Raw genomic sequence first — 54,629 nt, 5'->3', positions numbered from 1 at the left:
CGTCATCGCACACCCCCGCCGGCGGGCCGGTCGCCGCCCACGGCCGCTTTGCTCTGCTTACCCATAGGAAGCGCCGAGGTCAGCGCCTCCGCGACCGCGCGCGGGTCGGGCGCCGTCATCACCGCACCCATCACGGCCACCCCGTCGGCGCCCGCGGCCAGGCAGGACCGGACGTCCTCTGCGGTCGTGACCCCGCCCAGCGCCAGCCAGCGCATCCCGCCGCTCAGCCGTCCCGCCCCGGCGGCGCCGAGCGGCGGACCGTAGCCCGGCTTCGAGTCGGTGGCGAAGATCGGCGACAACGTCACATAGTCCTCGGTGGACAGCCCGCGGATCTCGGACAGCGAGTGGCACGACCGGCCGATCAGGCTCACACCGGGCGACGGCAGCGGGTCGCGCGCCGCCAGATGCACGGCGTCACCCCCGAGCGGGTCGGGCCCGGCGACGATCAACCGTCCCGGCGGCAGCAGCTCGCGGAGGCTGTCGGCGAGCGCGCGGCGTTCGGCGTACCCGAGATCGCGCTCCCGCAGGATCACCCACCCGGCGCCACCCTCGACGGCCTGCTGGACCACCGTGCGAAGCGGCCCGGCGGCGGACCGCCGGTCGGTGAGCACGACGAGCCCGGCCGGTGTCACCACGACGGCTTCCCGCTGTCCGAGGTGGAGGCGACCGCGTGGAAACGCCGCGCGATCCGCCCCGCCCCGTGCGCCAGCCGCCCCGCCTCGACCGCGTGCCGCATCGCCGCCGCCATCCGGGCGGGGTTCTCGGCCCGGGTGATCGCGCTGGCGACCAGCACCCCGTCACAGCCCAGTTCCATGGCTTGCGCCGCGTCCGAGGCGGTGCCGATGCCGGCGTCCAGGATCACCGGCACCTCGACGTTCTGCCGGATCAGCCGGATGTGGTGCGGGTTGGAGATGCCCAGCCCCGAGCCGATGGGCGACCCGGCCGGCATCACCGCCGCGCATCCCACCGCCTCCAGCCGGCGGGCCAGGATCGGGTCGTCGTTGGTGTACGGCAGCACCGTGAACCCCTCCGCCACCAGCGTTTCCGCCGCCTGCAGCAGTTCCACCGCGTCGGGCAGCAGGGTCCGGTCGTCGCCGATCACCTCCAGCTTGATCAGGTCGGTCTCGAACGCCGCCCGCGCCAGCCGCGCCGTCTTGACCGCGTCCGCCGCCGTGTAGCACCCGGCCGTGTTCGGCAGCGCCCGCACCTTGCAGCGGTCCAGCATCGGCAGCAGCCCCGGCCCGGCCGCGTCGATCCGCCGCAGCGCGACGGTGACCAGGTCGGTGCCGGACGCCTCGATCGCGGCCTCGAGCTCGCTCAGGCTGCGCGCCCCGCCGGTGCCGAGGATCAGCCGGGACGCCTTGAAGATCTCCATGTCAGCCTCCCTGAGCCGCGGTCAGCACCTCGACGCGGTCGCCGTCGGCCAGCCCGGTGTCCGCCCAGGCCGACCGCGGCACCACCTCGCCGTTGAGCGCGACCGCAACCCCGCGCTCGGCCTCGGTCAGCCGGGCGACCAGCGCGGCCACGCTGGCCCCCTCGGGGATGGGCGTCCGGTCACCGTTGACGACGACGGTCATGTGAACCTCCCGGGGGCGAAGGGCGCGAGGAGCGGGTCGGGCTCGCCGGTCACGATCAGGTCCGCGATCAGATCGGCGGTGACCGGTGCCAGGAGTACGCCGTTCCGGTGGTGACCGGAGGCGATCACGGTGCGGCCGTCCAGCCGCCCGAGCAGCGGCGCGTTGTCCGGTGTGGACGGCCGGTGACCGACGAGCGTCTCGGTGATCGCGCAGTCGGCGAGGGCGGGCACCAGGTCGGTCGCGGCGCGGAGCAGTTCCAGCACCGCCCCGGCGGTGACCACGTCGTCCGTACGCTCGTCCTGGGTCGCCCCGACCACGATCTCGCCGTCCGCCCGCGGCACCAGATAGACCCGGCGCCCGTCCGCGTATCCGCTGATCACGTGCCGCAGCAGCCCAGGCTCGCCGCGCAGCCGCAGCAACTCGCCCTTGACCGGCCGCACCGGCAACCCGGCCAGCCGAGCCGTGCCGACCCCCGCCGCGACGACCACCTGATCCGCGTCCAGGTCCGCAAGATCGTCAACCTTCTCGGGTACGACGAGCACCCGCTCCCGCAGCGCCGCCACCACCTTGCGCGGGTCGACCTGCCGGTCCTCGGGCAGATGACAGCCGGCCCGCACCCGCGGCGACAGGGCCGGCTCCGCCTCGCGCAGAGCACTCGGCCCCAGATGCTTTGCTCTGCTTACCTCCAGTAAGCGTTGCCCCGCGGCCGCTCCCCCGAGCTCTCCCGCCGCCACCATCCCGCCCGGCGGCGGGCCCGGTCGCTGGCCCGGGTGCGGGCCCGGGTGCGGGCCCGGTCGCTGGCCCGGGTGCGGGCCCGGTCGCTGGCCCGAGTGCGGGCCCGGTCGCTGGCCCGAGTGCGGGTCCGGGCTCGGTCGGTGGCCCGGGCGCCGAGCCCACTCGCGTTCCGCCTCCGCGACGTCGTCCGCCGTGAGCGCCACCACGAGCGTCCCCGCGTCCGGCAGCTCCACACCGAGTTCGGCGGCGAAACCCGGCCACCGCCGAGCCGACTCCACCATCAGCTCCCCGAGCGCGGCCGACTCCCAGGTCGACTCGTTCCCCGCGGCCAGCATCCCGGCGGCGACAAACCAGGCCCCCGCTTTGCTCTGCTTACCCATAGGAAGCGCTTCGCTCTGCTTACCCATAGGAAGCACCGAGCCGCCGGCCGCCCACGCGTCGAAGACCTGGACCTCGACCCCGCGGGCCGCGAGTCGCCACCCGATGGACAAGCCGATGATCCCGCCCCCGACCACCGCGCATCTCACGACAGCGCCGCCAGAAACGCGGTCGTAGCCCCGACCGGATCACGCGCGATGGCCCCCACCGCAGCCACCCCGTAGGCGCCGGCAGCCAGCAGTTCCGGCACGAGAGCAGGCGTCACCCCAGCGATCGCGATCACCGGAACGCCCGAGGCGTCAGCCACCGCCCCCACCCCGGCCGGCCCGATCGGATCCGGCAGACCGTCCTTCGTGGACGTCGCATAGGCGGGCCCGACACCGAAGTACGAGGCTTCGGGAACCTTCGCTGGCGCCCGCAAGGTCACGCCGAGCACCACGCCCGGCCCGAGCACTTTCCGAGCCGCCGCCGGTGGCAGGTCGTCGGCGCCCACATGCGCCCCGTCGGCGCCCGCCGCCACGGCCACATCGAGCCGATCGTTGACCAGGCACAACGCCCCGCGCGCCCGGCACAACGCCAGCACCGCGACCGTGAGCGCATAGGCGTCGCGATCGGTGACCGGGTCTTCGACGCGCACCTGGATCGCCACGTGCCCGGAGACCGAGAGCACCGCCTGCACAATCGGCAACGACGACGTCACCACGTGTAGACGAGGGAAGATAGGTTGCACCATCGCTCCTCCCTGCGCCGGCATGATCCGGATCAGGTTCGACGGTCGGGGGCCGCGACAGCCCCCCTCTCAGCCCGGTGCACCGGACTCCCGTGGGGTTGGTTCTACGGGCGACAGTAGCCCTCGAACTACAGCGTTGGCTAGGCCGGGTTCCAAACCCGGGCAAGCGCGAGGCGAGGTCCAGAGCGCGCCTCGCGGACGCCGCCGGGCGCGCTCTGGGCCATGCCTCGCGCCTGGCCGGGTTTGAAACCGGCCTATCGCACGTCCCAGACCGGGGCTGGTGTTTCGACGACCTCGCCGTCGGCCTGGAAGAGCACGAAACGATCGAATCCCCTGGTGAACCACCGGTCGTGGGTCACCGCGATCACCGTGCCCTCGAAGGCCGACAAACCCTCTTCGAGCGCCTCCGCCGACGCCATGTCCAGGTTGTCGGTCGGCTCGTCGAGCAGCAGCACCGTGGCGCCGGACAGCTCCAGCAGCAGCACCAGGAACCGCGCCTGCTGCCCGCCGGAGAGCGTCTTGAACAGCTGGTCGCCCTGCCCGGCCAGCTCGTACCGGTTGAGCGCCTTCATCGCGGCGGCCCGGTCCCGGCCGGATCGGTGGTCGTCGCCGCGCCAGAGGATGTCGACCAGGGTGCGTTCCAGGAGTTCCGGCCGATCGTGGGTCTGTGAGAAGTGGCCGGGGCGTACCCGCGCGCCGAGCCGGGCCACGCCCGAATGCGCGACATGCGCGAGCGGCGCCCCGTCCACCGGCTTGTTGTCCACATCGGGCGACGAGCCACCGGCCGCGAGCAGGCGCAAGAAGTGCGACTTGCCGGTGCCGTTGGCGCCGAGCACCGCGACCCGGTCGCCGTACCAGATCTCCAGGTCGAACGGGAACGTCAGGTTGTCCAGCTCGAGCTGCTCGCACATCACGGCGCGTTTGCCGGTGCGGCCGCCCTGCAGGTTCATCCGCAGCGACTGCTCCTTGGGCGGCAGCGGCGGCGGCCCGGCCTCCTCGAACTTCCGCAGCCGGGTCTGCGCCGCCTGATAGCGCGACGCCAGCCCGTCGTTGTACGCGGCCTTCTGCTTCAGCGTGAAGACGAGCTCGCGCAGCTTCTCGTGCTCCTCGTCCCACCGCCGGCGCAGCTCGAGCAGCCGGTCATGCCGGTCGGCCCGCGCCTCGTGCCAGGACGCGAAGCTGCCCGGATGCGTCCACGCGCCGCCGCCCTCGACGGCCACCACCCGGCCGGCGGTCTGGTTGAGCAGTTCGCGATCGTGCGAGACGTAGAGCACCGACTTGGACGACTCCTTGAGCCGCGCCTCCAGCCACCGTTTGCCGGGCACGTCCAGGAAGTTGTCCGGCTCGTCGAGCAGCAGCACCTCGTCGCGGCCGCGGAGCAGCAGGTCGAGGGCGAAGCGTTTCTGCTGGCCGCCGGAGAGCGTCCGGACCGGCCGGGTGCGCACCTCGTCCCACGGTTTGCCGAGGATCGCCACCGCCACGGTGTCGAACAGCACCTCGGCGTCGTACCCGCCGGCCTCGCCCCACTGTGACAGCGCGTTGGCGTACGCGAGCTGGGATTTCTCGGACTCACCGAGCGCGACCGCGGCAGCCGCGAGCCTGGCACCGGCCTCGCGCAACGGCGGCTCGACCAAGGACAGAGCAAGATCTTCGAGGGTACGGTCGTCGCCGATCATGCCGATGAACTGGCGCATCACACCGAGGCCGCCGGCGCGCGCGACGGTGCCGGTCTGCAACGGCAGGTCGCCCGACACCATCCGGAGCAACGTGGTCTTGCCGGCGCCGTTCGGCCCGACGAGCGCGACCTTGGCGCCCTCGCCCACCCGGAACGACACCTCGGAGAACAGCTCGCGCCCATCCGGCAGCACGAAGCCCACCCCGGCGACATCCACGTAACCCATGACCGGCATCCTTCCTGGTCGGGCGGGACGGCGTCAGCCGGTTTTCCGGGTCACCCGCAGCACCCGGAAGCCCTTCTGGCTGGCTTTGCGCTCGACTGTCCACCCGTTGCCGACCAGCCAGGTGTGCAGCGAATCACCACCCAGGTGCCGGTTGATCACCAGCCAGGCCACGCCGTCCGGGTCGAGCCGCGGCAGCCAGCGTTCCAGGATCGCGTGCAGCTCGGCCTTGCCGACGTGGGTGGGCGGGTTGCTCCAGATCTGCGCGAAGGTCACGTCGGCCGGCAGGTCGTCCGGCCCGCCGACGGTGATGCGCAGCTCGAGCCGCTCGGCGTTGGCGCGGGTCAGGTCGAGGGCGCGGCTGTTGACGTCGACCGCGTACACCTCGGCCTCCGGCGCCTCGCTGGCCAGCACCACCGCGATCGGCCCGTAGCCGCAGCCCAGGTCCAGGAGCCGGCCGGTGGTCGCGGCGGTGGGCAGGTCACCCTTTTTCAGCAGTACGGTCGTGCCGGGGTCGAGCCGTCCGGCGGAGAACAGTCCACTCGCCGAGGCGAGCCGATAGTCCCGCCCCTTGATCGCGAACTCGACCTCGGCGGGCCGGGCGGGCGTGGCCGGGTCGGCGGTGAAGTAGTGCTCGGTGCTCACTCCCCCATTGTCCTCCCGGCAACGAGCGATGACCTGCGGGGGTGGCGCACAGCCAGTGCGTTCATCGATCAGGGTGCGCTCCTAGCCTCACTGCATGCTGCACGCATCCGCGTCCCGCGCCGCCCATCGCCGCATGGCCACCCCCGGTGGTCTGACCGTGCTGGTCCGGCAGATGGTCGCGCCGACACCCGGACTGCATCGGCAACCGTCCGTACGACCGTGGGCACTGCGTGAGCCGCAACGCGCCATGCATCTGCTGATGACCGGCCTCGGCGCGCTGATCATGCTGGGCATCTGCGGGTTGAGCAGCTTCTTCGTGATCGTCGACGAGCGCCGCGGCCTGGGCGCCCCGGACACCGGCACGATGGGCGCCCCGTCCCCGTACGCGATCAGCTCCCGCGACCTGGACCCGGACCCGCTCAGCCTGGCCGAGGTCTTCTCCGGCGCCCAGGTGCGCCTGGGCGCCGGCTCCTACCGGGTGACGATGACGCACATCGACAACGTGTGCGCGACCGCGGCGACCGGCGAGATCGGCACCCTGCTCGAGGACGCCGGCTGCACCCAGGTGGTACGCGCCTCGATGACCGCGCCGTACGCCGGCTACGAGGTCACCACGGGCATCTTCAACCTCGCCGACGCCGAGGCCGCGACCCGTGCCGGCGAGCGGATCCGCCCCCTGGTCGAGTCCGGCCGGGGCAGCTTCGCCGCGATGGCCGCCGGCGCCGCCCCCGGCAGCGACCCGCGCGACCGCCCCGACGCCCAGGTCGGCTGGCACGACCGAGGCCACTTCCTGGTCTACTGCGTGATCACCCGCTCGGACAACGTCCCGATCAGCCCCGACGACCCGTACGCCCCCCGCATCACCGCCGACCTCCTGGACACCTACCTGGCCGGCGAGGTCATCGGCGCCCGGGCCCTCAACCTCTAAGTCCTGTCACTCTCGGGGGTGCGCAGGCGGCGGGTCGCGTCGGCGCGAGCCGCGTACTCGGCCTGGGCGGGATACCCGACGGCGACGAGCGTCAGCCCATGGGCCGGCGCCACGGTCACCGAGCTCGACCGCTCCCGCAGCGTCAGCAGCGACCCGGGCCAGGACGGCTCGCGGCGCCCGTCGCCGACGCTCAGCATCGCACCGACCAGGCTGCGGACCATCGAATGGCAGAACGCGTCGGCCTGCACGGTGGCCACGGCCACCCCGTCCGCGGCGCGGTGCCAGTCCAGGTGGGTGATCGCGCGGATGGTGGTCGCGTTGTCCTTGCGTTTGCAGTACGCGGCGAAGTCGTGCTCCCCCAGCAGCCCGGCGGCGGCCTCCCGCAACCGGTCCAGGTCGAGCCGCCGCGTCCAGGCGAGCGTGTCCCGCCGCCGCAGCGGTTCCGCACCCCACACGTTGTCCGCGACCCGGTACTCGTAACGGCGGTAGGTCGCCGAGAACCGCGCGTCGAATGTGGACGGCGTCAGCGTCACCGCCTTGACCCGGGCGTCCGGCGGCATCAACGCCCCGAGCCGCTTCACCAGCGACGCCTCCAGCGCGGCGTAGACGGGGGCGGGCAGGTCGATGTGGCACACCTGCCCGGACGCGTGCACCCCGGCATCGGTGCGCCCGGCCACGGTGAGGCCTACCGGAATGGGACCGACGAGCACTTCCAGCGCGGCGAGGAGCACGCCGGCGACTGTGCGCCGGGACGGCTGAACCGCCCACCCCGAGAACTCGGTGCCGTCATATGACACGTCCAGCCGGAGCCGGACCACATCGTCCGGCCCGGATGGGTGAGTTACGGCCTCGACCACGACGAACCTCTCCACTGAGCCCGAGAACTGTCGGGACGCCCGTACCCGTAAACGCAGTAAGCCCGGCACTCCGCTGAGAGTGCCGGGCTTACCGAAGCGCGATTACTTGGTGTCTTCGCCCTCGGCCTTGTCGCCGGGGCCGTCGGCACCCTTGTCACCGGACGCGTTCACCGGCGGCTCCGAGTCCTGGTCGACGGAGGACTTGGCCGGGGCCTCGTCCTCGCGGGCCAGAGCCTCGACCTTGTCCTGCTGGGCGGCCTTGCGGGCAGCCGTCTTCTTCGCCGGGGCCGGGGTGGCGACCTCGAGCTCCTCGACCAGCTCGATGACGGCCATCGGAGCGGCGTCACCCTTGCGGATCCCGGTCTTGGTGATGCGGGTGTACCCGCCCGGCCGGTTGCCGTACCGCGGAGCGATCTGCTCGAACAGGGCGTACACGACGTCCTTGTCCTTCACGATGGTCAGGACGCGACGGCGGGCGTGCAGGTCGCCGCGCTTGGCCTTCGTGATGAGCTGCTCGGCCAGCGGGCGGAGCCGCTTGGCCTTCGTCTCGGTGGTCTTGATCTTCCCGTGCCGGAAGAGCTCAGTGGCCAGGTTGGCCAGGAGCCGCTTCTCGTGCGCCGGGCTGCCGCCGAGGCGGGGACCCTTGGTGGGCGTGGGCATTTTTTCGGATGCTCCTTGGTAAGTGCCGAGCAGGCGGGATTAGAGCTGCTCGGTCTCGCGGTAGTCGTCGGTGTCGTAGTCCACGTCGCCGAACGAATCCACGACGTGCGCGGGGTCGAAGGACGGCGCGCTGTCCTTGAGGCCCAGGCCCATGCCGGCGAGCTTCATCTTGACCTCGTCGATGCTCTTCTGACCGAAATTCCTTATATCCAGAAGGTCGGCCTCCGTACGCCCTATCAACTCGCCCACCGTGTTGATGCCCTCGCGCTTGAGGCAGTTGTACGACCGGACGGTGAGGTCCAGCTCCTCGATCGGCAGGGCGAGGTCGGCGGCCAGCTGAGCGTCCTGCGGGGACGGTCCGATGTCGATGCCCTCGGCGGTCTCGTCCAGCTCCCGGCACAGGCCGAAGAGCTCGACCAGGGTGGAGCCGGCCGAGGCCAGCGCGGTCCGCGGCGAGATCGACGCCTTCGACTCGACGTCGATGATCAGACGGTCGAAGTCGGTGCGCTGCTCGACACGGGTCGCCTCGACGCGGTAGGTGACCTTCATGACCGGCGAGTAGATCGAGTCCACCGGGATGCGGCCGATCTCGGCGCCCGCGTTCTTGTTCTGCGCCGCCGTGACGTAGCCACGGCCACGCTCGACGGTCAGCTCCATGTCGAGCCGGCCCTTGCTGTTCAGCGTGGCCAGCTTGAGGTCCGGGTTGTGCACGGAGACACCGGCCGGGGGCTGGATGTCGCCCGCGGTGACGTCGCCGGGGCCCTGCTTGCGCAGGTACATGCTGACCGGCTCGTCGTGTTCGGAGCTGACGGTGAGGTCCTTGACGTTCATGACCAGCTCGACCACGTCCTCCTTGACACCGGGGATCGTGGTGAACTCGTGCAGCACGCCGTCGATCTTGATGCTGGTCACGGCCGCGCCCGGGATGGACGACAGCAGGGTGCGACGCAGCGAGTTACCGAGGGTGTAGCCGAAGCCCGGCTCCAGCGGCTCGATGGTGAACCGGGATCGGGTCTCGCTGAGCGACTCTTCCGAGAGGCTCGGACGCTGGCTGATGAGCACGCGTTTCTTCTTTCTGTCGGGGCATCCGCTATATGACGCCCTTGTAGTGGGATGCCGGCTTCACGCCGGCATCCCGGCACCACTACTTCGAGTAGAGCTCCACGATCAACTGCTCCTGGACCTGCGTGTCGATGACCGCGCGAGCCGGGAGCGAGTGGATCAGGATCTTCATGTCGGTCGGGATGGGCTCCAGCCACGCCGGCGTGGGGCGGGAACCCGCCTGCGCCTGCGCGACCACGAACGGCGTCATGGAGCGGGACTTCTCCCGGACCTGGACGATGTCGTGGTCCTTCACCCGGTACGACGGGATGTCGACCTTGTGACCGTTGACCAGGATGTGGCCGTGCTTGACCAGCTGGCGGGCCATGTCCCGGGACGCGGCGTAGCCGGCCCGGTAGACGACGTTGTCGAGCCGCGACTCGAGGATCTGGAGCAGCACCTCACCGGTCTTGCCGGGCTTGGTGACAGCCTCCTCGTAGTAGCCGCGGAACTGCTTCTCCAGCACGCCGTAGGTGCGGCGGGCCTTCTGCTTCTCGCGGTGCTGCAGGAGGTACTCGGTCTCCTTCGTACGTCCACGGCCGTGCTGGCCGGGCGGGAAGGGACGCGACTCGAACGGGCACTTCGGCCCATCGCACTTGCTGCCCTTGAGGAACAGCTTCATCTTCTCGCGCCGGCACCGCTTGCAGTCCGGACCTGTATAACGAGCCATCTTCTCTCTCTATCCCTCAGACCCGGCGACGCTTCGGCGGACGGCATCCGTTGTGCGGCTGCGGCGTGACGTCGGAGATCTGCCCGACCTCGAGGCCGGCGGCCTGCAGCGAACGGATCGCGGTCTCCCGGCCGGAGCCAGGTCCCTTGACGAACACGTCGACCTTGCGCATGCCGTGCTCCATGGCACGACGGGCGGCGGCCTCCGCGGCGAGCTGCGCCGCGAACGGGGTCGACTTGCGGGAGCCCTTGAAGCCCACCTGGCCCGAAGAGGCCCAGGAGATGACCGCACCAGTCGGGTCGGTGATCGACACGATGGTGTTGTTGAAGGTGCTCTTGATGTGCGCCTGCCCGTGGGCGACGTTCTTGCGTTCCTTGCGCCGGACCTTCTTGACGGCGGCCCCAGCGCGTGCCTTCGGTGGCATAAGTCAGTGCGCTCCTATTACTTCCGACCGGGCTTCTTCTTACCGGCGACCGTGCGCTTCGGACCCTTGCGGGTACGTGCGTTCGTACGTGTGCGCTGACCCCTGACGGGGAGCCCACGACGGTGACGGATGCCGGCGTAGCAGCCGATCTCGACCTTGCGGCGGATGTCCGCGGCGACCTCGCGGCGCAGGTCGCCCTCAACCTTGAAGTTGGCCTCGATGTAGTCGCGGAGCTGGACCAGCTCCTCGTCCGTGAGGTCCTTGGCACGCTTGTTGACGTCGATGCCGGTCGCGGTCAGAGCCTCGACCGAGCGGGTCCGGCCGACCCCGAAGATATAGGTGAGCGCGATCTCCATGCGCTTTTCGCGCGGAAGATCGACGCCGACGAGTCTTGCCATGTGCGGGCGAACTCCTCAGATGTCACGGAGGTCTGTGCCCGATCCGTCCCGCCTGCCCGGGCGGGCCCCGGCCTCCGACCGAGGGTGTAGCCGCACATCATCGTCGTTACTCGATGATGACCGCGGCTGGAACGAGCTTGTTCTCAGGTGGCGTCAGCCCTGGCGCTGCTTGTGGCGCGGGTCGTCGCAGATGACCATGACCCGGCCGTGCCGGCGGATGACCCGGCACTTGTTGCAGATCCGCTTGACGCTCGGCTTGACCTTCACGGTTTGCCTTGTCTTTCAGACGGGTGACGTCACTTGTAGCGGTAGACGATGCGGCCACGGGTCAGGTCGTACGGCGAGAGCTCGACGACAACCCTGTCCTCGGGAAGGATGCGGATGTAGTGCTGCCGCATCTTGCCGGAGATGTGTGCCAGTACCTTGTGACCGTTCGCCAGCTCAACGCGGAACATAGCGTTGGGCAGGGGCTCGATCACTCGGCCCTCGATCTCGATGGCTCCGTCTTTCTTTGGCATGTCCTCCGCTACCTGACGTCAGATTTCCTGGACTAGCTCGCAACACCACCCGACCTCAGGGAGAAACCTGTGGGTCGGACCAGCCGCGGCTCCGGCGGTCCTCGAAGCGCTGAGGACATGCAAGAGTGGACGCTGCGCGCCAGCTAGCCAGTGTACGCGCGCCCATGCATCGACACCAAACCGAGGTCGCCCGCACCCGGGGTCGGGTGTGTCGGCGGCCCGCAAACCGGGCGAAACCTCAGTCTTCGAGCTCTTCCTGCTGGGATTCCCTCTGGCGCTTCCGCTCCTTCTTGAGCTTCCTGCGCTCGTTGCGGTCGTGCCATTTCTGCGGCTCGCCGTTGGTCAGGCCGGCGACCGTCTGCCAGATCAGGATGACGCCCCACGGACCGGCCACCCAGATCGGCCAGAAGTACTCCCAGTCGCCGCCGAGGCTCGTGAACAGCCAGATGGCGACGCAGATGCCGACCGCGGTGACGTACTCGTCCCAGGTGTGCACCAGCCAGCGCCGGGTCAGGTTGCTGTCGGCCGCCGGCGCCACCGGTGTCGCGTTCGCCACCAGGGGCAGGTCGGTCGTCAGGCGCTCGAGCTCGCCGTAGGTCTTGGCGGAGTAGGTCTGCTGCAGACGATCGTCGTACTCGTGCAGATCCAGGCGGCCCTCGTCGAGCGCGGCACGGAGGCGCTCGGCCACCTGCTGACGGTCCGCGTCGGCGGCGCGTATCTCGTCGGAGGCCATACGAACCATTCTGTCAGGACGCGTCAGCGTCCTCCGCCCCGTCGCCGGGTCGAATTCCCGATGATGCCGAAGATCAAGGGGATGAGCATCCAGACCGGCCAGAAGTAGATGAACTCGCCGGCGGAGAAACTGGTGATGCCTCCTTGAGCCGTGCCGCCACCGCATCACGGTCGCCGTCGCCGGCCCGCATCTCCGCTCGATCCATACCCGCCAGCATGCGCCGCGAGGGGTGGATCGGCCAGGGTCAGCTCACTCGGGGACTTTGACCGCGGGCTGGCGAGCGGTCACCAGATCGCCCAGGCGGGCCCGGCCGCCGTCCACCGCGGTGGTCACCCACACGCCGTCGTCGCAGAGCGCCATGGTGTGCTCCACGTGCGCCGCGGCCGACCTGTCCCGGGTCACCACGGTCCAGCCGTCGTCGAGTTCCACGGTCCGCGGCGAGCCCATCGTGATCATCGGCTCGATCGCGAGCGCCATGCCGACCACCAGCTGCGGACCCTTGCCCGGCTTGCCGTGGTTGAGCACGTGCGGGTCCATGTGCATCTCGGTGCCGATGCCGTGGCCGCCGTAGCCGTCGACGATGCCGTACCGACCGCCCTTTCTGATCGCCTTCTCGATGTTGAACGAGATGTCGGTCAGCCGGCCACGGCCGTTGGTCACGCCGCGCGCGGCGGCGGCGATGCCCGCCCACATGGCGTCCTCGGCGACGACGGCCATCTTCAGCAACGCGGGATCGGTCTCCCCCACGCCCACGGTGATCGCCGAGTCGCCGTGCCAGCCGTCCAGGATCGCGCCGCAGTCCAGGGAGAGCAGGTCACCCTCGCGCAGCACCTGCGCCGCGGTCGGGATGCCGTGCACCACCTGCTCGTTCACCGACGCGCAGATCGACGCCGGGAATCCGTGGTAGCCCTTGAACGACGGAACCGCCCCGGCATCGCGGATCACCTGCTCGGCGATCGCGTCGAGCTCGGCCGTGGAGACGCCGGGCGCCACCGCCTCGCGCATCGCGGCCAGCGCGGCGGCGACCACCAGGCCGGCGCCGCGCATCAGCTCGATCTGCTCAGGGGTCTTCAGCTGGATGTCCAGCTGCTGGCGGCGCATTGCTCAGCCTCCGTACGACCGCAGCGCCTCGATGGCGCGCACTGTCACATCCTCGACCGGGCCGGTGGCGTCGATGCCCACCAGCTTGCCCTGGGCGCCGTAGAAGTCGACCAGGGGCGCGGTCTTGTCGGTGTACTCGACGAGGCGCGCGGCGATCGTGTCGGCCTTGTCGTCGTCGCGCTGGAACAGCTCGGAGCCGCACCGGTCGCAGACGTTGTCCTTGCTGGTGGGGTCGAACTCGACGTGCCAGATCTTCCCGCAGCCCCGGCAGGTACGCCGGCCGGACAGCCGCCGGATGACCTCGTCGTCGTCGACCACAAGTTCCATCACCAGGTCGAGCGCGGTGCCGAGGTCGGCGAGCAGTTTGTCGAGCGCGGAGGCCTGCGGAACCGTGCGCGGGAAGCCGTCGAGCAGGAAGCCGTCGCCCGCGTCGGGCTCGGCCAGGCGGTCGCGGACCATGTTGATGGTCACCTCGTCCGGTACGAGGTGACCCGCGTCCATGAAGCGCTTCGCCTCCACGCCCAGCGGCGTGCCCTGCGAGACGTTGGCCCGAAAGATGTCCCCCGTCGAGATCTTCGGTACGGCGAGATGGGCAGCGATGAACTCAGCCTGGGTTCCCTTGCCGGCCCCCGGAGGGCCCACCAGTACCAGCCGCACCTACATCGCCTCGCTTCGGTGAGAACCGACCGACCACGCGAGAGCCCCCCGGCTCCGCGCCCCCACTACCGGAGGAACCCTTCGTAGTTCCGCTGCATCAGCTGGCTCTCGATCTGCTTGACCGTCTCCAGACCCACACCCACCATGATCAGCACTGCGGTACCGCCGAACGGGAAGTTCTGGTACTGCGACTGGTTCAGCCAGATGAAGAAGAAGTTCGGCAGGACCGAGATCAGACCCAGATAGAGCGCGCCCGGGAGCGTGATCCGGCTGAGGATGAAGTCCAGGTAGTCGGCGGTCGGCTTGCCCGGGCGGATACCCGGGACGAATCCACCGTACTTCTTCATGTTCTCCGCGACCTCGGTCGGGTTGAACGTGATCGACACGTAGAAGTACGTGAAGAAAATGATCATGAGGAAGTAGACGGCGATGTAGAGCCAGCTCGTCGGGTCGGCCAGCCAGTTCTGGATCCACTGCTGGTAGCCCTTGAGGTTGTTCGGGTCGAAGAACTGCAGGTACAGCTGCGGCAGGTAGAGCAGCGAGGACGCGAAGATCACCGGGACCACGCCGGCCTGGTTGACCTTGAGCGGGATGTAGGTCGACGTCCCGCCGTACATCCGGCGGCCGATCATGCGCTTCGCGTACTGCACCGGGATGCGGCGCTGGGCCTGCTCGATGAAGACGACCGCGGTGATGACGACGAGCACCAGGGCGATGACCAGAAGGAACTTGGCGACGCCGTTGCTCTCCTTGATCGTCCAGCCCTCGCCGGGGAGGCGGGCGGCGATCGAGGTGAAGATCAGGACCGACATGCCGTTGCCGACGCCGCGGTCGGTGATCAGCTCGCCGAGCCACATGACCACACCGGTACCGGCGGTCATGGTGAGCACCAGGACGGCCAGCGTCAGCCAGGTCGGGATGCCGGTGTTCTCGGGGATGATCTGGAAGTTCGCCTGGTCCTGCGGGCACTGGTTGGCGAACAGCTGGCCGGTGCGGGCCAGCGCCACGAAGGCCGAGGACTGCAGGATCGCGAGGCCCAGGGTCAGGTAGCGGGTGTACTGCGTGATCTTCGCCTGGCCGGACTGGCCCTCCTTGCGGAGCTGCTCCAGTCGGGGGATGACCACGGTCAGCAGCTGCAGAATGATCGACGCGGTGATGTACGGCATGATGCCGAGCGCGAAGACCGAGAGCTGGAGCAACGCGCCACCGGAGAAGAGGTTCAGCAGCGTGAGCACGCCGCCGGCCTCTCCGGACTGGTCCAGCGTGTCCAGACAGTTCCGTACGTTGGTGTACGAGACGCCCGGGCTGGGCAGAGTGGCACCGAGCCGATAAACCGCGATGATCGCTACTGTGAACAGCAGCTTCTTGCGCAGGTCAGGCGTTCGGAACGCACTGGAAAAGGCGGAGAGCAACTTCTTCCTCCTGCGCGGATCACCGCCGGTTCAGGCGGACGGGGTGGTCTTCGGTCCGGACGACCGATGTTCTTAGCTGGGATCGGACTCTAACAGTCGTGAACGCCTGCGGTCAGTCACGGTGGCCGCATCGGCCCCGAGGTGCATCAGACGTCACAAAAGGGGATGCTCGCCGAACGCCTCACGACGCCCGGGCGAGCACCCCCGCAAGCCTTACAGCTCGGTGGTGGATCCGCCGGCGGCAGCGATCTTGTCCTTGGCCGACTCACTGAACGCGTGCGCCGAAATGGTCAGCGCAACACCGTTCAGCTCGCCGGTGCCAAGCACCTTGACCGGCAGGTTCTTGCGAACCGCACCAGCCTCGACAAGCTGCACCGGGCCGATCTCGCCGCCGTCGGGGAACAGCTCGGCGAGACGGTCGAGATTGACGACCTGGAAGACGACCTTGTTGCGGGGCTTGTTCTTCAGCCCCTTCATCTTCGGCAGCCGCATGTGGATGGGCATCTGGCCACCCTCGAACGCCGCGGAGACGTTCTTACGGGCGCCGGTGCCCTTGGTGCCGCGACCGGCCGTCTTGCCCTTGGAGCCCTCACCGCGACCCACACGGGTCTTCGCTTTCTTGGCGCCGGGGGCAGGGCGCAGGTGGTGGACCTTGATCGGCATTACTCGACCTCCTCGACGCTCACCAGGTGGCTCACGGCGAAGATCATGCCCCGAATCTCGGGACGGTCCTCCTTGACCACCACATCGTTGATCCGCTTCAGCCCGAGCGACCGCAGGGAGTCCCGCTGGTTCTGCTTACGGCCGATCGAGGATCGTTTCTGGGTGACCTTCAGGCGCGCCATCAGTGCACCGCCGCTTCCGCACGCGCCGCCAGCATGGCCGCCGGTGCGACGTCCTCGACCGGAAGGCCACGACGAGACGCGACCTGCTCCGGCGACTCGAGGCCCTTCAGCGCGGCCACCGTCGCGTGCACGATGTTGATCGGGTTCGACGACCCGAGGCTCTTGCTCAGAATGTCGTGGATTCCCGCGCACTCCAGCACGGCGCGCACCGGGCCACCGGCGATGACACCGGTACCAGCCGACGCCGGCTTGAGGAGCACGACACCCGCGGCGGCCTCGCCGGTGATCGGGTGCGGAATCGTCGAAGCGATCCGAGGCACCTTGAAGAAGTGCTTCTTGGCCTCCTCGACACCCTTGGCGATCGCCGCGGGCACCTCCTTGGCCTTGCCGTATCCGATGCCGACGGTGCCGTCACCGTCACCGACGATCACCAGGGCGGTGAAGCTGAAGCGACGACCACCCTTGACGACCTTCGCGACACGGTTGATCGCGACCACCCGCTCGAGGTGGGGAGTCTTGTCGACGGGCGCGTTGCCGCGACCGCCCTCACGGCGGTTGTCCCGGCGGCCGCCACCTTCGTTGTTGCCGCCGGACCCGCCGCCACGGCGCTGCTGACCAGGCATTGGTATTCCTTCCTAGAACTCGAGTCCGGATTCGCGGGCAGCATCGGCCAGCGCGGCGATGCGCCCCGCGTACCGGTTGCCGCCGCGGTCAAAAACGACCTTGGACAGACCCGCCGTCTTCGCCCGCTCGGCGACGAGTGCGCCGACCTTGGCGGCCAGGGCGCTCTTGTCACCCTCGGTGCCTCGCAGCGAGGCGTCGAGCGTGGAGGCCGAGGCGATGGTGTGGCCCTTGAGGTCGTCGATGATCTGCGCGGAAATGTGCCGCGAGGACCGGGTGACGACCAAGCGCGGGCGCTCGGCGGTGCCGCGGACGTTCTTGCGGACCCGGAAGTGCCGACGCGCCTTCCCGACGACCCGCTTCGCGGCGGGGCCGCCACCGTTGCGGCGCTTGAGGAGCGTGGCGGTCACTTCTTACCTGCCTTTCCAGCCTTGCGGCGGATGACCTCGCCCTGGTACTTGACGCCCTTGCCCTTGTAGGGCTCCGGCGGGCGGATCTTCCGGATGTTGGCGGCGACCTCGCCGACCAGCTGCTTGTCGATGCCCGCAACGGTGAACTGCGTGGGCCGCTCCACCGAGAAGGTGATGCCGTCCGGCGCCGGGACCGGGACCGGGTGCGAGAAGCCCAGGGCGAACTCGAGGTCCTTGCCCTTGGCGGTCACGCGGTAACCGGTGCCGTTGATCTCCAGCGTCTTCTTGTAGCCCTCGGTGACGCCGACGATCATGTTGGCGACGAGGGTACGCGACAGGCCGTGGAGCTCCTTGGCCCGACGCTCGTCGTCGGGGCGATTGACGTGCAGCTCGCCGTCCGCCTGCTCGACCGTGATCGGCTCGGCGACGGTGTGCGAGAGCTCGCCCTTGGGGCCCTTGACCTTGACGGTCTGGCCCGAGATGGTGACATCGACGCCGGCCGGGACCGGGATCGACTTACGTCCGATTCGCGACATGTCAGGTTCTCCCGTTACCAGACGTAGGCGAGGACTTCCCCGCCAACGCTCCGCTTGCGGGCCTGCCGGTCGGTCAGCAGTCCCTGGGATGTCGAGATGATCGCGACGCCCAGGCCACCGAGCACCCGAGGGAGCTCGTCGGACTTCGCGTACACCCGCAGGCCGGGCTTGGACACGCGCTTGATGCCGGCGAGGCTGCGCTCGCGGTTCTGGCCGAACTTCAGCTCAACGACCAGACGCTTGCCGACAGCGCCTTCCTCGGGGTCCTCAGCCGACCAGGAGGCGATGTAGCCCTCTGCCTTGAGGACCTCGGCGATGTTCGCCTTGATCTTCGAGAAGGGCATGGTCACCTTGTCGTGGTACGCCTGGTTGGCGTTACGCAGACGCGTGAGCATGTCTGCGATCGGGTCCGTCATCGTCATGGGTATTCGTCAACCTTTCTCGCCGGGGTTCCCCGACCGGGGCCTACGGCGAAGCGGTATTGCTTGGTTACCAGGAAGCCTTCGAAACGCCGGGCAGCTCACCGCGGTGAGCCATGTCCCGGACGCACACCCGGCACAGACCGAACTTGCGGTAGACCGAGTGAGGCCGACCGCACTTCTGGCAGCGGGTGTAAGCACGCACAGCGAACTTCGGCTTCGCGGCAGCCTTGATGATCAGCGCCTTCTTAGCCATGCTCAGTTCTCCTTGAACGGGAAGCCCAGGAGCTTGAGCAGCGCCCGGCCCTCGTCGTCGGTCGTGGCCGTCGTCACGACGGTGATGTCCATGCCGCGGGTCCGATCGATCTTGTCCTGGTCGATCTCGTGGAACACCGACTGCTCGGTCAGACCGAACGTGTAGTTGCCGTGCCCGTCGAGCTTGCGCCCGTCCAGGCCGCGGAAGTCGCGGATACGCGGCAGCGCGATGGACAGCAGGCGGTCCAGGAACTCCCACATCCGGTCGTTGCGCAGGGTGACCTTCGCGCCGATCGGCATGCCCTCGCGGAGCTTGAACTGCGCGATGGACTTGGTCGCCCGCCGGATCAGCGGCTTCTGACCGGTGATCGTGGTCAGGTCCTTGACCGCGCCGTCGATCAGCTTCGCGTCCCGGGCAGCCTCGCCGACACCCATGTTGACCACGACCTTGACCAGGCCGGGGGTCTGCATGGGGTTGCCGTACTTGAACTGCTCCTGCAGCGAGGCGATGACCTCGGAGCGGTACTTCTGCTTGAGCCGGGGCAGAGTCTTGGTCTCGGTGGTCGCGGTCATCACAGGTCCTTACCGTTGCTGCGCGCGATCCGGACCTTCTGGCCGTTGTCGTCGATGCGGTAACCGACCCGGGTCGGCTTGCCGTCCGAGTCCACGATCTGCACGTTCGAGATGTGGATCGAGGCTTCCTGCGTGACGATGCCGCCCGTCTTGGCGCCGCGCTGCGTCGTGCGGATGCGCTCGTGCTTCTTGATGCGGTTCACGCCCTCGACGAGGACCTTGTCGGTGCGGGGGTAGGCCGCGATGACCTTGCCCTTGGCACCCTTGTCCTTGCCGGCGATGACGACGACCGTGTCGCCCTTCTTGATCTTCATGCCAGCGCCTCCCGTCGGTCGCCGTCCGTCGTGGTCGGGCAAAGATCTAGCCTGATGCGCTCGCTACGCTCGCTCATAGTCAGAGCACCTCCGGCGCCAGGCTGATGATCTTCATGAACCGCTTGTCGCGAAGCTCGCGGCCGACCGGGCCGAAGATACGCGTACCGCGGGGGTCGCCGCCGTCCTTGATGATGACGGCAGCGTTCTCGTCGAAGCGGATGTACGAGCCGTCCGGACGACGCCTCTCCTTGGCCGTGCGGACGATGACCGCCTTGACGACGTCACCCTTCTTCACACCGGCGCCGGGAATGGCGTCCTTGACCGTGGCCACGATCACATCGCCGATGCTCGCGTAGCGGCGACCTGAGCCGCCGAGCACGCGGATGCACAGGATTTCCCTGGCACCCGTGTTGTCAGCGACGCGGAGTCGCGACTCCTGCTGAATCACGTCTGTCTCCTATGTCTGCCAGTTCTCCGCAGCCGAAACAGCGGAGCTTGGCGGAACGATGGGCCGCCGGGCCGGTGGGAACCGGCCCGGCGCACTCACTTGGCCTTTTCGAGGATCTCCACGATCCGCCACCGCTTGGTGGCGGAGAGCGGACGGGTCTCCATCAGCGAAACCCGGTCGCCGACGCCGCACGCGTTCTGCTCGTCGTGCACATACAGCTTGCGGGTCCGGCGAAGAACCTTGCCGTAGAGGGCGTGCTTGACGCGATCCTCGACCTCGACGACGACGGTCTTGTCCATCTTGTCGCCGACCACGAGACCCTCGCGCACCTTGCGCTGGGTCCGGGGAGCGGCAGTGGTTTCCTCACTCATGCTGTCACCTCATCCGGCGCGGCCGAGAGCCCAAGCTCCCGCTCACGCATGATCGTGTAGATCCGGGCGATGTCCTTGCGGACCACCTGAAGCCGGCGGTGGTTGTCCAGCTGGCCGGTAGCGCCCTGCACGCGGAGGTTGAACAGCTCCGCCTTGGCCTCCCGCAGCTTCGCGACCAGGTCCTCGTCGGAGGTGTCGCGCAGCTCGGCTGCCTTAACGCCCGCTGCCATCAGCTCTCCACCCCTTCACGCGTCACGATGCGGCACTTCATCGGGAGCTTGTGGATCGCGCGGCGCATGGCCTCGCGTGCCACGGTCTCGTTCGGGAACGACATCTCGAACAGGATCCGGCCCGGCTTGACGTTGGCCACCCACCACTCGGGCGAGCCCTTGCCGGAACCCATCCGGGTCTCGGCGGGCTTCTTGGTCAGCGCCTGGTCAGGGAAGATCGAGATCCAGACCTTGCCACCACGCTTGATGTGACGGGTCATGGCGATACGAGCCGACTCGATCTGCCGGTTGGTCACGTAGGCCGGCTCCAGTGCCTGGATACCGAACTCGCCGAAGACCACACGGTTGCCGCCCTTGGACGCGCCGTGGCGGTCCGGGTGGTGCGGCTTGCGGAAGCCCTTCGGGGGCTTGCGCGGCATCAGCATGTGTCAGCCCTCCTTCGGCTGCGGGTCGGCGACGGCCGGCGCCGCAGCGACGGCCGCGTCGGAGGTCGACTCACCGGTCGGGGTGTCGCCACCGCGCGACTGAGCGGCGGCGCGACCGGCCTCGGTGCCGCCCGCGGTCGTGCCGGACGAACCGGAACGGCCACGACGGGCGGGACGCTCGGCACGGTCCCGGCGCGGACGGGCGGGCGCCTCCTGCACGGCCTCGCGGCCGGCGACGGCGTCACCCTTGTAGATCCACACCTTCACGCCGATGCGGCCGAACGTGGTACGGGCCTCGAAGAAGCCGTACTCGATGTTGGCGCGCAACGTGTGCAGCGGGACACGACCCTCACGGTAGAACTCCGTGCGGCTCATCTCCGCGCCGCCGAGGCGGCCGGAGACCTGCACCCGGATGCCCTTGCAGATCGGGTTCTTCATGGCCGACTGCATGGCCTTGCGCATCGCCCGACGGAAGCTGACCCGGCTGGACAGCTGCTCGGCCACCGCCTGGGCGACGAGCTGCGCGTCCGACTCGGGGTACTTCACCTCGAGGATGTTCAGCTGGACCTGCTTGCCGGTCAGCTTCTCGAGCTCGCCGCGGATCCGGTCGGCCTCCGCGCCCTTACGGCCGATGACGATGCCCGGCCGGGCGGTGTGGATGTCGACCCGGACCCGGTCGCGGGTCCGCTCGATGTCCACCTTGGAGATGCCGGCACGCTCCAGGCCCTTGGACATCATCCGGCGGATCTTGACGTCCTCGCCGATGTAGTCCTTGTAGAGCTTGTCCGCGAACCAGCGGCTCTTCCAGTCGGTGGAGATGCCGAGGCGGAATCCGGTGGGGTGAACTTTCTGACCCATTACTCGGTGTCCTCCGTGGTCTCGGCCTTCTGCGGCTCAGCGGCCGGCTCGGCCTTCTTGGCCGGTACGGCCTTCTTGGCCGGACGGGCCACTTGGACCGCCTCGACCGCGATGGTGATGTGGCACGTGCGCTTACGGATCCGGTACGCCCGGCCTTGCGCCCGCGGCCGGAACCGCTTGAGCGTCGGACCCTCGTCGACGAACGCCTCACTCACCAGGAGCGCGTCCGGGTCGAGTCGCTCGTTGTTCTCCGCGTTCGCGATCGCGCTGGCCAACACCTTGTAGACCTGCTCGCTCGCCGCTTGAGGCGCGAACTGCAGGACGGTGAGAGCCTCCTTCGCGGGCAGACCGCGGACGAGGTTGACCACCCGGCGCGCCTTGTTCGGCGAGATGCGCACATGGCGCGCAATCGCCCGCGCGCCCGGAAGCACCGGAGCGTCGCCCTTGACTGGCATCGCTGTAGCTCCTAAATCCTCTGAATCCGTGATCTGCTTAGCGACGACGGCTCTTGCGGTCGTCCTTCTCGTGACCCTTGAACGTGCGGGTCAGAGCGAACTCGCCGAGCTTGTGCCCGACCATGGCCTCGGTGATGAACACCGGGACGTGCTTGCGTCCGTCGTGCACAGCGATCGTGTGCCCGAGCATGTCGGGAATGATCGTCGAGCGTCGCGACCAGGTCTTGATGACATTCTTCGAGTTCTTCTCGTTCTGGACTTCCACCTTCTTGAGGAGGTGGTCGTCGATGAACGGGCCCTTCTTGAGGCTGCGAGGCATCTTTTAAACTCCCGTTACCCGCGCTTGCGGGTGGCGTAGCGGCGGCGAACGATCAGCTTGTCGCTCTCCTGGCCCTTGCGGCGGGTACGGCCCTCGGGCTTGCCGCCCGGGTTGACCGGGTGGCGACCACCGGAGGTCTTACCCTCACCACCACCGTGCGGGTGGTCGACAGGGTTCATGGCGACACCACGGACGGTCGGGCGCTTGCCCTTCCACCGCATGCGGCCGGCCTTGCCCCAGTTGATGTTCGACTGGTCGGCGTTGCCGATCTCGCCGACGGTTGCGCGGCAGCGCACGTCGACGCGACGGATCTCGCCGGAGGGCATACGCAGCGTGGCGTACACACCCTCGCGACCGAGCAGCTGGATGCCGACGCCGGCCGAACGGGCCAGCTTGGCGCCACCGCCGGGACGAAGCTCCACGTTGTGGACCGTCGTACCGACCGGGATGTTACGGAGCGGCAGGTTGTTACCCGGCTTGATGTCCGAACCGACGCCGGACTCGACGCGGTCGCCCTGCTTCAGGTCCTTCGGGGCGATGATGTAACGCTTCTCGCCGTCGAGGTAGTGCAGCAGCGCGATACGCGCGGTCCGGTTCGGGTCGTACTCGATGTGAGCGACCTTGGCCGGCACGCCGTCCTTGTCATTGCGCCGGAAGTCGATCATCCGGTACTGGCGCTTGTGGCCACCGCCCTGGTGCCGCGTGGTGATACGTCCGTGGACGTTGCGGCCACCCTTCTTGGGCAGCGGAGCCAGCAAGCTCTTCTCCGGCGTGGACCGCGTGATCTCGGCAAAGTCCGAGACACTCGAGCCGCGGCGACCGGGCGTGGTCGGCTTGTACTTACGGATAGGCATGAGTCATAACCCCTTAGCTGACCGGTCCGCCGAAGGCGTCGATCCGGTCGCCCTCCGCCAGCTTGACCATCGCGCGCTTGGTGGCCTTGCGCTGTCCGAAGCCGGTCTTGGTCCGCTTGCGCTTGCCCTCGCGGTTCGCCGTGTTCACGGTCAGCACGCGCACGTCGAAGATCTGCTGGATCGCGATCTTGATCTGCGTCTTGTTGGCATTCGGGTCGACCAGGAACGTGTACCAGTTCTGGTCGAGAACGCTGTAGCTCTTCTCGGAGATCACGGGCGCGAAGATGATGTCCCGCGGGTCGGCGATCGTGGTCACTTCTCCCCCTCCCCGGAGGTCTCGGTCCGGCCGAGGAACTCGTCGAGGCCGGCCTTGGTGAAGACGACCTCGTCGGCAACCAGCACGTCGTACGTGTTGAGCTGGCCCGCCTCGAGCAGGTGCACGCCGTGGTCGTTGCGCAGCGAGTACCACGCGACGTGATCCTCGGAGTCCAGCACGACGAGCACCTTGGTGCTCTCGGTGGCCTTGCGCAGCACGGTCAGCGCCGCCTTGGTGGACGGGGTGTCGCCGTCGATGAACGACTCGACGATGTGCACCCGGCCCTCACGAGCCCGGTCGGACAGGGCGCCACGGAGAGCGGCGGCCTTCATCTTCTTGGGCGTCCGCTGGCTGTAGTCGCGCGGCACGGGACCGTGCACGACGCCACCGCCGGTGAACTGCGGCGCGCGGATCGAGCCCTGGCGGGCGCGACCGGTGCCCTTCTGCTTGTACGGCTTCTTGCCGCCACCGGCGACCTCGCCGCGGGTCTTGGCCTTGGCCGTGCCCTGGCGAGCGGCGGCCAGCTGGGCCACCACGACCTGGTGCATCAGCGGAATGTTGGCCTGCACGTCGAAGACGCTGGCGGGCAGGTCGACCGAACCGGTCTTCTCGCCCTTGGCGTTGATCACGTCGACCGAACTCATGCGGCACCGCCCTTCTTGGCCGCGGTGCGGACCAGGATCAGCGCACCCTTGGGGCCGGGAACAGCGCCCTTGACCAGGATGAGGTTGTTCTCGGTGTCGACCGCCTGCACCGTGAGGTTCTGCACGGTGAAGCGCCGGCCACCCATCCGGCCCGCCATCCGGACGCCCTTGAAGACGCGACCCGGGGTCGCGCAGGCGCCGATGGAGCCCGGCGAGCGGTGCTTGCGCTCGACGCCGTGGCTGGCCTTGAGGCCGTGGAAGCCGTGCCGCTTGATGACACCGGCGAAGCCCTTGCCCTTGGTCTTACCGGTGACGTCGATCGGCGTACCGACCGGGAACGTCTCGACGGTGACCTCTTGGCCGAGCTCGTACTCGCCGGCGTCCGTGGTGCGCAGCTCGACGACGTGCCGCCGCGGCGACACGTTGGCCTTCGCGAAGTGGCCGCTCTTCGGCTTGCTCACCTTGCGCGGGTCGATGGCGCCGTACGCCAACTGGACCGCGGCGTAGCCGTCGGCCTCGGGGGTGCGGACCTGGGTCACCACGCATGGGCCGGCCTGCACCACAGTGACCGGGACAACCTTGTTGTTGTCCCAGACCTGGGTCATGCCGAGCTTGGCGCCCAGAATGCCCTTCACTTGCCTGTCCATGATCGCGATCCCTACAGCTTGATCTCGATGTCGACGCCAGCCGGCAGGTCGAGACGCATGAGCGAGTCGACCGTCTTCGGAGTCGGGTCGATGATGTCGATCAGACGCTTGTGCGTGCGCATCTCGAAGTGCTCGCGCGAGTCCTTGTACTTGTGCGGCGAACGGATCACGCAGAAACGGTTGATCTCCGTGGGCAGCGGCACCGGGCCCGCAACCTGCGCCCCGGTACGCGTCACCGTCTCGACGATCTTCCGCGCCGAGGAGTCGACGACCTCGTGGTCATAGGCCTTGAGCCGGATGCGGATCTTCTGTCCCGCCATGATGGCTTCTGTTTCCTTCTCTCGATGCCGCTACGTTGCGAAGGCTTCCTTCGCCTGTTTGTCCGACCCCCGCGGTCGGGCGTGTCGCAATCGCTGACGTACTGCAGCGACAACCCAAACCCTTGAATCGGGGATCGAGGCGCCGGTGGCCAAAGAACACACCGGACACCCGGCGAGGGTGGCCAGCTGCCTTGAGGCATCTGGCCACCCCGCGCGGACGCAACCTGACTAGTATGCCGTATCGAACCCGGCGATGCTAATCGGGGTCACCTTCGTCAGACGTTGATCTTCGTGACCGTTCCGGCGCCGACGGTGCGGCCACCCTCGCGGATCGCGAACTTCAGGCCCTGGTCCATGGCGATCGGCTGGATCAGCTTGACCGACATGCTGGTGGAGTCGCCCGGCATGACCATCTCGGTGCCCTCGGGCAGCGTGACGACGCCGGTGACGTCCGTGGTGCGGAAGTAGAACTGCGGGCGGTAGTTCTGGAAGAACGGGGTGTGCCGGCCGCCCTCCTCCTTGGAGAGGATGTAGACCTGGCCCTCGAACTCCGTGTGCGGGGTGGCCGAGCCGGGCTTGACCACGACCATGCCGCGCTCGACGTCCTCGCGCTTGATACCGCGGAGCAGCAGACCGACGTTCTCACCCGCGCGGGCCTCGTCGAGCAGCTTGCGGAACATCTCGATGCCGGTGCAGACGGTCTTCGTCGACTTCTCGCGGATGCCGACGATCTCGACCTCCTCGTTCGGCTTCAGGATGCCGCGCTCGGCGCGACCCGTCACCACGGTGCCACGACCGGTGATCGTGAAGACGTCCTCGATGGGCATGAGGAACGGCTTCTCGGTGTCACGCTCGGGCTGCGGGATCGCGGTGTCGACCGCGTTCATCAGCTCGAGGAGCTTCTCGGTCCACTCCGCGTCGCCCTCGAGCGCCTTGAGCGCCGAGACACGCACGACCGGCAGGTCGTCGCCCGGGAACTCGTAGGTGCTGAGCAGCTCGCGAACCTCGAGCTCGACGAGCTCCAGGAGCTCCTCGTCGTCGACCATGTCGCTCTTGTTCAGGGCGACAACGATGTACGGCACACCGACCTGGCGGGCCAGGAGCACGTGCTCCTTGGTCTGCGGCATCGGGCCGTCGGTCGCGGCAACCACCAGGATCGCGCCGTCCATCTGCGCGGCACCGGTGATCATGTTCTTGATGTAGTCCGCGTGACCGGGGCAGTCGACGTGCGCGTAGTGCCGCGACTCGGTCTGGTACTCGACGTGTGCGATCGAGATCGTGATGCCGCGGGCCTTCTCCTCCGGCGCCTTGTCGATCTCGTCGAACGGGGTGTACGGGTTCAGGTCCGGGTACTGGTCGTGCAGGACCTTCGTGATGGCCGCAGTCAGCGTCGTCTTACCGTGGTCGATGTGACCAATGGTGCCGATGTTGACGTGCGGCTTAGTCCGCTCGAACTTCGCCTTCGCCACTGGTGTCCTCCTGTGGACTGGGTCTTTTCTTTCTCCCGACCCGACTTGCCATCGGGAACGGCTGAACTCGCGGCCGTCACGTCCCGGCCCGCCGGATGGCGGGTCAGAACTTGGGCCGCCGTGCGGCCCTCATGGGAGGGCCACACGGTGATCAACGATCAGGCTCCGGTGGCCTTCGCGATGATCTCCTTCGCCACGTTCTGCGGAACCTCGGCGTAGGAGTCGAACTGCATGCTGTAGCTCGCCCGGCCCTGGGTCTTCGACCGCAGGTCGCCGACGTAGCCGAACATCTCCGACAGCGGCACCGATGCCTTGATGACGCGGGCGCCGGAGCGCTCCTCCATCGACTGGATCAGGCCACGGCGGGAGTTGAGGTCGCCGATGACATCGCCCATGTTGTCCTCGGGCGTGGTCACCTCGACGGCCATCATCGGCTCGAGCAGCGCGGGGTCGGCCTTGCGGGCCGCCTCCTTCATCACCATCGAGCCGGCGATCTTGAACGCCATCTCGGACGAGTCGACCTCGTGGTACTGACCGTCGAGAAGCGTGAACTTCACACCGACCAGCGGGTAGCCGGCCAGCACGCCGTACTGCAGAGCATCCTGGGCGCCCGCGTCCACCGAGGGGATGAACTCCTTGGGGATGCGGCCACCGCTGACGGCGTTGACGAACTCGTACGTCGGGCCGTCGGCCTCGAGCGGCAGCGGCTCGACCGTGATGACGACCTTCGCGTACTGGCCGGAACCACCGGTCTGCTTCTTGTGAACGAAGGTCAGCTTCTCGACGGTGCCGCGAATGGTCTCGCGGTACGCCACCTGAGGCTTACCGATGTTCGCCTCGACGTTGAACTCGCGCCGCATGCGGTCGACGAGGATGTCGAGGTGGAGCTCGCCCATGCCGGCGATGACGGTCTGACCGGTCTCCTCGTCGTTCCAGACGCGGAAGGTCGGGTCCTCCTCGGCGAGCCGCTGGATGGCGGTGCCGAGCTTCTCCTGGTCGGACTTGGTCTTCGGCTCGATGGCGACCTGGATGACCGGCTCCGGGAACGTCATCGACTCCAGGATGACCGGGTTGGCCGGGTCGCAGAGCGTGTCGCCGGTGGTGGTCTGCTTCAGACCCTGCACCGCGATGATGTCGCCGGCCTGCGCCGACGAGCGCTCCTCACGCTTGTTCGCGTGCATCTGGTAGATCTTGCCGATGCGCTCCTTGCGGTCCTTGGTGGAGTTGACCACCTGAGACCCGGTCTCCACCGTTCCCGAGTAAACCCGGAAGTAGGTGAGCTTGCCGAGGTGCTTGTCGGTCTGGATCTTGAAGGCCAGGCCGGAGAACGGCTCCGAGTTGGCCGGCTTGCGCAGCAGGACCGTCTCGCCGTCCGGCGCGGTTCCCTCGATCGCCGGGATGTCCAGCGGCGACGGCAGGAAGTCGACCACGGCGTCGAGCATGGGCTGCACGCCCTTGTTCTTGAACGCCGAGCCGCACAGCACCGGGTTGGCCTTGCCGGCGATCGTGGAGCGCCGGATGGCGTCCTTGATCTCGACCTCGGTCAGCGCGATGCCGTCGAGGTACTTGACCATGACCTCGTCGTCGACGTCGGCCAGGGTCTCGATCAGCTTCTCGCGCCACTCGTTCGCGGAGTCGAGCAGCTCGGCCGGGACCTCCTCGATCGCGTAGTCGTCACCCTTCTGGGTCTCCCCACGCCAGGTGAGCGCACGCATGCCGATCAGGTCGACGACGCCGATGTGGTTGCCCTCGAGCCCGATCGGGATCTGCAGGACCAGAGGCGTCGCGTTCAGCCGGTCGATCATCATCTGCACGCAGCGGAAGAAGTCCGCTCCCGTACGGTCCAGCTTGTTGACGAAGCACATACGCGGGACGTTGTACTTGTCGGCCTGCCGCCAGACGTTCTCCGTCTGCGGCTCCACGCCGGCCACACCGTCGTAGACCGCGACCGCGCCGTCCAGAACGCGCAGCGACCGCTCGACCTCGACCGTGAAGTCGACGTGGCCGGGCGTGTCGATGATCTGGATCGTGTGACCCTTCCACTCGCACTTGGTGGCGGCGGAGGTGATCGTGATCCCGCGTTCCTGCTCCTGCTCCATCCAGTCCATGACGGCCGCGCCCTCGTGGACCTCACCGATCTTGTACGTGATACCGGTGTAGAACAGGATTCGCTCGGTCGTCGTGGTCTTACCGGCGTCGATGTGCGCCATGATGCCGATGTTGCGTACGTTGGCGAGCGCGTCTGCGGCGGCCACTTCAATCCCTCTTCGTCTTCGTCGTCGTCAGGTGGTGGTTGACTACCACCGGTAGTGCGCGAAGGCCTTGTTGGACTCCGCCATCTTGTGGGTGTCCTCGCGACGCTTGACCGCGGCACCGAGGCCGTTGCTGGCGTCCAGCAGCTCGTTCTGCAGGCGCTCGATCATGGTCTTCTCGCGACGGGCCTTGGAGTACTGCACCAGCCAGCGCAGGCCCAGGGTGGTCTGCCGCGGCGTGCGAACCTCGACCGGCACCTGGTAGGTCGCGCCACCGACACGGCGGCTGCGGACCTCGAGGGTCGGCTTGACGTTGTCCATCGCGCGCTTGAGCGTCACCACGGGGTCGGTGCTGTTCTTCTCGCGGCAGCCCTCGAGGGCGCCGTAGACGATGCGCTCGGCAAGCGCACGCTTGCCACCGACCAGGATCTTGTTCACCAGCTGGGTGACCAGCGGTGAGTTGTAGACCGGATCGGCGACCACCGGGTGGCGCGGAGCGGGGCCTTTACGGGGCATGTCAGCTCTTCTCCTTCTTCGCGCCGTAACGGCTGCGGGCCTGCTTGCGGTTGCGGACACCCTGGGTGTCCAGCGAACCGCGGACGATCTTGTAGCGGACGCCCGGAAGGTCCTTCACACGACCGCCGCGCACGAGCACGATCGAGTGCTCCTGCAGGTTGTGGCCGACGCCCGGGATGTACGCCGTCACCTCGATCTGGCTGCTGAGCTTCACACGAGCGACCTTGCGCAGCGCAGAGTTCGGCTTCTTGGGGGTAGTGGTGTAGACGCGCGTGCACACGCCTCGCCGCTGAGGGCTTCCCTTCAGCGCCGGCGTCTTGGTCTTGCTCGTCTTCGCCTGTCGGCCCTTTCGGACCAGCTGCTGGATCGTGGGCACCGGGTTTCTCCGCTCCCTTCGGCCGCTTTCAAACGGCCGCACCGTCTTCGAATGCCTCATGTGTCGAACGACCCGGGGGATCGTCCGGCACCCGCGGTCGGGCGTGTCGTCCGGCTCACGGTCCTGTCGCACGCCGTTACAACGCGCGACAGTTCTTGTCTTTGTCGGGCCTGCGCCCGAGTCATGCTGCTGCCCCGGTCTTGCCTACGACTCAGGGCGCACGCACGACTTGCCCGGGCAAGCCCAGGCACGAGGAGGAAGATTACCCACCACAGGCGCAACGGTCAAAACGAGCCCCGCCAGCCACGATGGATATCTCCGCACGGTCAAGTGTACCGGGTGGCTCGGATCCACGAGTCGGCACCGTCAGGACGCTTGCACCAAGAGGGCAAACAGCAGGGAGAGCAGGGCTATTCCCGCGCCCGTCGAGCCACAGACGATGCCCGCGATCGCCTGGCCCCGGCCGACGAAACGGAGCATGCCGTCGCGCCCCGACCTGCGGATCTGCCGGTTGGCGGTGAGCCCGACGGCCACCGCGCCGCCGCCGATCAGCACGGCCAGGAGGGTGAATGCCCCGGCCACCAGGCCGCCCCAGCCCGCGGAGGCGCCGGCCGAGCCGAAGCACAGGACGAGGAACGAGACCAGGATCGAGCCGATGCCGGCGATCATCGCTCCGGTCGCCAGCCCGGAGACGACCGGGGGGACCTGGATCTGGACCAGTCCGTACTCCGTGCCGCCGACCTGGTCCACGCGGGCCGGGCGCCAGCGACCGTCCTCAGGAGGCGGCGGCGGAGCCTGCGGCGGGGGGTGGCCGGGGTAGGTCATACCCCAAGCTTGTCACTCGAACGTGAGAAGCCGCAGCCCGGTGTTCGCCGAGCGAAGCTGAGCCGGCCGACTCAGCTCAGTCGGTATTGGTGTCGAAGTCCTGGCCGCCGGGGCCGGCCAGGTGCAGCAGCCCGGCGATGCCCGCCACCACCAGGGCCGTCACGGCCAGCACGATGCCCGCCCAGGCCAGTTTGCGGCCGCGGCGTACCCATTTGTTGCCTGTCAGATAGCCGGCCGCAGCGAACTGCTGACGATGCGTCTGACGGGCCAGGAGAAGCGCCACAGTGGCCGGAATCACGCCACCGATCATCGGACCGGTCAGTAGAGCCGTCAGGCCGAGCGCGAAGACAGCCCGGGCCTTCGTGGACGACGCCGGCTCCGGGTCCATGGGATGCCGGGTGGGCACGGCGGCGGGGACACTCACGTACCCCATTAAAGCCGAAGAGGGCGGCCGCGCTGCACGCGCGACCGCCCTCTCCTAAAACCAGACCTAGCGGTACGACCCGAAGTCGAAGTCGTCCAGCGGCACAGCCTGGCCACTGGCCGGCCCGAAGCCGTAGTCGGTCTCCGGGTACCCGGTCATCGAGTACACCTTGGCCTTGGCCTCCTCGGTCGGCTCGACCCGGATGTTGCGGTACTTGCTGATGCCGGTACCGGCCGGGATGAGCTTTCCGATGATCACGTTCTCCTTGAGGCCGACCAGCGAGTCGCTGCGCGAGTTGATCGCAGCGTCGGTCAGCACCCGGGTGGTCTCCTGGAAGGAGGCCGCCGAGAGCCAGGAATCCGTGGCCAGCGAGGCCTTGGTGATACCCATCAGCACCGGGCGACCGGCGGCGGGCTCGCCACCCTCCCCGACGATCCGGCGGTTCTCCGACTCGAAGAGCGCCCGGTCGACCAGGATGCCCGGCAGGAACTCCGCGGCGCCCGAGTCGATGACCGTCACCCGCTTGAGCATCTGGCGGATGATGATCTCGATGTGCTTGTCGTGGATGAGCACACCCTGCGAGCGGTAGACCTCCTGGACCTCCTGGGTCAGGTGGACCTGGACCGCCCGCGGACCCATGATCCGCAGAAGCTCGTGCGGGTCGATGGTGCCCTCGGTCAGCTTCTCGCCGACCGACACGTGACCGCCGTCGTAGACGTTCGGCCGCAGCTTCACACGCTTCGAGATCTTGTCGTACACGATCTCTTCGCTGCCGTCGTCCGGGATGACGATGATCTTGCGCGACCGCTCGCCGTCCTCGATGCGGATGCGACCCGGGGTGTCGGCGATGGGCGCCTTGCCCTTGGGCACACGAGCCTCGAAGATCTCCTGGACACGCGGCAGACCCTGGGTGATGTCCTCACCCGCGACACCACCGGTGTGGAAGGTACGCATCGTCAGCTGCGTACCCGGCTCACCGATGGACTGGGCCGCGATGATGCCGACCGCCTCGCCGATGTCGACCGCCTTGCCGGTCGGCAGCGAACGGCCGTAGCAGGCCGCGCAGACGCCCAGCTTGGACTCGCACGTGAGGACGCTGCGCACCCGCACGTTCTCGACCTTCGCCGCGACCAGCTTGTCGACCAGGATCGAGTTGAGATCCTCACCGCGAGCGACAACCAGGTTGCCGTCGGAGTCGGTGATGTCGTCGGCCAGCGTACGAGCGTGGATGCCGGTCTCGGAGTGGGCGTCGAGCTCCAGCTCGCCACCCTGGCCCCGCACCATGACCGCCATCGGGATCGCGCGGTCGGTGCCGCAGTCCTCCTCGCGGATGATGACGTCCTGCGACACGTCCACCAGACGACGGGTCAGGTAACCCGAGTCGGCGGTACGCAGCGCGGTGTCGGCCAGACCCTTCCGTGCGCCGTGCGTGGAGATGAAGTACTCCAGCACGGTCAGACCCTCGCGGTACGACGACGTGATCGGCCGCGGGATGATCTCGCCCTTGGGGTTGGCCACCAGACCACGGATCGCGGCGATCTGCCGGAGCTGGAGGAGGTTACCGCGAGCGCCGGAGTTGATCATCACCCAGAGCGGGTTCTCCTGCGGCAGCGCGGACTCCATCTCCTTGGAGATCTCGTTGGTCGCCTTGGTCCAGATCTCGATGAGCTCGCCGCGACGTTCCTCGGCGGTCATCAGACCACGCTGGTACTGCTTGTCGATCCGGTCAGCCTCGGTCTGGTACTTGGCCAGGATCTCCGGCTTGCGCGGAGGACCGATGACGTCGCCCATACCGATCGTCACACCGGACCAGGTGGCCCAGTGGAAGCCGGCCTCCTTGAGCGCGTCCAGGGTCGCCGCCAGGGCCACCTTGGGGAAGCGCTCGGCGAGGTCGTTGACGATCGCCGACAGCTGACCCTTGCGGATCTCGTAGTTCACGTACCGGTAGCCCGTGGGCAGGGTCTCGTTGAAGATGACCCGGCCCAGCGTGGTCTCGACCAGCACCTTGTCGCCGGGCTCCCAGCCCTCGGGGGCCTGCCACGGCTCGCCCTTGGCGCCGTTGTCGACCTCGATGACCTCGGGCAGGCGGATCTTCACCGGCGTCTGCAGGTGCAGCTCACCGTTGTCGAACGCCATCCGTGCCTCGGCGTCCGAGCTGAAGACCCGGCCCTCACCCTTGCCACCCGGAGTGAGGTGGGTCAGGTAGTAGAGGCCGATGACCATGTCCTGGGTGGGCATGGTGACCGGCTTGCCGTCGGCCGGCTTGAGGATGTTGTTCGACGAGAGCATCAGGATCCGCGCCTCGGCCTGCGCCTCGGCGGACAGCGGCACGTGCACCGCCATCTGGTCGCCGTCGAAGTCCGCGTTGAACGCGGTACAGACGAGCGGGTGGATCTGGATCGCCTTGCCCTCGACCAGCTGCGGCTCGAAGGCCTGGATGCCCAGGCGGTGCAGGGTCGGCGCGCGGTTCAGCAGCACCGGGTGCTCGCTGATGACCTCTTCGAGGACGTCCCACACGACCGGCCGCTGACGCTCGACCATCCGCTTGGCGGACTTGATGTTCTGCGCGTGGTTGAGATCCACCAGACGCTTCATCACGAACGGCTTGAACAGCTCCAGCGCCATCTGCTTGGGCAGACCGCACTGGTGCAGCTTGAGCCGCGGGCCGACGACGATGACCGAACGGCCGGAGTAGTCGACGCGCTTGCCCAGCAGGTTCTGCCGGAAACGACCCTGCTTGCCCTTGAGCATGTCGGACAGCGACTTGAGCGGACGGTTACCCGGGCCGGTGACCGGCCGGCCGCGGCGGCCGTTGTCGAACAGCGCGTCGACGGCCTCCTGCAGCATCCGCTTCTCGTTGTTCACGATGATCTCGGGCGCGCCCAGGTCGATCAGGCGCTTGAGCCGGTTGTTCCGGTTGATCACGCGGCGGTACAGGTCGTTCAGGTCGCTGGTCGCGAAGCGGCCACCGTCGAGCTGCACCATCGGGCGCAGGTCCGGCGGGATGACCGGGACGCAGTCCAGAACCATGCCGAGCGGCGAGTTGCGGGTGTTCAGGAACGCGGCGACGACCTTGAGCCGCTTCAGCGCACGGATCTTGCGCTGGCCCTTGCCGGTGCGGATGGTCTCCCGCAGCGACTCGGCCTCAGCGTCCAGGTCCATGTTCTGCAGCAGCGCCTTGATCGCCTCGGCGCCCATGCCGCCCTCGAAGTACTCGCCGAAGCGGTCCCGGAGCTCGCGGTACAGCAGCTCGTCCGTGACCAGCTGCTTGGCGTCCAGCTTGCGGAAGGTGTCGAGCACCTCGTCGAGACGGTCGATCTCCCGCTGCGCCTTGTCGCGGATCTGGCGCATCTCCCGCTCGCCGGCCTCCTTGACCTTGCGGCGGACATCGGCCTTGGCGCCCTCGGCCTCCAGCTCGGCCAGGTCCTGCTCGAGCTTGGCGGCGCGACCCTCGATCGTCGAGTCGCGGCTGTTCTCGCTCTGCCGCTTCTCGGCGAAGATCTCGTTCTCGATCGTCGACAGGTCACGGTGGCGCGCCTCGGCGTCGACCTTCGTGACCACGTACGAAGCGAAGTAGATGATCTTCTCGAGGTCCTTGGGAGCCAGGTCGAGCAGGTAGCCCAGCCGGCTCGGCACACCCTTGAAGTACCAGATGTGCGTGACCGACGCGGCCAGCTCGATGTGACCCATGCGCTCACGGCGGACCTTGGACCGGGTCACCTCGACGCCGCAGCGCTCACAGATGATGCCCTTGAACCGGACCCGCTTGTACTTGCCGCAGTAGCACTCCCAGTCCCGCTGAGGACCGAAGATCTTCTCGCAGAAGAGTCCGTCCTTCTCGGGCTTGAGCGTGCGGTAGTTGATCGTCTCGGGCTTCTTGACCTCGCCGTGCGACCACTGGCGGATGTCGTCAGCAGTGGCAAGGCCGATGCGCAACTCGTCGAAGAAGTTGACGTCGAGCACTTGGACTATCCCTCGTGTTTCGTTGCTCGGATAAATTCCAGGCCGGCGGGGCGGCGTCCGGGGCTTTCAGGCACCGGACGCCGCACTCCGTCAGATCTCTTCGACGCTGCTGACGCCCTCGTTCGGGCGCCGGGACAGGTCGATGCCGAGTTCCTCCGCGGCCCGGAAGACCTCGTCGTCCGTCTCGCGCATCTCCAGGGCCACACCGTCGCTGGACAGCACCTCAACGTTCAGGCACAGCGACTGCAGTTCCTTGAGCAGCACCTTGAAGGACTCGGGGATGCCCGGCTCCGGGATGTTCTCGCCCTTGACGATGGCCTCGTAGACCTTCACGCGACCGAGAACGTCATCGGACTTGATGGTGAGCAGCTCCTGCAGCGCGTAAGCCGCGCCGTAGGCCTGCATCGCCCAGCACTCCATCTCGCCGAACCGCTGACCACCGAACTGCGCCTTACCACCCAGCGGCTGCTGCGTGATCATCGAGTACGGACCGGTCGAACGAGCGTGGATCTTGTCGTCGACCAGGTGGTTCAGCTTCAGGATGTAGACGTAGCCCACCGCGATCGGGTCGGGCAGCGGCTCGCCGGAACGACCGTCGAACAGCTGCGCCTTGCCGTCGCCGTTGACCAGCCGCTTACCGTCGCGGTTGACCAGGGTCGACTCCAGGAGGCCCTTGATCTCCTCCTCCTGGGCGCCGTCGAAGACCGGGGTGGCGACATTGCTGTCCTTCGGCGACTCGTGGGCCTCGATCGCCCTGAGCTGCCGCTTCCACTCCTGGTCCTCGCCCTCGATCGACCAGCCGGTCTTGGCGATCCACCCGAGGTGGGTCTCCAGCACCTGGCCGATGTTCATCCGGCTCGGCACGCCGAGCGGGTTGAGCACGATGTCGACCGGGGTGCCGTCCTCGAGGAACGGCATGTCCTCGACCGGCAGGATCTTCGAGATGACGCCCTTGTTGCCGTGCCGGCCGGCGAGCTTGTCGCCGTCCTGGATCTTGCGCTTCTGGGCGACGTAGACGCGGACCAGCTCGTTCACGCCCGGGGGCAGCTCGTCGCCGTCCTCGCGGGAGAACGTACGGACGCCGATCACCGTGCCGGTCTCGCCGTGCGGCACCTTCAGCGAGGTGTCCCGGACCTCCCGGGCCTTCTCACCGAAGATCGCGCGCAGCAGCCGCTCCTCCGGGGTCAGCTCGGTCTCGCCCTTGGGCGTGACCTTGCCGACCAGGATGTCACCGGGGACGACCTCGGCGCCGATCCGGATGATGCCCCGCTCGTCCAGGTCGGCGAGCATTTCCTCGCTGACGTTGGGGATGTCGCGGGTGATCTCCTCCGGGCCCAGCTTGGTGTCGCGGGCGTCCACCTCGTGCTCCTCGATGTGGATCGAGGTGAGCACGTCCTGCTGGACGAGGCGCTGCGACAGGATGATCGCGTCCTCGTAGTTGTGGCCCTCCCAGCACATGAACGCGACGAGCAGGTTCCGGCCGAGGGCCATCTCCCCCTCGTCGGTGCACGGTCCGTCGGCGATGACCTGGCCGGCCTCGACCCGGTCGCCCTCGAACACCACCGGCTTCTGGTTGACGCAGGAGCCGGCGTTGCTGCGGCGGAACTTGTGCAGCAGGTAGGTGCGGCGGTGGCCGTCGTCCTGGTGCACCGTCACGTAGTCGGCGCACAGGTCCTCGACCACGCCACCGACCTCGGCGACGACGACGTCACCGGCGTCGACCGCGGCGCGGTACTCCATGCCCGTACCCACCAGCGGCGACTCCGCCTTGACCAGCGGGACCGCCTGACGCTGCATGTTCGCGCCCATCAGGGCGCGGTTGGCGTCGTCGTGCTCGAGGAACGGGATCATGGCGGTCGCGACCGAGGTCATCTGCCGCGGCGAGACGTCCATGTAGTCGACCTCCGTGCCAGGCACGTAGTCGACCTCACCGCCCTTCCGGCGGACCAGGACGCGGTCCTGCGCGAAGGTGCCGTCACTCTTCAGCGTGGCGTTCGCCTGCGCCTTGATGTACCGGTCCTCCTCGTCCGCCGTGAGGTAGTCGACCTGGTCGGTGACCCGGCCGCTGTCCACCCGGCGGTACGGGGTCTCGATGAACCCGAACGGGTTCACCCGCGCGAAGGTCGAAAGGGCGCCGATCAGGCCGATGTTCGGGCCTTCCGGCGTCTCGATCGGGCACATCCGGCCATAGTGGGACGGGTGAACGTCACGGACCTCGAAGCCGGCCCGCTCACGGGACAGACCGCCGGGGCCGAGCGCGCTCAGCCGGCGCCGGTGGGTCAGACCCGCCAGCGGGTTGGTCTGGTCCATGAACTGCGACAGCTGCGACGTACCGAAGAACTCCTTGATCGCCGCCACCACGGGACGGATGTTGATCAGGGTCTGCGGCGTGATCGCCTCGACGTCCTGGGTCGTCATCCGCTCCCGGACGACGCGCTCCATCCGGGACAGGCCCACGCGGACCTGGTTCTGGATGAGCTCGCCGACGGTACGCAGACGCCGGTTGCCGAAGTGGTCGATGTCGTCGGCCTCGTACCCCTCCTCACCGGCGTGCAGCCGGCAGAGGTAGTCGACGGTCTTGACGACGTCCTCTTCGGTGAGGGTGCCGCGGACGATCGGGACGTCGATGTCCAGCTTCTTGTTGAACTTGTAGCGCCCGACCTTGGCCACGTCGTACCTCTTCGGATTGAAGAAGAGGTTGTCGAGCAAGGTCTGGGCGTTCTCCCGGGTCGGGGGCTCGCCAGGGCGGAGCTTGCGGTAGATGTCGAGCAGGGCCTCGTCCTGCCCGGCGATGTGGTCCTTCTCCAGCGTCGTCATGAGCAGCTCGGACCAGCCGAACCGCTCACGGATCTGCTCGGCGGACCACCCGATCGCCTTGAGCAGGACGGTGACTGCCTGCCGGCGCTTGCGGTCGATCCGGACGCCGACGGTGTCGCGCTTGTCGATGTCGAACTCGAGCCAGGCGCCCCGGCTGGGGATGACCTTGACACTGGAAAGGTCGCGGTCGGAGGTCTTGTCCGGCTCCTTCGTGAAGTAGACGCCCGGAGACCGGACGAGCTGACTCACCACGACGCGCTCGGTGCCGTTGATGACGAACGTCCCCTTGGGGGTCATCATCGGGAAGTCACCCATGAACACCGTCTGGCTCTTGATCTCGCCAGTGGTGTTGTTGGTGAACTCCGCGGTCACGAACAGCGGTGCGCAGTAGGTCAGGTCCTTCTCCTTGCACTCCTCGATAGAGGCCTTGACCTCGTCGAAGCGGGGTGCCGAGAAGGACAGCGACATGGTGCCGGAGAAGTCCTCAATGGGACTGATCTCTTCGAGGATCTCTGCGAGGCCCGAGTGGGCGTGCGGGTCGTCCGTCGATCGGGCCTGCCAAGCCTCGTTGCCCACCAGCCAGTCGAACGACTCGGTCTGGATGGCCAAGAGGTTGGGAACCTCAAGTTGCTCCATGATCCGGCCGAAAGAGATACGGCGGGGAGCGTAGGCGCTCGACGTACGGCTGGTCTTCGCAGGGCGGGAAGCTGCCAAGATGCGTCCTTCCGAGGACCGGTGCTGCTGATGCGGCTTTGAGCTGCAATGTGCGACTGACTGCGTGCACTCCAATGGACCCCCCAGCAACTATCCAAGAGGATATGCCGGCAGGGATCCAGGCAGAAGGCAGCGCAAACTAGCAGTGTAGCCGCTCGGCCAACCGCTGTCCAGCCCCAACCTCAGGACGCTGCGGAGCTGGCCATGAGCCGCTCTGAACACAAGCTTTGTCCGTCGGTGCCCGGATGGAACTCGTTGTCTCCGAGTTACCCATCGGTGGGCCGTCGCAAGCGCGGAACTTGCTGATAGCCAGCGTGCCCGTCGGCGGACACTCAGTCAAGGGTTGCGCCGCGTGCCGTCGTCCATCGGACGCGGCATAGCGACCATAGCGCACGTTTGGAGGATCTTGCGGTGGTTTGCCATACCCTCGATGGCCAGGTCATTCACCTGCGAAAAGACGATGGCGGAGACCCCGTGAAGGGCCTCCGCCATCGAGAGTCAAGGACTCAGGTCACTTGAGGGTGACCTTGGCGCCCTCGCCCTCGAGCTTGGCCTTGGCCTCCTCGGCCTTCTCCTTGTTGACACCCTCGAGGATCGCCTTGGGGGCAGCCTCGACGGTGTCCTTGGCCTCCTTGAGGCCCAGGCCGGTCAGCTCACGCACGACCTTGATGACCTGGATCTTCTTGCCGCCGTCAGCCTCGAGGACGACGTCGAAGGAGTCCTTCTCGGCCTCGGCCTCGGGGGCGGCACCGGCCGGGCCGGCAGCCGCGACGGCGACCGGAGCGGCAGCGGTGACCTCGAAGACCTCTTCGAACTGCTTCACGAACTCCGAGAGCTCGATCAGCGTCATTTCCTTGAACGCGCCGAGCAGCTCGTCGGTGCTGAGCTTCGCCATGTCTGGCAACCTTTCGTTGTTTCTCGTCTGTGGTAGTCACTCCGCGCGAAGGGCTCAGCCCTCGGCGGAACCGTCCTTCTCGCGCTTCTCCTGCAGGGCCGCGGCGAGCCGCGCCACCTGCGCCAGCGGCGCCTGGAACAGGGCTGCCGCCTGGGAGAGGTTGCCCTTCATGGCGCCGGCCAGCTTGGCCAGCAGCACCTCACGGGACTCGAGGTCGGCGATCTTGCTGACCTCTTCGGCCGAAATGGCCTTGCCCTCGAAGACGCCGCCCTTGATGACCAGGACGGGGTGGGCCTTGGCGAAGGCACGAAGGCCCTTGGCCGCCTCGACCGGGTCACCGTCCACGAAGGCGAGCGCGGTAGGACCGGTGAACAGCGCGTCAAGGCCCTCGATGCCCGCGTCGGTAGCCGCACGCTTCGCGAGCGTGTTCTTCGACACGGAGTACTTGGTCTGGTCGCCCAGTGAGCGCCGCAGCTCCGTCATCTCCGCGACCGTCAGGCCGCGGTACTCGGTGAGCAGCGTCGCCGACGAGCTACGGAACTGCTCCGTGAGCTCGGCGACAGCAGTGGCCTTGTCGGCCCGGACCGGCTTGTCCGCCATGTCCCTCCTCTCGATGCTCGAAACGCTGGTCGGCGCCGAACATGAGAAACGCCCCGGGCGCAGGGCCACGGGGCGGACTTTCGCGCGCTTACGCACGCTCAAAAGTCGCTGCCGATCTCCCCTGCGCGGGCCGCCCGCCATGTGCGGGACCTTCGACCGCGGCACTCGTCTCGCGACGGATGCTGCGGCGACCAGCGGTCTTTGGGTGGAACTTCGAAGGCAAGAGTACGCGTCCCGCCTGTCCCGTCCAAATCCGGACCTCCCGCCCTGCCCGCGACCTTCGTCACTGCGCAGGCCCCTGCCGCGACCGCCGGGCTGAGCTGCCTCTCGGCCGTCGCAAGTCCGGTCTGATCGCCAGGCTTAGCCGGCACCTCGGCAGTCGCCGCTTCCGGCGGGATTGCATGCCACCCGGACGCCGCCGACCCGTGCCGCGACCACCGGGACTCCCTTGCACCCGGGCGGGCCGGAACCGGCCGGGCCGGAGCCAGGCGAGCCGGAATCGGGCGGGCCGGAACCGGGCGGGCCGGAACCCGATCCGCGTGAACGTCCAGCGAAGTTGATCTTTGCCTCGCGCGCGACCGCCACCTCCCCCACCCCAGCACTGGGTGGGAGCTGAACCTAGCGGGCGAATGCGACTTTGCTCGCTGGTTGTCCACAGGGGTGCGGCTCAGACGCTGCCTTGGGGATAACCACGACCTCGTTCTGCGGACCGCTTGGTCTGAGGTGCAGCCGGCGCTTGACGCGCGGTCAGGCGTGGCCGGCGCGGCGCCGGTCGGGCGTGGCCGGCGCGGCGCGGGTCAGGCTCGGCCGGCGCGGCGCGGCGCGGGTCAGGCTCGGCCGGCGCGGCGCGGCGCGGGTCAGGCTCGGCGGGTGCGGAGGCGGGCGTAGGCGGTCAGGGTGATCAGGCACCAGGCCGCGGTCCAGGCGGTGAGCAGGGCTACGCGGGCGGCGTCGGGGAGAGTGTCGGCGTTCAGGGCTCGGGCGGTCGCCATGACCGGGGGCACCAGCCACGGGGCGATGGAGCGGGACAGGCCCAGGATGATCACCAGGATGGCGCCGCCTACCAGGATCATCAGGCCCTTGGACAGGGTGCCGGCTACGACGCGGCTGGAGAGGGCGCCGAGGGCCAGGGCGGCGGCCAGGGCCAGCAGATGCGCGAGTGCGCCCAGGAGGATGCCGGTCAGCAGCGGGGGCTCGGTGGTGCCGGGCTCGGGGCCGCGGATGGCTCCTACGAGCAGGGGGGCCGCCATCGCGAAGGCGCACAGGAGCAGGCCGGCCAGGGTTGCGGCGAGCAGGCCGGCCAGGGACTCGCGGCGGGGGCCCACGGCTATCCGGGCGAGGCGGCGCTGGACGTCCGGCTCGGTGTCCAGGAGCAGTTTGACCAGCCAGGCCAGCACCGGGAAGAAGATGGTGGCGGAGTAGCCGTATACGGGGGCGGCCAGGGATGATCCGCCGCCGTAGAGGACGCCGAGGACGGCCAGGGACAGGATTGCGGGGGCCACCACGCGGCCGCTGCCGGCGAAGGCGATCAGGCGCATGCGTACCAGTGCGGTCATCGCTGGTGCTCCGTGCGTACGCCGAGAACGCGGTGACCGGAATCTCGCAGCTCGGCCATCGTGCGGTCGGCGTCGGAGCGGCGCGCCGCGATCTCGATGATCACCTCGCCGCCGCCGGAACCGCCGCCGGAACCGCCGCCGGTGGCGCCGTCGGTGGCGCCGTCGTCCGGCTCGGGGTCGCCGGGACGGACCGTGTTGTCGGCGACCGTCCAGCGGATCGCCTCGGGCAGCCGGGCGATCTCGCCGCGGTGGTCGCTCACCAGCACCGCTCCCCCGGCCGCGGTGACCTCGGCGACGATGTCGGGGATCAGTTCGCGGGCGACGGCGTCCAGGCCCTCCCACGGCTCGTCCAGGACCAGCAGGCCGGGGCGGAGCAGCAGCGCCTGCACGACGCCCACCTTCTGCGCGGTGCCCTTGGAGAGGTCGGCGAGGCGGGTGTGCCGGTGCTCGGCGAACTTCAGGCGCTCGAACCACTCGTCGACGCCGGAGCCACCGCGGATGTCGGCCATCCGCCGCAGGTACTGCTCGGCGGTGAACGGCTGGTCGGCGGGGAAGCGCTCGGGCACCCAGCCGACCACGTCGGGACGGTCCGTGACGCGACCCCGGACCGAGCTCAGGACACCGGCGGCGAGCTGCAGCAACGTGGACTTGCCGGCGCCGTTGCGGCCCAGGACGACGACGGTTTCGCCGGGACGGATGGCCACGTCGACGGCGGACAGCGTCCAGTCGGCGCGGCGGGCGTACCGGAACCAGACATCCTCGAAACGCACGGCCGGAAGCCTCCCACACAAGAAGAAGCCCCCGGAAGGCTCCGGGGGCTTCTCTCAGTTACTCGCTCAGGACTCGGCGGACTCGCGCAGGCCCTTGACGACCTTCGGGTCGACCGGGACGCCCGGGCCCATCGTGGTGGCGACGGTGACCTTGCGGAGGTAGGTGCCCTTGGCCGCGGACGGCTTGGCACGCAGGACCTCGTCCAGCACCGACGCGTAGTTCTCGATCAGCTGCTCGGCGCTGAACGACGCCTTGCCGATGATCAGGTGCAGGTTGGAGTGCTTGTCCACCCGGAAGGTGATCTTGCCGCCCTTGATCTCGTTGACGGCCTTGGTCACGTCCATGGTGACGGTGCCGGTCTTCGGGTTCGGCATCAGGCCGCGGGGGCCGAGGATGCGGGCGATGCGGCCGATCTTGGCCATCTGGTCCGGCGTCGCGATCGCGGCGTCGAAGTCCAGCCAGCCACCCTGGATCCGGGCGACGAGCTCGTCCGTGCCGACCTCGTCGGCGCCGGCGGCGACGGCCTCCTCGGCCTTCGCGCCCTGGGCGAAGACGATCACCCGGGCGGTCTTGCCGGTGCCGTGCGGCAGGTTGACCGTGCCGCGGACCATCTGGTCGGCCTTACGCGGGTCCACGCCCAGCCGCATGGCGACCTCGACGGTGGCGTCGAACTTGGTGCTCGTCGCCTCCTTGGCGATGGAGATGGCCTCGGCGGGCTCGTAGAGCTTGGTGACGTCGATCTTCTCGGCTGCCTTGCGGTAGGCCTTGCTGCGCTGCATTTCTACTTACTCCTGTGGTAGTTGGCGGGGCGACGCCTATCGCCGCCCCTCCCACGTGACTCAGATCTTGGCGACCTGGTTGAAGTTCAGCTCGACCGGCGTCTCCCGGCCGAAGATGGAGACCAGCACCTTGAGTTTCTGCTGGTCGGCGTTGATCTCGCTGATCGAGGCCGGCAGCGACGCGAACGCGCCGTCGGTCACCGTGACCGAATCGCCCACCTCGAAGTCGAGCACCTTGATCTCGGGCTTGCTCTTCTTCTCCTCGGCCTCGACGGCCGGGGCGAGCCACTTGAGCACCTCGTCCAGCGAGAGCGGCGCCGGCCGGTCGACCCGGTCGGTGGCGCCCACGAAGCCGGTGACCCCAGGCGTGTTGCGCACGCAGGAGTAGGACTCCGGCGTCAGGTCCATGCGGACCAGGATGTAGCCGGGGAACACCTTGTTCTGGACTTGCAGGCGCTTGCCGTTCTTGACCTCGACCTCTTCGCGGGTCGGCACCTCGACCTGGAAGATGAAGTCCTCCATGTCGAGGCTCGTGATGCGGGTCTCGAGGTTGGTCTTGACCTTGTTCTCGTAACCGGCGTACGAGTGCACCACATACCAGTCGCCGGGCGCGTACCGCAGCTTCTGCCGCAGCTCGGCGACCGGGTCGAAGTCCTCGTCGTCCTCGGCCGGGACGTCCTCGGCAACAGCCGTGGCGTCCTCGGCGGAGGCGTCGTCTCCATCGGCGGGCTCGGGTGTCTCAGAGGCGGGGCTTGCGGCCTCGACCGACTCGTCGCTCGCCACCGTGGCCACCGCGGACTGCTCGTCCTTGGTCTCGGCGGTCTCGTCGTCGTACTCAGGCACGCTCGCTCACTTCCATCAATAACTTGCTCAGTTGCCGAAGGCGAACAGGATGCCCTTGGCGAACACATAGTCCAGTCCGGCCACGATCGCGGTCATCACGACGACGAAGGCGATCACGACACCCGTGTAGGTCAGGAGCTCCTTGCGGGTCGGCCAGATGACCTTACGCAGCTCGCTGACGACCTCGCGGAAGAAACCACCGATGCGGCCGAAGAAGCCACCGCGCCGGACATCCTTCTTCTTCGACGTCGGGCTGTCCGAGTTGGCCTTGCGCTCCTTGACGGCGGTGCCGCCACGCGAGACCGGCTCGTCCTCGGTGTCGTCGTCGTCCTCGACCTCGTCGGCGATGTCGTCCCGGATCTCGTCCTCGGGGCGGTCGCCGGCCGGGTCGTCGCCGGGTCGGTTCCTCTCGGCCACTTCGCCCTCTTCCGTCAGTTGGTGGTTGTTAAGCGCTGACCACCGGTGCCGACGGTCGGCGTAGCTCGGGTTGTCGCAGGGGTGACAGGACTTGAACCTGCAGCCTGCGGTTTTGGAGACCGCTGCTCTGCCAATTGAGCTACACCCCTGTGCGGGTCCTGCCCCACGGCGCGCGCAAGAGCAGGGGTCACTTACCCCACGACGAGAGAGTGTACGGGTATCACGCCCCGTTGCCCAACCCGCCCCTACCTCTTACGGATCGTGGCCTGTGCCAGTTTGAGCACCGTCTCACCGTTACAGGTCGCGGTGACGGCGATCGTGGTCCGGCCGTCGTCACCCGTGCTTTTGACCCGGCCGGTGAAGATCACCTCGGCGCCCTCATCGTCGTCCGGTACCGGCACCGGCCGGCTGAACCGCACGCTGAAATCCTCCACCGCGTCCGCCGCGCCCGCCCAGGCGGTCACCGCGCGCCCGGCGAGAGCCATCGTGAACATGCCGTGGGCGATCACCCCGGGCAGGCCGACCTTGGTGGCCAGCCGGTCGCTCCAGTGGATGACGTTGAAGTCGCCCGAGGCGCCGCAGTAACGGACCAGGTCGGCCCGGGTGATCCGGAAGACCTGGGGCGGGAACTCGTCGCTCATCGTTCCTCCCCGCGCTGCACCAGCTTGGACCACGCGGTCAGCACGGCCTCGCCGGACTCGGTGGTGACATCGGTGCGTGTGGTGATGAAGTCGTGCCCGCCGCGCTGGGTGATCTCCTCGACCGTGTTGACGCAGATCAGCGAGTCACCGGCGACGACCTGCCGGGCGTACGCGAAGCGCTGGTCGCCGTGCACCACACGGGAGTAGTCGAGCCCGAGCTGGGGGTCCTCGATGATCTGCCGGCTGGCCCGCATCGTCACCACGGTCGGGAAGGTCGGCGGGGCCACCACGTCCGGGTAGCCGGCCGCGCGGGCCGCCTCGGGGTCGTGGTGCAGCGGGTCGGTCGCGCCGATCGCCGAGGCGAACTCGCGGACCTTCTCACGACCGACCAGATAGGGCTCGGTGGGCGGCCAGGAGCGGCCGGCGAAGGACAGATCCAGTGGCATGCCCCTGAAACTACTCTGCGGCGGCCCGTAACCGGACCGCCGCGGGTAGTGAAGATCGATGCCGACGAATCAGCGGGTCTCGCGGTGCAGGGTGTGCTTGCCGTCCCGGGGGCAGAACTTCTTGAACTCGATGCGGTCCGGGTCGTTGCGCCGGTTCTTACGAGTGATGTAGTTCCGGTCCTTGCACTCCGTACACGCCAAAGTGATCTTCGGACGGACGTCGGTCGCCTTGGCCACGGCGGGGTGCCTTCCTGCTCAGTGCTGAGAATACGACGCTCCAGCGTAACGACTGGGGTCGCTGATATGCAAAACGCGTTGCAGTAGCGGTGGCCGGACTTGAACCGGCGACACAGCGATTATGAGCCGCTTGCTCTGCCATCTGAGCTACACCGCCGAGCCAGGCTCATTGCCCCGTGAGAGTGCTGGGCCCGGTTGGAGCCCCCTTACGGAATCGAACCGTAGACCTTCTCCTTACCATGGAGACGCTCTGCCGACTGAGCTAAGGGGGCGCGCGAAGTCTCGCTTGTTGCGCAGGGAAGAGCTTACACGGAGCCCCACGCAGGATGAAATCGGATACCGGATTCCGCGTTTCCCCAGCCCAGTTGCCTAGATGACCGCTCGGAGGCGGCGGACCTCGCCGGTCGGTGTGGACTCCGGCTCGGTCTGGGCGCTGAACCAGGCCTCGAGACGCTCGTACGGCAGCGGGCGGCTGAAGAGATAGCCCTGGCCGATCTCGCAGCCCATCTCCTCGAGCAGGTCCAGCGTCAGCTCGCTCTCCACGCCCTCGGCGACCACGGTGAGACGGAACTCACGGGCCAGGCTGATCACCGCTCGCACGATGGCCAGGTCCCCGGAGTCGGTCGCCATCCCCTGCACGAAGGAGTCGTCGATCTTCACCTCGTGCACGGGCAGCTGCCGGAGGTAGGACAGCGACGACGCACCGGTCCCGAAGTCGTCGACGGACAGGCGTACGCCCAGATCTCGCAGTTGATAGAGAACCGGCAGGGTGCGCTCGATGTCGCCCAGCATGCCCGGCTCGGAGATCTCGAAGGTGACCTGCTCGGCCGCCACGTGATGCTGTTTGAGCAGCTCGTGGACCATGTTCGGGAAGCGCGGGTCGAGCAGCGTGCGGGCCGAGAGGTTGACCGCGATGGCCAGCGGGCGATCCGCGTCCGCCCACTCCCGGCAGCGCCGCAGGCCCTCGGTGAGCACCACCTCGGTGAGCCGGGACAGCTGTCCGGTGTGCTCGGCCACCGCGATGAAGTCCTCCGGCGCCACCTCGCCGTGCGCCGGGTGGTTCCACCGCGCCAGACACTCCACGCCGACCAGGTGCCGGTCGCCGATCGTGACCTTGGGCTGGAAGAAGACCTCGAGCTCGCCGTTCTCCAGCGCCTTGCGCAGCTCGCCGGCCAGGCCGAGGCGGCGCACCGCCCGCGATTCCAGGGCCGGGTGGAAGAGCTGCACGCCGTACGGAACCACCTTGGCCGCGTTGGCGGCCAGCTCGGCGCGGCGCAGCAGGGCCTCCGGGTCGTCGCCGTGGTCCGGCTGGACCGCGACCCCGACCGCGGTGTCCACATCGAGCGTGAGCGTGCCCACCACCATCGGGCCGCGCAGCTGCTCGCGCATCTGGGTGGCCAGCTGGACGGTCACCTCGGTGCTCTCCGAGCGCAGCGTGACCACGAACTCGTCGCCGCCGATCCGGCCGACCAGAGCGCCCGGCCCGGCGATCGCACGCAGCCGCTTGGCGACCTCGGAGAGCAGCTTGTCGCCGGCGGCGTGGCCCATCGACTCGTTGACGTCGCGCAGACCGTCCACGTCGAACGCGAGGACGGCCACGACCTCGCCGGGCGCGCGTACCTTCACCGACTCGGCGAGCGCGTCGGTCAGCCGGCGGCGGTTCGGCAGCGAGGTCAGACGGTCGTGGTACGCGTCGTAGCGCAGCCGCTCGACCAGCCGGCTGTTCTCCACCGCCACCGCCGCGTGCGCGGCCACCGTCTCCATCACCTGGACGTCGGTGGCGCGATAGGTCAGCTGGCCGCCGATCCGGTTGGCCACCTCCAGCGTGCCGACGGTCACCTGGCCGGAGCGCAACGGCACGACCACCAGGTCCTTCAGGCCGGCCGGGCTCAGCAGCGGGCGCAGATCCTCCGTCTCGGCGAACCGGTCGCCGACGGCCACGGCGTGCTCGGTGGCCACCGCGCGATCGCGGACCTCGGCAGGGGTGGGCGAGATGTCCATCAGCCCGCTGTCGTCCATCCGGGACGTCAGCAGCACCTCCGGGTGCCGGCCCTGGGCGGGCAGCCAGAGCGTCGCGTACTCGGAACGCATCAGCGCCCGGACCCGGCCCAGCAGCACGTCCGGCAGGCCGCCGTCGCTGCCGTGCTCGCGGACGGCGAGGGTCAGCTCGTACACGTCGGTGAGGGTCCGGTGCTGCCGGAAGAACTCGGCGAACGAGCGGAAGACGATGAACAGCGCCGCGATCAGGCCGGCCAGCAGCAGGGCGGCCCACGGCGTGGTGTCCAGCACGATCAGGAAGACGAGGCCGAGCACCGTGTTGGCGGCGGCCGCGACGAGCATCGCCGTGCCCGCGCGCAATGCCTCCTGCCCGGCGTGCCGGCCCTGCACGATGGTCATCACGCCGGCGAAGGCGACCGGGCCGAGCGCGGCGCTCGCCATCACGGCGGCGAAGAGGATCGCCCAGGTGCCGGGGCCCACGCCGCGGATCGGCGGGCAGACGGCGATCACCAGGACGGCCGCGGAGGCGGCGGCCGCCGCCTTGGCCACGTTGAACCAGAGCTTGAGAGGCGCCAGCCGCTGATACAGCTGCACGACCATGATGGCCAGTGCGCTGACCAGGATGACCATGACCTTGGGCAGGAAGTAGAGCGAGAGCACCAAGGGAATCTCGGTGACCACCACCATGAATCCCTGGCGGCGGATGACGACCGTGAATACGCCGATGTTGGCGATGGTCAGAAAGACGAGTGCGACCAGGCCGCCGAGCCAGGACTTGTACCAATACGGGTCGGCAATCCAGAACCCGATCGCGGTGAAGAGCGCGACACAGGCGAGGGGATTGGTGATCAGCCAGGCGTACTGCGGCGACCGCCGCGGCACTGAACGGCCCGTCATCTCACTCCCTCGTTACTCGACCTGGCCGGCGAAGGTGCGAGGGTGACGCCGGTGGGGATTCAGACCCAGATGATGTCGCCCTGCAGCGTCGTGACGGTGGCCACCGAGGACACGGGCTCCGCGGTGGCAGCCGTCGAGGCGCTGGCGACCCCCACGCCACCGAACACGGCGGCGAGAACGAACGCGAAGCCGGCGAGACGGCTCAGCTTTCTTGCGGTCATCTGTGACTCCCGGGCGAAGAAAGGGTGGTTCCGTTGGGGGGTGTGATGATGGTGCCACACGCGTTGTCCGTCAGACACTGTCCTTCGGCGGGTCAGGGCCGCACATACCGAAATCCTGTCTGAACGGCTGAGTTACTTACGAAACTCAGGCGCGCAGTATTGAGAGCTTTGAGTCCGATTTAACGGTATACGTGAGTGCAATTCGCACCTGTTCGTCAGGCCTCCTTGACGTCAAGGCGCCCTGACGATTGACTGCTGCCATGCACTCTCCCGACGAACTCGAACGCCGTCACACGCTCTCCACCGCCACAACGCGCTACGACGAGCTGAGGATGCGGGAGGCGCTCGCCGCGATGGACAGCGACGGCGAGAGCCCGCTCTCCAAGGAGGAGTCGCTCGAGCTGCTGGCGCTCAGCGAGGTGGTGATCCGCAAGGCCGGGTACGGGCGGCAGGCGATGGTGCGCACCGCCCGCGGCGCCGGGGCCACCTGGACGCAGATCGGCTCCGCGCTCGGCAGCAGCAAGCAGGCGGCGTGGGAGGCACACAACCGCTGGATCGAGGAGCAGGCCCGGCAGCACGAGCTGACCGGCTACCAGGGCTTCGACCCCGGCGAGGCGCAGTCGGCACGCGGGCTGGCCGGCGAGCCCGACTAGTCGTCGGTCGCGGCCGGGCGGCCGGTGTTGCTGTAGGCGCTCCACGAACCCGGATAGAGCCGGCCGACACCCAGGCCGGCGTGCTCCAGGGCCAGCAGATTGTGGCAGGCCGTGACGCCCGAGCCGCAGTAGGAGATGACGCCCTCGCCGGTCGTGACGCCGGCAGACGCGAAATTTCGCCTGACCTCGTCCGCGGGCTTGAAGGCGCCGTCCTCGGTCAAATGATCACGGCAGGGGACGTTTCGGGCGCCCGGGATGTGCCCCGCCCGCGGGTCGATCGGCTCGGACTCGCCACGGAACCGCTCCGGCGCCCGCGCGTCCACGACGGTATTCGCCCGGTCGGCCGCCTCGTCGATCGTCGCCAGCCGGTCCGCCGGCCACGGCCGCGCGGAGAAGACCGCCGGGGTCCGGCCAGGCGATCCGGTCACCAGATTTCCCGGGTAGGCGGCCAGCCCGCCGTTCAGCAGCGCCGCCTCATGGCCGGTGGCACGGAGCATCCAGACCAGACGGGCGGCCATCACGCCACCGCTGTCGTCGTACGCGATGACCAGATCTTCATCACCGACACCCAGGGCGGACATCCGGGCGGCGAACTCCCCCGGATCGGGCAGCGGATGCCGGCCCTCGGTCGGCGGGGCCCCGCGCGCGGCCAGGTCGCGGTCCACGTCCACGAAGACGGCGCCCGGCAGATGCCCCCGGTCGTAGGCGTCCCGGCCGCGGCGCCCGTCCAGGTAGTAACGAACGTCGGCGAACACCACACGGTCGTGGTCCGGCACGTCGGCCGGATCCAGCACGGGATCGATCATCGCGGTTCGTCGACCTCTTTCCGCCGCTTGGGCCGGTACCGGACGATCGCCCAGCCGGCCAGAAGCACCGCGACCACCGCGGTGACGATGCTGGTGTGCTCCCCCGGCAGCTCGGTGCCCGCCACCAGCAGGATCAGCGCGACGCCGAACAGCAGGTGGTAGAGGCCGGTCTCGCGGACCGAGCGGAAGGCGCGCGAGGTGCTGGCCGGAGCCCGCCCGGTCACCAGCACCTTCGCGCCGAATCCGGAGAGGGCCAGACCGATCGCGCCACCGATGACGAGTGTCCACGTACTCGTATCCATGGTCCGATTTTGCGGCCCTCGCCGGATTTTTACCGGTAGTTGGTGAACTGCAGGGCGACGCCGAAATCCTCCTGCTTGAGCAGGGCGATCACGGCCTGCAGGTCGTCCCGCTTCTTGCCGGTCACCCGCAGCTGGTCGCCCTGGATCTGCGCCTGCACACCCTTGGGGCCCTCGTCACGGATCTTCTTGCTGATGACCTTGGCCTTGTCCGACTCGATGCCCTCGATGACCTTGCAGTCGATCTTGTAGGTCTTGCCCGACTGCCGCGGCTCACCGGCCTCCAGCGACTTCAGCGAGATGTTCCGCTTGACCAGCTTCTCCTTGAAGACGTCCAGGGCGGCGTTGGCACGCTCCTCGGTCTCCGAGGTGATGGTGACGCCTTCCTCCCCCGAACGGGCCAGGGTGGTGCCCGTGCCACGGAAGTCGAAGCGGGTACCCAACTCCTTCTCCGCCTGGTGGAACGCGTTGTCGACCTCCTGCCGGTCGACCTTGCTCACGATGTCGAACGACGGGCTGGCTGCCATGATCAAACTCCGTTGGGTCTCGTCACGCGGGCGCTGTCGGCGCATCTCCGACATGCCGACCGTACCCGGTTGTGGACCCGGGCCGGAGGTTGGCTATCCTGTTGTCCGCTGCTTGGCGCACGATGGCCGGGCGGCAAAGGCGGGTTGCCCGAGCGGCCAATGGGAGCGGACTGTAAATCCGTCGCGAAAGCTTCAGAGGTTCGAATCCTCTACCCGCCACCAGCACGACCTCAAGGCCCCTCACCTGCCCGAACGGCAGCGAGGGGCCTTCTTCGTGAGTCCCACTCGGTCTCGTTCGATGCCGTTCGGTCTCGCTGGCTGTCCCCCATACGTCCCCCGCGCCGCCGGGCTTGATCAGGTAGCGAGGTCGCTCATATCGGGGAAGCGTTCGCGCCTCTCCTCGATCCGGCGCATCGCCTCGGCCTCCTCGCCGAAGATCCAGTTGCGTGTACCTCCAACAAGACCTTGATGCTGTGGCCCGCCCACCGGGCAACGAGAGCCGGGGACTGACGGAGAGCGGGCTCAGCCGTTGGCGTCGAGAGCGTTGTAGAAGCTCTCGCGTAAGTCGACCGGGATCATCTCTTCGGTGGCCTGCTGGAACTGCGTCGGTGGTAGCGACCGGCGCAGTTGGTGGAGCAGGGCGAGCGTCTCCGTAGGCCATGTCTGGGTGGTGCTGTGCCAGTTGACTGAAGCATGAAGTAGGAGAGGCGCAGCTTCCGCATAGCGTTCAAGGTCTACATAAAGGCTACCGAGCTGGTTGTAGGTGTTGGCGGTGCTGTACCGGTCGTCGAACTCAAGCTTGATGTCGAGGGCCTGCCGATAGTGCTGCTCAGCCTGCTCGAACCGCCGCTGCTCCACTGCGACCACGCCGAGCTGGTGGTAGGTGCTGGCGGCGCTGTGCCGGTTGTCGAACTCCAGGAAGATGTCGAGGGCCTGCCGATAATGCTGCTCAGCCTGCTCGAACCGCCGCTGCTCCAGCGCAACCATGCCGAGCTGGTGGTAGGTGCTGGCGGTGCTGTACCGGTCGTCGAACTCAAGCTTGATGTCGAGGGCCTGCCGGTAATGCTGCTCAGCCTGCTCGAACCGCCGCTGCTCCACTGCGACCACGCCGAGCTGGTGGTAGGTCATGGCGGCGCTGTGCCGGTTGTCGAACTCCAGGAAGATGTCGAGGGCCTGCCGATAATGCTGCTCAGCCTGCTCGAACCGCCGCTGCTCCAGCGCGACCACGCCGAGCTGGTGGTAGGTCATGGCAGCGCCGTGCCGGTCGTCGAACTCCAAGGAGATGTCGAGGGCCTGCCGATAATGCTGCTCAGCCTGCTCGAACCGCCGCTGCTCCAGCGCAACCATGCCGAGCTGGTGGTAGGTCATGGCAGCGCCGTGCCGGTCGTCGAACTCCAAGGAGATGTCGAGGGCCTGCCGATAATGCTGCTCAGCCTGCTCGAACCGCCGCTGCTCCAGCGCGACCACGCCGAGCTGGTGGTAGGTCATGGCAGCGCCGTGCCGGTCGTCGAACTCCAGCTTGATGTCGAGGGCCTGCCGATAATGCTGCTCAGCCTGCTCGAACCGCCGCTGCTCCAGCGCAACCACGCCGAGCTGGTGGTAGGTGATGGCAGCGCCATGCCGGTCGTCGAACTCCAGGAAGATGTCGAGGGCCTGCCGATAATGCTGCTCAGCCTGCTCGAACCGCCGCTGCTCCTGCGCAATCCTGCCAAGCTGGCCGTAGGTGTTGCCTTGCTGCTGTCGCCTGTTCAAGGTTTCGTAGATTGTGAGTTCGGTCTTGTGGTGGCGGTAGGCGTCATCGAAACGCCGCTGTACCAGCGCTACGTTACCGGCGAGGTTGTGAAGCATGGCTAGTTCGTCTTGCTTTTCGGCGTCGTCGATGGCTGGGCGGCGGGCGATTGCGTCGTCAAGCAGTTGTCGTCGGGCGTGGTGTTGTTGGGTTTGATCGAGGAACTCCTCAAGCGCCAAAATGAGGGGCGTTGTCGGTTGGATGCTGCGTTGGGCGTGGCTGAGCGCGGCGGTGAGGTTGGCGTACTCCGCAGCCACGCCCGCCTGGCCGGTCGCCCGCTGCTGCGGTTCATGGCTGACAAGCATCTGGTGCAGCATGGAACCCAGGCTGGTGTAGAGCTGGTAGTGCGCTTGCCCGGTAGCGCGGGCGAGGTCGGGGTGTTCGTTGATCCGGTTGCGCAGGAAGAACGGCAGCACCGGAACCACCTGTGCAAATCCGCGCAACGCCGGGTGGTCGGTGGCGAGCCCGACGCGCTGCAACTCCGCCACCGCCGCCTTCAGGTCGATCCCGTCGAGGTTGTCAGCTCCTAAATCGGCGCGTAAGGCTTCCGCGTAGACATCCAGAGCGGGCGTGGGGATGGTGGTGGTGAACGGAGCGAGCAGCAGTAAGGACTGTTGCAGGGCGGGGTCGAGTTTGCCGTGGCTGTACTCGATCGCCTGCCGCGCGGCTGTGGTCGGGTCGGCGTTGGTGTCGCCGCGGTGGAACTCGGCCAGGACCTGGCTGGGCGACGTGGTGGCCAGGTTTGGCAAAACGACGGTCATCGGCAGCGGATATCCGCCCAACACCCGCATCAGGTCCTTCAATGCCTGCCGTTCGCTGTCGGCGACGGTGTCCGAAAGCCACCGGCTCGCGCCGTGCCGGCGCAGGATCCGGTCCAGCAGATCGGAGGCGGCCTGCGGATCCAACCCCGGCAGCTCGTACACGCGGTCGGTGAACGTGACCCCGGCCAGCCAGGTTTCGGCCTCCCGCGAACCGACCAGCAGCAACGTCCGGCCACCCCGCAGACCACCCAACCAGCGGGCCAGCCGCTTACGTTCCGCCTCCGGAAGGGCATGCGGGATAGCCGCCGGGCCGGCGGTGATCGATTCGGCGTTGTCCACCACGATCAAATGGCGCACCGCGCGTAGCCGGGTGGTGATGCGGCCCGCCTTCGCGGCGTCGCCGAGAGCGTCCCACTGCGCGAACTCCACCGGTGTCAACAGCTGCTGGGCGATGTGCCGGATCATCTGATCGGCCGTCCACGCCCGCTCCTCGTAGGAAAAGCTGAACACCTGGTCGATCAGGCCGGTGCGCTGCCACCACCAGCCGGCGTGCTCCAGCAGCGTCGACTTCCCCGCTCCCGCCAACCCCCGCACGAGCACCTGCGTCTGCTGGTCGTCGGTGAGCAGCAGCCGTTCCAGCGCATGCAGGTCCAGGTCGCGGCCCACGAACCCGTACTCCACCACGGGCGCCACCGCGACCTGATCGCGCCGCCGATAGAACGCTTCTTCCTCGGCGCCGGTCATCGGGCGCACGGCCAGCTTCGAGTCGCGCTGGGCGTAGACCACCGGCAGGATCCAGTCCTCCAGCTCCAGCTCGTGCTCGAAATACGCCCGCCGCGTCTTCACATCATTGAG

Annotated in this window: 67 protein-coding genes, 4 tRNA genes and 1 riboswitch (2 of these 72 only partly in view); of the genes, 3 read left to right on the top strand and 68 right to left on the bottom strand. The window is 68.1% G+C overall.

Annotated elements, in window-relative coordinates; genetic code table 11:
- From thiD to QSK31_RS17805, 8 genes are all read right to left on the bottom strand, one after another.
- Positions 1-6 carry the 5' end (the start) of a bifunctional hydroxymethylpyrimidine kinase/phosphomethylpyrimidine kinase gene (gene thiD / locus QSK31_RS17840; protein ID WP_285685213.1) on the bottom strand. The gene continues 747 nt to the left of window position 1, outside the view, so only the first 6 of its 753 coding nucleotides appear in the window; the start codon lies at positions 4-6; its stop codon lies off the left edge, out of view.
- The gene (locus tag QSK31_RS17835) at positions 3-635 is read right to left on the bottom strand and encodes a thiamine phosphate synthase (RefSeq protein ID WP_285685210.1); all 633 of its coding nucleotides are present in this window, start codon (positions 633-635) and stop codon (positions 3-5) included. Before QSK31_RS17835 ends, thiD begins: the two co-directional genes overlap by 4 nt.
- A complete protein-coding gene (locus QSK31_RS17830; protein ID WP_285685208.1) occupies positions 629-1,375 on the bottom strand; it encodes a thiazole synthase in 747 nt (248 codons plus the stop codon). The genes QSK31_RS17835 and QSK31_RS17830 overlap by 7 nt, the downstream gene beginning before the upstream one ends.
- A gap of 1 nt (position 1,376) precedes the next feature.
- The gene (gene thiS, locus QSK31_RS17825) at positions 1,377-1,577 is read right to left on the bottom strand and encodes a sulfur carrier protein ThiS (RefSeq protein WP_285685206.1); all 201 of its coding nucleotides are present in this window, start codon (positions 1,575-1,577) and stop codon (positions 1,377-1,379) included.
- The gene (locus QSK31_RS17820) at positions 1,574-2,839 is read right to left on the bottom strand and encodes an FAD-dependent oxidoreductase (RefSeq protein WP_285685204.1); all 1,266 of its coding nucleotides are present in this window, start codon (positions 2,837-2,839) and stop codon (positions 1,574-1,576) included. The genes thiS and QSK31_RS17820 overlap by 4 nt, the downstream gene beginning before the upstream one ends.
- Positions 2,836-3,423 (bottom strand): thiamine phosphate synthase, encoded by a 588-nt coding sequence (locus tag QSK31_RS17815; protein WP_285685203.1) that lies wholly within the window; start codon positions 3,421-3,423, stop codon positions 2,836-2,838. The genes QSK31_RS17820 and QSK31_RS17815 overlap by 4 nt, the downstream gene beginning before the upstream one ends.
- Positions 3,413-3,524: riboswitch (TPP riboswitch) on the bottom strand. It overlaps the preceding gene by 11 nt.
- A 150-nt stretch (positions 3,525-3,674) precedes the next feature.
- Positions 3,675-5,321, bottom strand: a complete 1,647-nt coding sequence (locus QSK31_RS17810) for an ABC-F family ATP-binding cassette domain-containing protein (protein ID WP_285685202.1) — start codon at positions 5,319-5,321, stop codon at positions 3,675-3,677.
- A 33-nt stretch (positions 5,322-5,354) separates the two neighbouring features.
- Positions 5,355-5,963, bottom strand: coding sequence for a class I SAM-dependent methyltransferase (locus QSK31_RS17805; RefSeq protein ID WP_285685201.1), 609 nt, complete (start codon positions 5,961-5,963; stop codon positions 5,355-5,357).
- Positions 5,964-6,057: 94 nt separating this feature from the next.
- Here QSK31_RS17805 and QSK31_RS17800 point away from each other — a divergent pair, with 94 nt between their 5' ends.
- Complete coding sequence (locus QSK31_RS17800) at positions 6,058-6,891, top strand: hypothetical protein (protein ID WP_285685200.1); 834 nt, start codon at positions 6,058-6,060, stop codon at positions 6,889-6,891.
- Here QSK31_RS17800 and truA read toward each other — a convergent pair.
- The 56 genes from truA to QSK31_RS17520 form a co-directional block, all read right to left on the bottom strand.
- Positions 6,888-7,748 carry a tRNA pseudouridine(38-40) synthase TruA gene (gene truA, locus QSK31_RS17795; RefSeq protein WP_285685199.1) on the bottom strand — a complete coding sequence of 287 codons (861 nt, stop codon included), beginning with the start codon at positions 7,746-7,748 and terminating at the stop codon, positions 6,888-6,890. The genes QSK31_RS17800 and truA overlap by 4 nt on opposite strands.
- 102 nt (positions 7,749-7,850) lie before the next feature.
- Positions 7,851-8,408: a 50S ribosomal protein L17 gene (gene rplQ / locus QSK31_RS17790; protein WP_285685198.1), complete on the bottom strand. Its 558-nt coding sequence runs from the start codon at positions 8,406-8,408 to the stop codon at positions 7,851-7,853.
- A 39-nt stretch (positions 8,409-8,447) separates the two neighbouring features.
- Positions 8,448-9,470 (bottom strand): DNA-directed RNA polymerase subunit alpha, encoded by a 1,023-nt coding sequence (locus QSK31_RS17785; RefSeq protein ID WP_189079649.1) that lies wholly within the window; start codon positions 9,468-9,470, stop codon positions 8,448-8,450.
- 82 nt (positions 9,471-9,552) lie between these two features.
- Positions 9,553-10,179, bottom strand: a complete 627-nt coding sequence (rpsD, locus tag QSK31_RS17780) for a 30S ribosomal protein S4 (protein ID WP_285685193.1) — start codon at positions 10,177-10,179, stop codon at positions 9,553-9,555.
- 16 nt (positions 10,180-10,195) lie between these two features.
- Positions 10,196-10,603 (bottom strand): 30S ribosomal protein S11, encoded by a 408-nt coding sequence (gene rpsK, locus QSK31_RS17775; RefSeq protein ID WP_014440747.1) that lies wholly within the window; start codon positions 10,601-10,603, stop codon positions 10,196-10,198.
- A gap of 17 nt (positions 10,604-10,620) precedes the next feature.
- Positions 10,621-11,001: a 30S ribosomal protein S13 gene (gene rpsM / locus QSK31_RS17770; protein WP_285685191.1), complete on the bottom strand. Its 381-nt coding sequence runs from the start codon at positions 10,999-11,001 to the stop codon at positions 10,621-10,623.
- Positions 11,002-11,154: 153 nt separating this feature from the next.
- Entirely contained in the window at positions 11,155-11,268 is a 114-nt protein-coding gene (gene rpmJ, locus QSK31_RS17765; RefSeq protein WP_023358216.1) for a 50S ribosomal protein L36, read from the bottom strand.
- 29 nt (positions 11,269-11,297) lie between these two features.
- A complete protein-coding gene (gene infA, locus QSK31_RS17760; protein WP_007073013.1) occupies positions 11,298-11,519 on the bottom strand; it encodes a translation initiation factor IF-1 in 222 nt (73 codons plus the stop codon).
- Between the two features lie 238 nt (positions 11,520-11,757).
- Positions 11,758-12,252, bottom strand: a complete 495-nt coding sequence (locus tag QSK31_RS17755) for a DUF1707 SHOCT-like domain-containing protein (RefSeq protein WP_285685189.1) — start codon at positions 12,250-12,252, stop codon at positions 11,758-11,760.
- A 249-nt stretch (positions 12,253-12,501) separates the two neighbouring features.
- Entirely contained in the window at positions 12,502-13,353 is an 852-nt protein-coding gene (map, locus tag QSK31_RS17750) for a type I methionyl aminopeptidase (protein WP_285685187.1), read from the bottom strand.
- A 3-nt stretch (positions 13,354-13,356) separates the two neighbouring features.
- Positions 13,357-14,010 (bottom strand): adenylate kinase, encoded by a 654-nt coding sequence (locus QSK31_RS17745; RefSeq protein WP_285685185.1) that lies wholly within the window; start codon positions 14,008-14,010, stop codon positions 13,357-13,359.
- Between the two features lie 65 nt (positions 14,011-14,075).
- Positions 14,076-15,422: a preprotein translocase subunit SecY gene (gene secY / locus QSK31_RS17740; protein ID WP_285685183.1), complete on the bottom strand. Its 1,347-nt coding sequence runs from the start codon at positions 15,420-15,422 to the stop codon at positions 14,076-14,078.
- Between the two features lie 213 nt (positions 15,423-15,635).
- Positions 15,636-16,085 (bottom strand): 50S ribosomal protein L15, encoded by a 450-nt coding sequence (gene rplO, locus QSK31_RS17735; protein WP_285685181.1) that lies wholly within the window; start codon positions 16,083-16,085, stop codon positions 15,636-15,638.
- Positions 16,085-16,267, bottom strand: a complete 183-nt coding sequence (rpmD, locus tag QSK31_RS17730) for a 50S ribosomal protein L30 (protein WP_285685179.1) — start codon at positions 16,265-16,267, stop codon at positions 16,085-16,087. The genes rplO and rpmD overlap by 1 nt, the downstream gene beginning before the upstream one ends.
- Positions 16,267-16,890: a 30S ribosomal protein S5 gene (rpsE, locus tag QSK31_RS17725; protein WP_285685177.1), complete on the bottom strand. Its 624-nt coding sequence runs from the start codon at positions 16,888-16,890 to the stop codon at positions 16,267-16,269. Before rpsE ends, rpmD begins: the two co-directional genes overlap by 1 nt.
- A 12-nt stretch (positions 16,891-16,902) precedes the next feature.
- Positions 16,903-17,298: a 50S ribosomal protein L18 gene (rplR, locus tag QSK31_RS17720; RefSeq protein ID WP_285685175.1), complete on the bottom strand. Its 396-nt coding sequence runs from the start codon at positions 17,296-17,298 to the stop codon at positions 16,903-16,905.
- Entirely contained in the window at positions 17,295-17,834 is a 540-nt protein-coding gene (gene rplF, locus QSK31_RS17715; RefSeq protein WP_285685174.1) for a 50S ribosomal protein L6, read from the bottom strand. The genes rplR and rplF overlap by 4 nt, the downstream gene beginning before the upstream one ends.
- Positions 17,835-17,848: 14 nt before the next feature.
- Complete coding sequence (rpsH, locus tag QSK31_RS17710) at positions 17,849-18,256, bottom strand: 30S ribosomal protein S8 (protein WP_285685173.1); 408 nt, start codon at positions 18,254-18,256, stop codon at positions 17,849-17,851.
- A gap of 67 nt (positions 18,257-18,323) precedes the next feature.
- Entirely contained in the window at positions 18,324-18,509 is a 186-nt protein-coding gene (locus tag QSK31_RS17705; RefSeq protein WP_014440734.1) for a type Z 30S ribosomal protein S14, read from the bottom strand.
- A gap of 2 nt (positions 18,510-18,511) precedes the next feature.
- Positions 18,512-19,081 (bottom strand): 50S ribosomal protein L5, encoded by a 570-nt coding sequence (gene rplE, locus QSK31_RS17700; RefSeq protein WP_285685172.1) that lies wholly within the window; start codon positions 19,079-19,081, stop codon positions 18,512-18,514.
- Positions 19,081-19,395: a 50S ribosomal protein L24 gene (gene rplX, locus QSK31_RS17695; protein WP_285685171.1), complete on the bottom strand. Its 315-nt coding sequence runs from the start codon at positions 19,393-19,395 to the stop codon at positions 19,081-19,083. Before rplX ends, rplE begins: the two co-directional genes overlap by 1 nt.
- 79 nt (positions 19,396-19,474) lie before the next feature.
- Positions 19,475-19,843 carry a 50S ribosomal protein L14 gene (gene rplN / locus QSK31_RS17690; protein WP_023358185.1) on the bottom strand — a complete coding sequence of 123 codons (369 nt, stop codon included), beginning with the start codon at positions 19,841-19,843 and terminating at the stop codon, positions 19,475-19,477.
- 95 nt (positions 19,844-19,938) lie between these two features.
- A complete protein-coding gene (gene rpsQ, locus QSK31_RS17685) occupies positions 19,939-20,214 on the bottom strand; it encodes a 30S ribosomal protein S17 (RefSeq protein WP_285685168.1) in 276 nt (91 codons plus the stop codon).
- On the bottom strand, positions 20,211-20,444 hold the full coding sequence (gene rpmC / locus QSK31_RS17680; RefSeq protein WP_285685167.1) for a 50S ribosomal protein L29: 234 nt from the start codon (positions 20,442-20,444) through the stop codon (positions 20,211-20,213). Before rpmC ends, rpsQ begins: the two co-directional genes overlap by 4 nt.
- The gene (gene rplP, locus QSK31_RS17675) at positions 20,444-20,869 is read right to left on the bottom strand and encodes a 50S ribosomal protein L16 (protein WP_285685166.1); all 426 of its coding nucleotides are present in this window, start codon (positions 20,867-20,869) and stop codon (positions 20,444-20,446) included. Before rplP ends, rpmC begins: the two co-directional genes overlap by 1 nt.
- A gap of 3 nt (positions 20,870-20,872) precedes the next feature.
- The gene (gene rpsC, locus QSK31_RS17670; protein ID WP_285685165.1) at positions 20,873-21,727 is read right to left on the bottom strand and encodes a 30S ribosomal protein S3; all 855 of its coding nucleotides are present in this window, start codon (positions 21,725-21,727) and stop codon (positions 20,873-20,875) included.
- Positions 21,727-22,182 carry a 50S ribosomal protein L22 gene (gene rplV, locus QSK31_RS17665; RefSeq protein ID WP_285685164.1) on the bottom strand — a complete coding sequence of 152 codons (456 nt, stop codon included), beginning with the start codon at positions 22,180-22,182 and terminating at the stop codon, positions 21,727-21,729. The genes rpsC and rplV overlap by 1 nt, the downstream gene beginning before the upstream one ends.
- Positions 22,183-22,219: 37 nt before the next feature.
- Positions 22,220-22,501 (bottom strand): 30S ribosomal protein S19, encoded by a 282-nt coding sequence (gene rpsS / locus QSK31_RS17660; protein WP_071803322.1) that lies wholly within the window; start codon positions 22,499-22,501, stop codon positions 22,220-22,222.
- A 14-nt stretch (positions 22,502-22,515) separates the two neighbouring features.
- Positions 22,516-23,355 (bottom strand): 50S ribosomal protein L2, encoded by an 840-nt coding sequence (rplB, locus tag QSK31_RS17655; protein ID WP_285685162.1) that lies wholly within the window; start codon positions 23,353-23,355, stop codon positions 22,516-22,518.
- Between the two features lie 13 nt (positions 23,356-23,368).
- A complete protein-coding gene (gene rplW, locus QSK31_RS17650; protein WP_285685161.1) occupies positions 23,369-23,671 on the bottom strand; it encodes a 50S ribosomal protein L23 in 303 nt (100 codons plus the stop codon).
- Entirely contained in the window at positions 23,668-24,315 is a 648-nt protein-coding gene (gene rplD / locus QSK31_RS17645) for a 50S ribosomal protein L4 (RefSeq protein ID WP_285685159.1), read from the bottom strand. Before rplD ends, rplW begins: the two co-directional genes overlap by 4 nt.
- Positions 24,312-24,962 carry a 50S ribosomal protein L3 gene (rplC, locus tag QSK31_RS17640; protein ID WP_285685158.1) on the bottom strand — a complete coding sequence of 217 codons (651 nt, stop codon included), beginning with the start codon at positions 24,960-24,962 and terminating at the stop codon, positions 24,312-24,314. The genes rplD and rplC overlap by 4 nt, the downstream gene beginning before the upstream one ends.
- An 11-nt stretch (positions 24,963-24,973) precedes the next feature.
- Complete coding sequence (gene rpsJ, locus QSK31_RS17635) at positions 24,974-25,282, bottom strand: 30S ribosomal protein S10 (protein WP_007073037.1); 309 nt, start codon at positions 25,280-25,282, stop codon at positions 24,974-24,976.
- Positions 25,283-25,557: 275 nt separating this feature from the next.
- Positions 25,558-26,751, bottom strand: coding sequence for an elongation factor Tu (gene tuf, locus QSK31_RS17630; RefSeq protein ID WP_285685157.1), 1,194 nt, complete (start codon positions 26,749-26,751; stop codon positions 25,558-25,560).
- A 158-nt stretch (positions 26,752-26,909) separates the two neighbouring features.
- A complete protein-coding gene (gene fusA, locus QSK31_RS17625; RefSeq protein WP_285685156.1) occupies positions 26,910-29,006 on the bottom strand; it encodes an elongation factor G in 2,097 nt (698 codons plus the stop codon).
- 42 nt (positions 29,007-29,048) lie between these two features.
- Positions 29,049-29,519 carry a 30S ribosomal protein S7 gene (gene rpsG, locus QSK31_RS17620; protein WP_285685155.1) on the bottom strand — a complete coding sequence of 157 codons (471 nt, stop codon included), beginning with the start codon at positions 29,517-29,519 and terminating at the stop codon, positions 29,049-29,051.
- 1 nt (position 29,520) lies between these two features.
- Entirely contained in the window at positions 29,521-29,895 is a 375-nt protein-coding gene (rpsL, locus tag QSK31_RS17615; RefSeq protein ID WP_014440718.1) for a 30S ribosomal protein S12, read from the bottom strand.
- A gap of 366 nt (positions 29,896-30,261) precedes the next feature.
- Positions 30,262-30,720 (bottom strand): hypothetical protein, encoded by a 459-nt coding sequence (locus QSK31_RS17610; RefSeq protein WP_285685154.1) that lies wholly within the window; start codon positions 30,718-30,720, stop codon positions 30,262-30,264.
- Positions 30,721-30,796: 76 nt separating this feature from the next.
- Positions 30,797-31,153 carry a hypothetical protein gene (locus QSK31_RS17605; protein WP_285685153.1) on the bottom strand — a complete coding sequence of 119 codons (357 nt, stop codon included), beginning with the start codon at positions 31,151-31,153 and terminating at the stop codon, positions 30,797-30,799.
- Positions 31,154-31,210: 57 nt separating this feature from the next.
- Positions 31,211-35,107 (bottom strand): DNA-directed RNA polymerase subunit beta', encoded by a 3,897-nt coding sequence (locus tag QSK31_RS17600; RefSeq protein WP_285685152.1) that lies wholly within the window; start codon positions 35,105-35,107, stop codon positions 31,211-31,213.
- Positions 35,108-35,197: 90 nt separating this feature from the next.
- On the bottom strand, positions 35,198-38,638 hold the full coding sequence (gene rpoB, locus QSK31_RS17595; protein WP_285685151.1) for a DNA-directed RNA polymerase subunit beta: 3,441 nt from the start codon (positions 38,636-38,638) through the stop codon (positions 35,198-35,200).
- A 511-nt stretch (positions 38,639-39,149) separates the two neighbouring features.
- A complete protein-coding gene (gene rplL / locus QSK31_RS17590; RefSeq protein ID WP_285685150.1) occupies positions 39,150-39,533 on the bottom strand; it encodes a 50S ribosomal protein L7/L12 in 384 nt (127 codons plus the stop codon).
- Positions 39,534-39,587: 54 nt separating this feature from the next.
- On the bottom strand, positions 39,588-40,133 hold the full coding sequence (gene rplJ, locus QSK31_RS17585; RefSeq protein WP_285685149.1) for a 50S ribosomal protein L10: 546 nt from the start codon (positions 40,131-40,133) through the stop codon (positions 39,588-39,590).
- 857 nt (positions 40,134-40,990) lie between these two features.
- A complete protein-coding gene (locus QSK31_RS17580) occupies positions 40,991-41,689 on the bottom strand; it encodes a hypothetical protein (protein WP_285685148.1) in 699 nt (232 codons plus the stop codon).
- A complete protein-coding gene (locus tag QSK31_RS17575; protein ID WP_285685146.1) occupies positions 41,686-42,459 on the bottom strand; it encodes an ATP-binding cassette domain-containing protein in 774 nt (257 codons plus the stop codon). The genes QSK31_RS17580 and QSK31_RS17575 overlap by 4 nt, the downstream gene beginning before the upstream one ends.
- Positions 42,460-42,525: 66 nt before the next feature.
- Entirely contained in the window at positions 42,526-43,239 is a 714-nt protein-coding gene (gene rplA / locus QSK31_RS17570) for a 50S ribosomal protein L1 (protein WP_285685145.1), read from the bottom strand.
- Positions 43,240-43,299: 60 nt separating this feature from the next.
- A complete protein-coding gene (nusG, locus tag QSK31_RS17565; RefSeq protein WP_285685144.1) occupies positions 43,300-44,082 on the bottom strand; it encodes a transcription termination/antitermination protein NusG in 783 nt (260 codons plus the stop codon).
- Between the two features lie 27 nt (positions 44,083-44,109).
- Positions 44,110-44,499: a preprotein translocase subunit SecE gene (gene secE / locus QSK31_RS17560; protein WP_285685143.1), complete on the bottom strand. Its 390-nt coding sequence runs from the start codon at positions 44,497-44,499 to the stop codon at positions 44,110-44,112.
- A gap of 76 nt (positions 44,500-44,575) precedes the next feature.
- Positions 44,576-44,648: transfer RNA gene (locus QSK31_RS17555), tRNA-Trp, on the bottom strand.
- 96 nt (positions 44,649-44,744) lie between these two features.
- Positions 44,745-45,140, bottom strand: a complete 396-nt coding sequence (locus tag QSK31_RS17550; RefSeq protein WP_285685142.1) for a MaoC/PaaZ C-terminal domain-containing protein — start codon at positions 45,138-45,140, stop codon at positions 44,745-44,747.
- A complete protein-coding gene (locus QSK31_RS17545; protein ID WP_285685141.1) occupies positions 45,137-45,586 on the bottom strand; it encodes a MaoC family dehydratase N-terminal domain-containing protein in 450 nt (149 codons plus the stop codon). The genes QSK31_RS17550 and QSK31_RS17545 overlap by 4 nt, the downstream gene beginning before the upstream one ends.
- A 69-nt stretch (positions 45,587-45,655) precedes the next feature.
- Positions 45,656-45,823: a 50S ribosomal protein L33 gene (rpmG, locus tag QSK31_RS17540; RefSeq protein ID WP_285685140.1), complete on the bottom strand. Its 168-nt coding sequence runs from the start codon at positions 45,821-45,823 to the stop codon at positions 45,656-45,658.
- A gap of 84 nt (positions 45,824-45,907) precedes the next feature.
- Positions 45,908-45,980, bottom strand: a tRNA-Met gene (locus QSK31_RS17535).
- A 39-nt stretch (positions 45,981-46,019) separates the two neighbouring features.
- Positions 46,020-46,095: transfer RNA gene (locus QSK31_RS17530), tRNA-Thr, on the bottom strand.
- 97 nt (positions 46,096-46,192) lie between these two features.
- Positions 46,193-48,718, bottom strand: a complete 2,526-nt coding sequence (locus tag QSK31_RS17525) for a putative bifunctional diguanylate cyclase/phosphodiesterase (protein WP_285685138.1) — start codon at positions 48,716-48,718, stop codon at positions 46,193-46,195.
- 59 nt (positions 48,719-48,777) lie between these two features.
- Positions 48,778-48,939 carry a hypothetical protein gene (locus QSK31_RS17520; protein WP_285685137.1) on the bottom strand — a complete coding sequence of 54 codons (162 nt, stop codon included), beginning with the start codon at positions 48,937-48,939 and terminating at the stop codon, positions 48,778-48,780.
- Between the two features lie 260 nt (positions 48,940-49,199).
- On the opposite strand from QSK31_RS17520, the gene QSK31_RS17515 reads away from it, so the two are divergent.
- Complete coding sequence (locus tag QSK31_RS17515; protein WP_285685136.1) at positions 49,200-49,592, top strand: hypothetical protein; 393 nt, start codon at positions 49,200-49,202, stop codon at positions 49,590-49,592.
- Here the strand turns inward: QSK31_RS17515 and QSK31_RS17510 are convergent.
- The 3 genes from QSK31_RS17510 to QSK31_RS17500 are packed head-to-tail and all read right to left on the bottom strand — an operon-like array spanning position 49,589 to position 51,224.
- Positions 49,589-50,398 carry a sulfurtransferase gene (locus QSK31_RS17510; RefSeq protein ID WP_285685135.1) on the bottom strand — a complete coding sequence of 270 codons (810 nt, stop codon included), beginning with the start codon at positions 50,396-50,398 and terminating at the stop codon, positions 49,589-49,591. The two genes, QSK31_RS17515 and QSK31_RS17510, sit on opposite strands and share 4 nt — an antisense overlap.
- Positions 50,395-50,700 (bottom strand): hypothetical protein, encoded by a 306-nt coding sequence (locus QSK31_RS17505; RefSeq protein WP_285685134.1) that lies wholly within the window; start codon positions 50,698-50,700, stop codon positions 50,395-50,397. The genes QSK31_RS17510 and QSK31_RS17505 overlap by 4 nt, the downstream gene beginning before the upstream one ends.
- A 29-nt stretch (positions 50,701-50,729) precedes the next feature.
- Positions 50,730-51,224, bottom strand: a complete 495-nt coding sequence (locus QSK31_RS17500; protein ID WP_285685133.1) for a YajQ family cyclic di-GMP-binding protein — start codon at positions 51,222-51,224, stop codon at positions 50,730-50,732.
- A 138-nt stretch (positions 51,225-51,362) separates the two neighbouring features.
- On the opposite strand from QSK31_RS17500, the gene QSK31_RS17495 reads away from it, so the two are divergent.
- Positions 51,363-51,446: transfer RNA gene (locus QSK31_RS17495), tRNA-Tyr, on the top strand.
- 300 nt (positions 51,447-51,746) lie between these two features.
- Here the strand turns inward: QSK31_RS17495 and QSK31_RS17490 are convergent.
- Positions 51,747-54,629, bottom strand: partial view of a tetratricopeptide repeat protein gene (locus QSK31_RS17490; RefSeq protein ID WP_285685132.1) — the 3' portion only. It continues 1,092 nt past the right edge of the window; 2,883 of the gene's 3,975 nt are visible here — the last part of the coding sequence; its start codon lies off the right edge, out of view — the gene reads right to left on this strand; its stop codon occupies positions 51,747-51,749.

The organism is Actinoplanes sp. NBRC 103695 (genome assembly GCF_030269485.1).
Lineage (GTDB): Bacteria > Actinomycetota > Actinomycetes > Mycobacteriales > Micromonosporaceae > Actinoplanes.
This window is presented reverse-complemented; position numbering and strand designations above follow the sequence as displayed.

Coding starts and splice junctions, on each gene's coding strand:
- rplF (WP_285685174.1), bottom strand. CDS start 17,834: ATGTCGCGAATCGGACGTAAGTCGATCCCGGTCCCGGCCGGCGTCGAT.
- rplO (WP_285685181.1), bottom strand. CDS start 16,085: ATGCCGATCAAGGTCCACCACCTGCGCCCTGCCCCCGGCGCCAAGAAA.
- rplX (WP_285685171.1), bottom strand. CDS start 19,395: ATGAAGATCAAGAAGGGCGACACGGTCGTCGTCATCGCCGGCAAGGAC.
- rplV (WP_285685164.1), bottom strand. CDS start 22,182: ATGCCAGTCAAGGGCGACGCTCCGGTGCTTCCGGGCGCGCGGGCGATT.
- rplQ (WP_285685198.1), bottom strand. CDS start 8,408: ATGCCCACGCCCACCAAGGGTCCCCGCCTCGGCGGCAGCCCGGCGCAC.
- QSK31_RS17810 (WP_285685202.1), bottom strand. CDS start 5,321: ATGGGTTACGTGGATGTCGCCGGGGTGGGCTTCGTGCTGCCGGATGGG.
- rplD (WP_285685159.1), bottom strand. CDS start 24,315: ATGAGTTCGGTCGACGTGATCAACGCCAAGGGCGAGAAGACCGGTTCG.
- QSK31_RS17705 (WP_014440734.1), bottom strand. CDS start 18,509: ATGGCTAAGAAGGCGCTGATCATCAAGGCTGCCGCGAAGCCGAAGTTC.
- rpsS (WP_071803322.1), bottom strand. CDS start 22,501: ATGCCTCGCAGCCTCAAGAAGGGCCCGTTCATCGACGACCACCTCCTC.
- rplA (WP_285685145.1), bottom strand. CDS start 43,239: ATGCAGCGCAGCAAGGCCTACCGCAAGGCAGCCGAGAAGATCGACGTC.
- QSK31_RS17550 (WP_285685142.1), bottom strand. CDS start 45,140: ATGAGCGACGAGTTCCCGCCCCAGGTCTTCCGGATCACCCGGGCCGAC.
- QSK31_RS17800 (WP_285685200.1), top strand. CDS start 6,058: ATGCTGCACGCATCCGCGTCCCGCGCCGCCCATCGCCGCATGGCCACC.
- QSK31_RS17515 (WP_285685136.1), top strand. CDS start 49,200: ATGCACTCTCCCGACGAACTCGAACGCCGTCACACGCTCTCCACCGCC.
- QSK31_RS17815 (WP_285685203.1), bottom strand. CDS start 3,423: ATGGTGCAACCTATCTTCCCTCGTCTACACGTGGTGACGTCGTCGTTG.
- rpsM (WP_285685191.1), bottom strand. CDS start 11,001: ATGGCAAGACTCGTCGGCGTCGATCTTCCGCGCGAAAAGCGCATGGAG.
- rpsC (WP_285685165.1), bottom strand. CDS start 21,727: ATGGGTCAGAAAGTTCACCCCACCGGATTCCGCCTCGGCATCTCCACC.
- infA (WP_007073013.1), bottom strand. CDS start 11,519: ATGCCAAAGAAAGACGGAGCCATCGAGATCGAGGGCCGAGTGATCGAG.
- QSK31_RS17545 (WP_285685141.1), bottom strand. CDS start 45,586: ATGCCACTGGATCTGTCCTTCGCCGGCCGCTCCTGGCCGCCCACCGAG.
- rplE (WP_285685172.1), bottom strand. CDS start 19,081: ATGACCGCGACCACCGAGACCAAGACTCTGCCCCGGCTCAAGCAGAAG.
- rpmD (WP_285685179.1), bottom strand. CDS start 16,267: ATGGCGCGCCTGAAGGTCACCCAGAAACGATCCTCGATCGGCCGTAAG.
- QSK31_RS17500 (WP_285685133.1), bottom strand. CDS start 51,224: ATGGCAGCCAGCCCGTCGTTCGACATCGTGAGCAAGGTCGACCGGCAG.
- QSK31_RS17830 (WP_285685208.1), bottom strand. CDS start 1,375: ATGGAGATCTTCAAGGCGTCCCGGCTGATCCTCGGCACCGGCGGGGCG.
- rpsD (WP_285685193.1), bottom strand. CDS start 10,179: ATGGCTCGTTATACAGGTCCGGACTGCAAGCGGTGCCGGCGCGAGAAG.
- rpsK (WP_014440747.1), bottom strand. CDS start 10,603: ATGCCACCGAAGGCACGCGCTGGGGCCGCCGTCAAGAAGGTCCGGCGC.
- rplJ (WP_285685149.1), bottom strand. CDS start 40,133: ATGGCGGACAAGCCGGTCCGGGCCGACAAGGCCACTGCTGTCGCCGAG.
- rpsJ (WP_007073037.1), bottom strand. CDS start 25,282: ATGGCGGGACAGAAGATCCGCATCCGGCTCAAGGCCTATGACCACGAG.
- rplC (WP_285685158.1), bottom strand. CDS start 24,962: ATGGACAGGCAAGTGAAGGGCATTCTGGGCGCCAAGCTCGGCATGACC.
- rpmC (WP_285685167.1), bottom strand. CDS start 20,444: ATGGCAGCGGGCGTTAAGGCAGCCGAGCTGCGCGACACCTCCGACGAG.
- QSK31_RS17510 (WP_285685135.1), bottom strand. CDS start 50,398: ATGATCGATCCCGTGCTGGATCCGGCCGACGTGCCGGACCACGACCGT.
- rpsQ (WP_285685168.1), bottom strand. CDS start 20,214: ATGAGTGAGGAAACCACTGCCGCTCCCCGGACCCAGCGCAAGGTGCGC.
- rpsG (WP_285685155.1), bottom strand. CDS start 29,519: ATGCCCCGTAAAGGCCCCGCTCCGCGCCACCCGGTGGTCGCCGATCCG.
- QSK31_RS17580 (WP_285685148.1), bottom strand. CDS start 41,689: ATGACCGCACTGGTACGCATGCGCCTGATCGCCTTCGCCGGCAGCGGC.
- map (WP_285685187.1), bottom strand. CDS start 13,353: ATGCGCCGCCAGCAGCTGGACATCCAGCTGAAGACCCCTGAGCAGATC.
- QSK31_RS17520 (WP_285685137.1), bottom strand. CDS start 48,939: ATGACCGCAAGAAAGCTGAGCCGTCTCGCCGGCTTCGCGTTCGTTCTC.
- rpsE (WP_285685177.1), bottom strand. CDS start 16,890: ATGCCTGGTCAGCAGCGCCGTGGCGGCGGGTCCGGCGGCAACAACGAA.
- QSK31_RS17610 (WP_285685154.1), bottom strand. CDS start 30,720: ATGACCTACCCCGGCCACCCCCCGCCGCAGGCTCCGCCGCCGCCTCCT.
- QSK31_RS17605 (WP_285685153.1), bottom strand. CDS start 31,153: ATGGGGTACGTGAGTGTCCCCGCCGCCGTGCCCACCCGGCATCCCATG.
- QSK31_RS17525 (WP_285685138.1), bottom strand. CDS start 48,718: ATGACGGGCCGTTCAGTGCCGCGGCGGTCGCCGCAGTACGCCTGGCTG.
- rplL (WP_285685150.1), bottom strand. CDS start 39,533: ATGGCGAAGCTCAGCACCGACGAGCTGCTCGGCGCGTTCAAGGAAATG.
- rplB (WP_285685162.1), bottom strand. CDS start 23,355: ATGCCTATCCGTAAGTACAAGCCGACCACGCCCGGTCGCCGCGGCTCG.
- QSK31_RS17755 (WP_285685189.1), bottom strand. CDS start 12,252: ATGGCCTCCGACGAGATACGCGCCGCCGACGCGGACCGTCAGCAGGTG.
- QSK31_RS17505 (WP_285685134.1), bottom strand. CDS start 50,700: ATGGATACGAGTACGTGGACACTCGTCATCGGTGGCGCGATCGGTCTG.
- rplP (WP_285685166.1), bottom strand. CDS start 20,869: ATGCTGATGCCGCGCAAGCCCCCGAAGGGCTTCCGCAAGCCGCACCAC.
- thiS (WP_285685206.1), bottom strand. CDS start 1,577: ATGACCGTCGTCGTCAACGGTGACCGGACGCCCATCCCCGAGGGGGCC.
- rpsH (WP_285685173.1), bottom strand. CDS start 18,256: ATGACGATGACGGACCCGATCGCAGACATGCTCACGCGTCTGCGTAAC.